The organism is Micromonospora sp. bgisy143 (assembly GCF_057708145.1).
The window spans coordinates 1-57671 of sequence record NZ_JBYIRN010000023.1 but is presented as its reverse complement, the minus strand read 5'-3'; the positions used below and the strand labels follow the sequence as shown (position 1 = coordinate 57671).

Here is a 57671-nt window from a genome sequence, read left to right as displayed (position 1 = left end):
TGCCCGCCGCCGAGGCCGCGCCCATGGTCGCCCAGCTCGCCGCGCGGACGCCGGTGTCGGGGCGGGCGAGCACAGCCTGACCGACCGCCAACGCCGCCTCGCACCGGCCGTCGTAGAACAGCACCCACGAGCGGGTGGCCTCGGTCAGGTCGTGGCCGGGCGAGCCCGCGGGCACCATCCGCAGTGTCTCGTGCGCCTCGTCGATCCGGTCCAGACCCCAGTACAGCAGCCCGGCCCGGGTGATCGCCCAGATGGCGAGCCGCTTGCTGCCCGGTGGCGGGGCCGGCGGGAGCATGTCGAACGCCTCCTGGCTGCGCGCCTGGTACTGCAGAACCCGGGCCAGCAGCCACTGCGCCTCCCACCCCGGGTCGGCGTCGTACGCCGTGCGGGCCAACCGCTCGGCCAGGTCGATGTCGAACCGGTCGATCGCCTGCCGCGCGGCGGCCAGCGCGATGCCCGGGTGCCGAACGCTGCCGGAGCGCAGTTGCCACACGCCGGCCACCAGCGCGTCGTCGCGGCGGCGCAGCGGCATGCTCGCCAACACGTCGGTGAGCTGCCCGAACACCGTCCGGGAGCGGCTGGCGGGCATGCTGGCGCGCAGCGCCTCGCCGTAGAGCGGATGGGCCATCCGCAGGGCCGTACGGGCGCCGGAGCGCTCCGCGACCACCATGCCGCTGCGTTCGGCGGCCTCGATGGCGGCGGGGTCGACGAAGCGTTCCAGCAGGGCCAGGGAGAGGGGTTCGCCGCAGGCGACCACCTCCAGCACCTGCCGGGCGGCCGGTTCGAGGGCGCGCAACCGGGCGCTGACCAGCTCGGCCAGCCGGGGACTGCCGGACGCGGTGCCGCGCCAACGCCAGACGCCCCGCACCTCGTGCAGGCCGCCGGTCTCCATCGCGTCGGCGAGCAGTTCCCGCAGCAGCAGCGGGTTGCCGTCGGCGAGCTGCCGCAGCCGACGGCGGCTGAGCGCGTCGAGCGGACCGGGCGCGGCCTCGTCGAGCAGGTGGTCCACGGCGGTGGCCGGCAGGGGACGCACCTCCAGTCGCCGGCCGGAACCGGTCCACAGTGAGGTGAGGGCGTCCGAGAGTGGTTCGCCCGCGCGGACCGTCGCCACCGCCACCGCCAGGCCGTGCACGGCGAGCTGGTGCAGCAGCCCGGCGGACGGCTCGTCGAGCAGGTGTGCGTCGTCGATCCCGATCATGACCGTGCGTCCGGCGCTGCGCCGGGCGAAGTCGCGCTCCACGGTGACGACCAGCCCCATCGGGTCGGCGTGCGGCCGGGTCGGTGCGGGGATGAGGTGCGAGACCGCGCCGAACGGGATCGAGCGGGCCGCGCCGGTCGCCGACACCCAGTGGCACTCCACGCCGTTGTCGCCGGCGCGGGCCAGTGCCTCGCGCAGCAACCGTGTCTTGCCCACCCCGGCCTCGCCCACCAGCACCAGGCCGGGCACCCGCGCCGTCACGACGTCCTCGATGGTCTTCAGCTCGACGTCGCGGCCGACGAGTCTCCATTCCCCACGTCCCGGCATGACGACCCTCACCTCGCCCTCGGGGCAGCCCTGCCGTCCACCCTATGGGCAGTCCCGACACTTCCGCTCGACGGCGGTCGATGCGGTCAGGACGAGGTGGTGAGCAGGTAGTCGTCCGCCTCCGGGCTCCACCGCAGGTCGACCGCGCCGCTGGTGGCGGCGGCCTTGCAGAACTGCAGGAAGCTGCGGTAGCCGAGCTTCTTCTCGCTGAAGTCGGGCCGGACCCGGCGGAGCTGGTTCTTCAGGCCGGAGAGCGCCACCGGGTTGCCGGCGCTGCCCAGGTCACCCACCACACCCCGGAGCAGGCCGAACGCCACCTCCCGGTCGCCGTGCTCGGGCAGGGACACCTCGGGGTCGCCCTTGGCGGGCCCCTCGGCCAGGTCGACCACGTTGTGCTCGGCGAGGTGGCGCAGCAGCTCGCCGAAGGTGCGGAAGCCGTAGTCGGACTCGCTGAAGGTGGGGTCCTTGCGCAGCAGGGTGCGCTTGAGCCGGGAGGCGGTCACCTCGCCGCTCGCGCTGCCCTGCAACCCGGCCACCGTCTGGGCGACCTGCACGGCGAGCGTGTCCACGTCCCGGCCGGGTTCCTCGTCCGCCGGCTGGTCCTCCACCTCCGGCTCGCGCTGCTGCTCCGGCTCGGGCGGCCGCTGGTCGGGGCCGTTCTGCCGGGCCGGGCGGGCATGCCGGGCGCGTACGGGCGGGATGTCCACGCCCTCCAACCGGTCGTAGTACAGGAACTCGTCGCACGCCGGTGGCAGCAGCGCCGACGTGGACCCCTCCACCCCGACGCCGATGACCCGCTTGTTGAGCTCCCGAAGCTTGTGGACGAGCGGGGTGAAGTCGCTGTCGCCGCTACAGATGACGAAGGTGGAGATGTAGTCGCGCTCGAACGCCAACTCGATCGCGTCGACGGCCATCTTGATGTCGGCGGCGTTCTTCCGGGACGCGCCCATCCGCTGCGGGATCTCGATCAGCTCCACGTGGGACCGGGTGAGCATCCGGCGGTCCTCGTCGAAGTACGACCAGTCGGCGTACGCCCGGCGCACCACCACCCGCCCGCGTTCGGCCAGCGCGTCGGCGATCGGCCGGAAGTCGAAGGCCGCGCCGCCACGGTGGTCGCGGGCCCCCAACGCCAGGTTCTCGTAGTCGAGGAAGAGGGCGATCCGATCTTCGTGCTCCACGCGGCTCACCCTACGCCGCCCGAACGGGGTCCGGAGGCACCCGACGCGCCGCAGCTCAACTCGACGTCCGTCCATTTCTTGCAGCTCAATAGTCGACTCTTTTCATCTTTGGATTGTTGTCTTGCAGTGTGATGTACCGGTGCTGCATCATGGCGGTCAATGTCGGGCGTCCAGGGGAACGCCGGGCGGACCTCCACCACCACCCACCCAGGAGGGTCACCGATGTCTCGCAGCACCCTGCCGACGCGCGGACGCCCGGGCCGCCGCCCGGTCGCCGCCGCCGTCGCGCTCGCGGCCGGCCTCACCGTGCTGGTCGCCGGACCCACCGGGGCCGCCGCCGGCCCGGCCGGGTCACCCGGCACACAACCGGTCGTCACCCGGGCGGCGCTCGATCCGGCGCTCGTCGCCGGACGCGGGGCCGACGTCGACTTCGTCGAACAGGAGGCCGAGAACGCCCGCACCAACGGCGAGATCATCGGCCCGGACCGGTCCGCCTACACCCTGCCCGCCGAGGCGTCCGGCCGTCGAGCCGTCCGGCTCACCCGCGGCGAGTACGTCGAGTTCGTCCTGCCCCGCGCCGCCAACGGGATCACCGTGCGGTACAGCATCCCGGACGCCCCCACCGGCGGCGGGATCACCGCGCCGCTGAAGGTCGCCGTCAACGGCACACACGTCCGCACCATGACGCTGACCTCGCAGTACTCGTGGCTCTACAACCAGTACCCGTTCACCAACGACCCCCAGGCCGACCTGCTGCACCCAGACTGGTGGATCACCGAGTGCCAGTGCGTGCCGTCGGCCACCACGCCGTACCCCAGCATCACCAAGCCGTTCCGGCCCACCCACTTCTACGACGAGCAGCGCCTGCTGCTCGGGCGTACCTACCGGGCCGGCGACAAGGTCCGGCTCACCGCGCCGACCGGCACGGCCGCCGCCTGGACGGTCATCGACCTGCTCGACTCCGAACTGGTCGCGCCGCCGCGGGTACGGCTGCTCGCGGCGAACGTCCTCGCGTTCGGGGCCGACCCCACCGGCCGGCGGGACTCCGCCGACGCGATCGACAAGGCCATCGCCTTCGCCCGGCGCGCACACCTCACGGTCTACATCCCGCCGGGCACCTACCAGGTCAATCGGCACATCATCGTCGACGACGTGACCATCGAGGGCGCCGGCAACTGGTGGACGATCGTCAAGGGGCGCGAGGTCGCCCTGCCGACCCCCGCCCCGGACGGCTCGGTGCACACCGGCGTCGGCTTCTACGGCCGCGACGCCGCCGACGGCGGCAGCCGCAACGTGCACCTGTCCGGCTTCGCCATCGAGGGCGACGTGCGCGAGCGCATCGACAAGGACCAGGTCAACGCCATCGGTGGCGCGATGAGCGACTCCACCATCGACGGACTGCACCTGCGGCACACGAAGGTGGGCCTCTGGTTCGACGGGCCGATGCGCAACGTCCGGGTCACCAACACCATCGTCGTCGACCAGATCGCCGACGCGCTCAACTTCCACACCGGCGTGACCGACTCTCTCGTCGCACACACCTTCGTCCGCAACACCGGCGACGACGGGCTGGCGATGTGGTCGGAGAAGACCGCGAACGCGCGCAACACGTTCGACCACAACACCGTGCAGTCGCCGACGCTCGCCAACGGCATCGCCATCTACGGCGGCACCGACACGACCGTCTCGCACAACCTGGTCGCCGACCCGGTCCGCGAGGGCAGCGGGCTGCACGCCGGCGCCCGCTTCGGCGCGGAGCCGTTCGCCGGGTACCTGCGGTTCACCGGCAACACCACGGCCCGCGCCGGCACGTACGACCTGAACTGGAACATCGGACTCGGCGCGATCTGGATGTTCGCGCTGGACCGCAGCATCGACGCGGCCGTCGAGGTGACCGGCGACGCGTACCTGGACAGCACCTACAACGCGATCATGCTGGTCAGCGACTGGCCGGTGAAGGACCTCTACTCGATCACCAACGTACGCTTCCGCGACGTCCGGGTCGACGGCACCGGCACCTCGGTGGTCAGCGCCCGTACGGCCGGGTCGGCCTCGTTCGCCAACGTGGACGCCCGCAACGTGGGCGCGGTCGGCGTCAACAACTGCGGGTCGTTCCACTTCACCCCGGCCGGCTCGGAGTTCACCCTGACCGACCTGGGTGGCAACGACGGTGGCTGGCTCGCGCCGTGGCTCCTGCCCAACACCATCACCTGCGACGACCGGCCGCCGGTATCGCCACCGCCGTCAACGCACCCGGACGTACGCCAGCGGCACGCTCGTCGGCTGGCCGTCCCAGGCGCCGCGCAGGGTGGCACCCCGCGTACCACTCGCCCCGGCGACCGGCCGGCGGACGACGACCAGCTCCACCGTGTCGGTGACGATCAGCGTGTCGTCCTCGTCGACGACCCGCTGGACCGCGCCGACCTCCGGCACCGGCCCGCTGCCGCCGTCGACGTCGATCGTCACCGCCGGCGGTCGCACCTCGCGCCGGCCGTCGACCTCGAAGTACTGCTCGGCCTGGCCGGCGCCACTCAGGACGGCGTGGGTCAGCGCCGCCGCGTACACCGGGTCGGCGCAGGCTTCGTACACCCAGCGGCGGCCGAGCACCGAATGCTCGAGCGTACCGACCAGCCACTCGTCGGCGTCGTCCAGCGGCGCGGCGCGGTAGGTCAGCGGGACCTGGTGGACCGGCCCGTCGGCGGCGGTGACCAGGATCGTCTCGATGCCGACCTCCCCGGCCGGGTCGTCGAGGCGGTACGCCCCCCGGCTCACCACCTCGACGCCGGTCGGCCCCTCGTACCAGGGGCGGCCGGGCAGCCAGGTCGTCAACAGCTCGAGCTTCGTGGGGCGCAGTGTCGCCCGGTGCAGGAGTGCCATGCGCAGGGAGCCTAGTCAGAACCCCTCGCACGGGTTGCCGCCCACCGTGCAGCTCTCCGGTTCCCGGGCCTTCGGCCGGCTGTCGCGGACGTCGAAGCGGATCGTCCGCGACCCGCCCGCCGGCACGGCCGCGCCGGTGAAGGTGAGCGCCTGGCCGTCCCGGGACCAGTCCGCCCCGTCGACGTCGTCGACGCTGCTGCCCTCGGCCAGGGTCACCACCACGGTCCACTGCTCGACGGGCGCCGGCCCCGGGTTGTCCACCACCACCTCCCCCGTGTAGCCGAACAGGCGGCTGGAGTCGGTGTCGTAGCGCGCGACCAGTGGGGGCGGGGACGGCGGCCCGTTGGGAGTGGGCGTGACTGACGGCTTCGCCGACGGGGTACGCGTCGGACGGGCGCTGCTCGTCGGTGTGACGCTACGCGACGGGCGCGCGGACTGCGTGGCCTTTGGTTGCGTGGTCGGTGCCGCCGCCACGACGCTCGGCTGCGGTGGCGTCGCTGTCGGCGACGAGGTGGGCGCGGCCACGGGGTGCGACTCGTCCGGCAGCGTCAGCCACGCCACCGCCCCCGCCGCCAGCAGGACCCCGACGAGGCCGACGACGACCGTCCGCCGACGACGCCGGACCGGGCCGGTCGCCGCGATCACCGGCAGTTCGGTGGTCATCCCGGCCTCGCCACGCCGCAGGTCGACCTGCTGGAACGCGAGCCAGTCCAGAATGGCCGGCAGCCGCACGGTCAGCGCCTGGCGCAGTTGCTGTTCGCGGGCGTCGCGCTGCTCGTCCGACCAGCCGCCGTGGGTCGGCACCTCCCGTACGGCCAGCCGACTGCCCTCTTTGGTGGCGGCCAGGGTGCAGGTCAGCTCGGTGAGCCGACCGGCCTCGTCGCAACGCAACGCCAGCAGCTCCGGCACCCGCCGCTCGGTCACCTCGACCTCGACATCGGCGTCGAAGCCGGGCAGGTCGGCCGTGTGCAGCAGCAGCCGGTCCGGTACGCCCTCCACCATGTCCGCCTCGGCGAACCAGCGGCCGAGCAACTCCCGATCCGTCAGTGCGAGCCAGACCCGGTCGGACGGGTGGGACAGGTCGACGTGCGCGCCGATCTCGATCACGGCGAGACTCTAACGGGTGGCCGGGAGCCCACCGGCCCGGAGGCCGGCTCAGCCCCAGCGCGCCGCCCGCTCGGCGGCCGTCGCCAGCGCCCGCCGGGCGGCGGCGCTCAGCTCGGCGACCAGTTCCGCCGCCGGCACCTCCCGGGCGAGCGGATGCGCCTGGCCGGCCCACAGGCTCGGCACCGAGGCGTCGCCGGCAGCCCGGGCGGCGGCGAGCAGGGGACGGGTCAGGTGCAGCACCTGCGGATAGCCGGCCGGCGCCTGCGCGTCGTGCGTCCGCAGGAAGTCGTTGACCACGCCACGAGCCCGCTTGCCGGTGTACGCCCTGGTCAGCGCGGTCGGCGCGACGCCGGCCACCGCCGCGCGGTGCACCGGCGAGGTGCCCGCCTCCGGGCAGCGCAGGAACGCCGTACCGACCTGCGCCGCGACCGCCCCGGCGGTCAGCACCGCCGCCAGGGCGGGACCGTCGGCGATCCCGCCGGCCGCCACCAGCGGCCGGTCACATCCCGTGGCGGCCAGCCGGAGCAGCGGCAGCAGCGCGTAGTCGTCGTCGTCCGGCATGCCGCCGCGGTGCCCGCCGGCCTCGGTGCCCTGCACGACCACCGCGTCGACACCCAGGTCGACGGCGGCGGTGGCGGCGTCCGGCCGGGTGACCGTGGCCCACACCTCGGTGCCCCGCTCCCGCAACGCCGTCACCGCGGCGCGGTCGGGCAGTCCGAACGCGAAGGACACCACCGGCACCGGGTCCGCGAGCAGGGCGGCCAGCTTTTCCGGGTACGCGTCGTCGCCGCCCACCGGATCGCCGAGCGCCACCCCGAACGCCTCGGCCTGCGGGGCGAGCCGTCGCCCGTACGCCAAGACGGCGGCCTCGTCGACCGGGCCGTCACCGGGTAGGAAGACGTTGACCCCGAACGGCCGGTCGGTGCGGGCGCGCACCGCGGCGATGTCGGCGACCAGCCGGCCGGTGTCGATCATGCCGGCGGCCAGGACACCGAGTCCGCCCGCGGCGGAGACGGCCGACACGAGATCCGGCGTGGACGGGCCGCCGGCCATCGGGGCGGCGACGATCGGGTGGCGAAGCGCGGACAGCACGGACATCCACCCATCCTCCCGCACCACGCCGGTCCCCCGGCGTCGTCGTCGCTCAGCGTCGGTCGGTGTGCCGCCGCCACAGCAGTCCGGCCACGGCGAGCAGCGCCAGCAGCGTCCCGGCGCCCGCCGCCAGCGACCACACCTGTCCGGCGCCGATGCCGGCCGCCTGCGCCGCCGGGCTGGCCGCGGCGGCCGACGGCGGAGCCGCCGTGGTGGACTCCGCAGGATGATCGGCGGGGGCCGCCGTCGCGGGATACCGCAGGATCGTCGGACGACTGCCGGCCGGCTGGTCGGCGGACTCGGAGACGGTGAGAAGCGAGCGACCGTCCGGGCTGTAGGTGATCGACTCGCCCTGCGGCTCGTCGGGCAACGGGGTGATCCGCGGGGTGCCCGCGGTGAGCGCGGCGACCAGGTCGCCGCCGGACACGTCGTACTCGAACGCGTCGGCGTAGCTGCGCAGCACCACCCGGCGGCCGTCCGGTGCGCTCGCCGCGCCGGTCACGACGCTTCGGCCGAGGAACGAGAACGGATTGCTGGTCGTGGTGGACGGCAGGACCACCTTGCCCACCGAGGCCAACGGCGTGGTGGCGCCCGGCTTCAGCGCGGTGCTCGGGGCGTACAGGACGACAGTGCCGCTGCCACCCTTGGTGATGACCAGCGGCCGGCCGGACGCGTCGATCAGCAGCGCCTCCGCGTCGTGCGCATTGTCCGGGTACCGCATCCGGTACAGCACCGGCCGGTCCGCGTCCGGCGCGAGCCGCCACACCGCGATCGTCTCGCGGTCACGGTCGTTGTCACCGATGTCGGCCACCCAGACGACGCCGTCCCGGCCGACCGCCAGGTCCTCGGTGTCCCGGGGTCGGGTGGGGTAGCTGACCGTCCGCGCCACCGCGCAGCGCTTGTCGAGGAAGAAGATCCGTCGGCGGGCCTCGTCGTCGGCGCCGTCGTTGACCACGACGTACCCGTCCTCGGTGGCGACCATCCCGGAGATCTCGTTGAGCCGCTCGTCGCGGATCTCGCACACCGGGTCGCCCGCCCGCGCGGCCGCCGCCGGGGCCGCCGGTACGACCACGGCCAGCGACGCCGCGCCCGCGAGCAGGGCCACCAGCCGCGCCGCCGCGCGGACGTGCCGCCCCGGGGCAACCCACCCGCGTACCCGCATCGTCCGCCTCCTCGTCGCGGCCGGTGGCCCGGCCGTCCCGCCCATCCTGGCCGATCCGGGCCACCCGCGGCGACCAACCGCGCGGACCCGACGACATCCGCGCTCCGGGCCTCGACCGGACGCGTCGCCGTGCCCGCACCGCGGCCGGCACTGTCGTACCCGTGGTCCATGATCGTGTCGTCGCAGCGCCGCCGACCCCGGCTCGCGCGCGCACCACCCTGGATTCTTCTCATGTGGGAGGCCGTGACGTGACGAACGCCGACGAAGCCGACTGGCGGCGGCGCAGCGTGGTGGCCGTGCTGCCGCCCGCCCGCCCCCGGAAGCTGGCGAAGGTGCCCTTCGTCGAACTGGCCGACGGACGTCTGCAGGGCGTGGTCTCCAGCGGGTCGGACGTCGAACGGGTCTACGTCTCGTCGGTCGCGGCCGGCACCCACGCCTACCAGTGCAGCACCAACAACAACCGGCCGTGCGGTGGCTTGCGCGCCACCGCGTGCAAGCACCTGCACGCGCTGGCGGACGAGGCCCTTCTCCAGTACGGCGTCGACCGCGTCGCCCGCTACCTGCGGGTCGACGTCGGCGACGGGGTGGCCAGCGGCGCGGAGCTGCTGGCCCGGCTGGACGGTCAGCCCGAGCCGGCGTCGGCGGCGGTGGTGTTCAACCGCTTCCTGCGCCACCTCGCCTACCTGGAGGTGCCCGCCAGCACGACCCCGCTGCCCGAGCTGCACTGGTTCCCGGCCACCTCGGCAGGCCGCTGATGCGTGGCGCCCAGGTCGCGCCGCTGCGCACCACCCCGGCCGGGTTGACCGACGCGCTCGACGTGGTCGGCGGCTTCGACGACGCCCTCGTCGACGGCTTCGGCCGGGTCGGCGAGCGGGGTGCCGCCGCGCTGGCCGCGTTCGCCGCGGCGTTCGCCGGCACGCCGCTGGGTGGCCCGGTGACCGACGCGGTCGACGCGGTCATCGCCGGATCGGTCGCCCCGCAGCACATCGCCGCGCTCGCCGGCGCGCGCTCGGCGCTGCTCGGCGCGGCACACGACGCGCTCCTCGGGCAGCTCGACGAGACGCTCGGCCGCACCCGGTCGCCGTGGACGACCCCGACCGGCGCGCCTGCCGGGACGCCGCCCGCGCTCGCCTCGGCACGGGCGTGGTGGCACGAGGTGGCGGTCGCCGGCTGGCGGGGCGTCGACCACGAGCTGCTCTCCGTCGCCGCCGGGGTGGTCGAGACCAGCCTCCTCGTGCCGGAGCTACGACGGACCGCGGTGCTGCTCGACGGGCTCGCCGCCGAGCTGCGGGCGTGCGTGCCGGTCGCCACCATGACACAGGTGCCGGCACGCCGGTGGGCCGATCTCTGGGCCCGCGGTGTTCTGCTCACCGAGGGCGCGCCACCGCCCGACGAGCCGCCCCCGGTCTCCGGGCGGCTGCTGCCGCTCGGCGTGGACGTGCACAGTCACGACACGGCGGTGCAGGTCCAACTGCACGCCATCCTGGAACCGGCGGACGGCGGGCCGGTACGGCTGGTCCGCACGGCGGTGACCGCGGCGAAGGTCGACACCATCGTCGGCCCGGCGATCTGGCGGCTGCTGTCGCACCACCCGGCGCTGCTCGGCGCGCTGGCCGACAAGCGGGCGTTGACCGTGACCGACCTGCCACTGCGCGGCGGCGACCTGTGCTGGGTCGACGACCGGGTCCGGCTCGACGAGCCCGCGGACCCGTTCACCACCGCCCAGGTCCTGCTGCCCGCCGCGACCACGGCCGCGACCGACCCCCTGGACCGACACCCGGCGGGTATCGCCGAGCCCGTGCTCGTGGAGGGCACCGCGATCCGGGACGACGCCGGCTCGCTCGCCGTCGAGGTGGACGGCGAACGGATACCGGTGGCCGTCGACAGGTTGCCGGCCACCGGCCCGTTGACCGCCGACCTGGTCGCCACCGCGTCCACCTGGCTCGGCCTGCTGCGCTGGGACGACGGCCGGTGGCAGCTCCAACCGCTGGCGGTACGGGCCACGGTGAAACGGCGGACGGTGCAGGCGCACAACGGCGACTGGGCGTGCGGCGTCACCGATCCGAAGGTCGCCAAGGAGGAGGCGCGGGCGGGGGACGCCATCGCCGTGCTGCGCGAGCGCGCGGGACGGTTGCTGCGCCGATGACCGCGCCGATTCCCACCGGCGGATTCGCCGACGCCAACCGCCGTCAGGTCCTGTACTGGCGGCTGTTGTCCCGCCTCTTCGACCGCGACGAGCAGCCCGGCCTGGAGTCCGCGAGCGTCGCCGTGGTCGACGACCTCGGGCTGCCCGCCGCACTGCTGGACCCGGCGGTCTCGGTGGACACCATCGTGCAGCGTTTCCCGACTCTCGCGGCCGAGCTGCGCGGCCTGCTCACCCCCACCGAAGCCGAGCCGGACGCCGCAGGGCCGGACGCCGTAGGACCGGACACCATCGGACCGGACGCCGCCGCTGGACCTCGGACGGATGGGTCGGACGGCGGGCGGGACGACGCTGGGCCGCACGACGCTGGACCGCATGAAGGCGGGCGGGACGACGCTGCGCCGCCCGACGCCGGGCCGCACGAAGGCGACCCGTCGGGCGCGGATTCGGCCTATCGGCCCGGCGCCGCCGAGGTGCGCCGCGCCGCGCTGGTGTCGAAGGTGCTGCTGAACGTGTTCGCCACCGGTTCCGGCCCGGTCAGCGCCAACCAGCTCGCCCGCTGGCAGTCCGACGCCGGCTGGTTCGAGCAGGCTCTCGGCTGCGAACCAGGTGAGCTGCGCCGCCAGCCGGGCGGGCTGGGCGGCACCCTGGCCGGGTTGGAGGGCGACCTCGTCCGGCGGATGCACCTGCGAGAGGTACTGGCCGACCCTGCGCTGGCCAGCCAGCTCACCCCGAGCATGTCGCTGATCGAGCAGCTGCTGCGCGACAAGGCCAACCTGTCCGGCGTGGCGCTGGCAAATGCCAAGGCGTTGATCCGGCGTTTCGTCGACGAGGTCGCCGAGGTGCTCCGGACGCAGGTGCGACAGACCAGCGTCGGCGCGCTCGACCGGTCGGTGCCGCCCAAGCGGGTGTTCCGCAACCTCGATCTCGATCGGACCATCTGGCAGAACCTGACCAACTGGAGCCCGGAGGACGAGCGTCTCTACGTCGACCGGCTCTACTACCGGCACACCGCGCGACGCACCACGCCGTCCCGGCTCATCGTCGTGGTCGACCAGTCCGGCTCGATGGTGGACGCGATGGTCAACTGCACGATCCTCGCCTCGATCTTCGCGGGTCTGCCGAAGGTGGACGTGCACCTGATCGCCTACGACACCCGGGCTCTGGACCTCACCCCGTGGGTGCACGACCCGTTCGAGGTGTTGCTGCGTACCCAGCTGGGTGGCGGCACCGACGGCACGGCGGCGCTGGCGCTGGCCCGCCCGAAGGTCGCCGAGCCGAAGAACACCGTGCTGGTGTGGATCTCCGACTTCTACGAGGTCAACCACCAGGCGGTCTTCGACGGGCTGCAGGCCGCGCACCGCTCCGGCGTGAAGGTCATCCCGGTCGGCTCGGTCAGCAGCTCCGGCCAGCAGAGCGTCAACCCCTGGTTCCGGCAACGCCTGAAGGACCAGGGCACCCCCGTCATCTCCGGCCACATCCGCAAGCTCGTCGTCGAGCTGAAGAACTTCCTCACCTAGGAGAGCAATCCCTCATGTCCGAGATGTTGCGCGCCCCCGCCGAGGTCACGTACGCCGACGAGCTGGATTTCCTCGAGTCGGTCGACACCGGCCCGAAACCGTTCTCGTGGCGGCTGAGCCCGCGCATGGTCCGGCTGTTCATCCTCGGGTCGGAGCGGGCCGACGGCCTGTCCCGGGAGATCCCGCAGAAGTGGTTCGGCGACCGCAGTTTCGTCGAACGCGCCATCGTCACCCTCGCCTCGGACCGTGGTCTGCTGCTGATCGGTGACCCGGGCACCGGCAAGAGCTGGCTGGCCGAGCTGCTGGCCGCGGCCATCTGCCGCAACTCGACCCTGGTCGTGCAGGGCACCGCCGGCACGACCGAGGACCACATCAAGTACTCGTGGAACGTGTCCATGGTGATCGCGAAGGGCCAGTCCCGGGAGTCGATGATCCCCTCGCCGATCATGACGGCGATGGAGCGTGGCGTGGTGGGTCGCTTCGAGGAGCTGACCCGCTCCACCAGCGACGTGCAGGACGCGCTGATCTCGATCCTGTCCGAGAAGTACGTCGCCATCCCCGAGCTGGATGAGGACAACATCGTGTTCGCCCAACCCGGCTTCTCGATCATCGCGACCGCGAACAGCCGCGACCGGGGCGTCAACGACCTCTCCTCGGCGCTCAAGCGGCGGTTCAACTTCGTCCGGATTCCGGTGGTGACCAACAAGCGCAGCGAGGCGGAGATCGTCCGGTTCCGCACCGAGGAGCTGCTGCGCCGGCACCGCATCGAGCTGGACGTGCCACCCACCCTGCTGGACATCCTGTTGCAGAGCTTCGCCGACCTGCGCGCCGGTGCCGCGGCGGCGACCAGCGACGAGGAGAAGCTCGAGTCGGCGCTGTCGACCGCCGAGCAGATCGGCGTGCTGGAGGACGCGATCCTGCACAGCCAGTTCTTCGGCGACCGGACGCTGCGCGCGGCGACGCTCGCCGGATCACTGGTCGGGTCGTTGGCCCGTCGCAGCCCCGAGGACCTGGCGATCCTCAACAAGTATCTGCACGGCGTGGTGGAACCCCGGGCCCGCAAGGACGACGACGGCTGGGCGGGCTTCCTGGACGGCGGTCGTCAGGCGATCGCGTCCCTGTCGTGACGGCATCGACTGTCGCCGGCACGTTCGGCGCGCTCCGCGAGCAACTCACCGATGCGGCGACCGCGTTCGCGGGCTCCCCCGACGCGCTCGGCGCGATCCTCGCCGGCATGGTCGACGACGTCGACCGGGCGCTCGGCGAGCGGTTGGAGATCTTCCCGGTCTGCCACCACTCGCCGGCCTCCGCGCTGGCCATGGTGCGCCGACTACGCGCCAAGCAACCCCGGGTGATCTACCTGGAGCTGTGCGAGGATCTTCAGCCGCTGCTCGCGGAGCTGCACAACTGTCGCCTGCCGGTGGCCGTGCAGGCGTTCGCCTCGGAGCTGTCCGGCTTTCCCGCCGACTGGGGACCGCTCAGCGTCGTCGCACCGATCACCGAGGCGTCGGCGGAGTACCAGGCCATCGCGTACGCGCTGGAGACCCCCGGCGTGGAGCTGGTGTTGGTGGACCGCTCCACCGACCACGTCTTCCAGTGGTCACCACGGGAGCAGCCGGGCGCCGCGAGCAGCGCGAACGGGCCGACCGCCCCCGGTACGGATTCCGGACTGCACGGTGACGCCGTCGGGGTGGAGATCGGCGACCTGCGGCCCCGGTTCGCGGAGTTGGAGGCGTACCTGCTGCACCACGGCAAGGTGCGGCACTGGTCGGAGTGGTGGGACCAGTACGTGGAACGCCCGCTGGCCGACGCCGACCACGACACCTACCGGCAGGTGATGGTGTTGATCGGCAGCCTGTTCCGGCGGCTGCGTCCGGCCGGCGCGGACCGGCTCGACCGCGACGAGGACCGCGAGCGGTACATGTGGACGCGGATGCGTCAGCACCTGGCCGTCTCCGGCGTCGACCCGGCGGACTGTCTCTACGTGTGCGGCGCGTTCCACGCCGCCAGTCGCGTCGAACAGTTCGGCCTGGGCTCGACCGCCGACGACTTCGAGATCACCCCGCGCACCGACACCCGCTGGCGGTACGGCCTGATCCCGTCCAGCCACTCGGCGATCGAGGCGCAGTTCGGCCTGGCCCCCGGCTCGGTGTCGATCGCGGCGGCCACCTGGACGAAGGAGGTGCGCCGCCACGGGCTGTCCCCGTACCGGCTGGACGGCCACGCGGCCGTCCAGCGGCGACGCGGCCGGGCCACGACGGCCTCCTCCCCCGACGCGCCGGTCGGTGACCGGCTCACCGGCTTCCTCGCGGCGCCGCCGCACCTGGACGGCCTGGACGAGGCGGAGCTGCGCGGCTGGTGCGTCGACATCGTGCGGTTGGCCCGCCGCAACGGATACCTGGCCAGCACCGCCGACGCGATCGCCGTCTTCGAGACCTCGGTCCTGCTGGCCGGCCTGCGTAACCGGGCCCGACCCACCCCGTACGACTTCGCCGACGCCGCGGTCACCTGCATCGAGAAGGACGTGGTGCCCGGCCGGCGCGACGTACGGCGGCTCTGCGAGATCCTGCTCGGCGGCGACCGGATCGGTCAGGTCGGCTACGACGCCCTGCCTCCGCTGGCCCGCGACGTGCTCGACCGGCTCGAGCCGCTCGGCCTGGCCCTGGAGAAGCGGACCGTCCAGCGGGCGCTGCTGGACCTGAGCGCCGAGCCGGCGCTGGCCCGCTGCTCGGACCTGCTGTGGATCCTGCGGCACCTGCTGCCGCCGGCCGCGGTCCGGCCCATCATGGGTGAGCGCCGGCTCGGCCACCGCTCGGTCCAGGAGAGCTGGGACCTGGCGCTCGGTCGCCACCAGCGGTCGCTGATCGAGCTGGGCTACGAGGGCGTCACCGTCGAGCAGGTCCTGGAGCAACGACTGCGCCGGGCGGTACGCGGCCCCGACGCCACCGCCGCCGGTGCCCTCGCCGCCGTCGAGGACGCGATCCGGTTGCTCGACAGTCCGCGCCTGGTCGACGAGTTGGGGGCGCGGGCGGTGGAGCTGCTCGCCGCCGCGCGCACCGTCGACGACGCCCCCGACGTGCTGCGTCGCATCCGGCGGTTGCTGGCGCACCACCGGGCCACCGCGCCGACCCTGCCGGCCTGGTGCGAGGCGTTCGTGACGACCGGGTACGCGCACTACTGCACCCTGCTGCCGACCGCCATCGCCAGCGACGAGACCGACGTACGGCAGGTCGGCGCGATGCTCGGCTTCCTGTTCTCGATGGAGGGTCTGGCGCTGTCGCTGGGCTGCGACCGCTCGCAGCTGGAGCTGGCCGTGGCACAGTCGCACCCGACCGCGCCGGCGAAGGTCGCCCTGCTCTGGGCCGGCCGACACCAACTCGGCCTGCTGTCGACGGCCGAGCTGCGGGCCCGGTGCGCCGAGCTGCTGGCCAACCCGTTGGTGGTGCCGGCCTTCCCGCAGTACCTGGCCGGTTTCGTGCACGCGCTGGAACCGGTGCCCGGGCTCGCGCCGTTCGTCGTCGAGACGATGTCCACGGCCTTCGCGCAGCTGCCCGACCCCGTGCTGCTGCCCTGGCTGCCGACCCTGATCACGACCCTGCGGGACCAGGGCCCGGAGCTGGTCCCGCTCCTGATCCGCGAGGCTGGGCGCACGTTCCCGGAGACGCTGCCGGAGCTGGATGCCTGGGTCCCGCCGTGGGTCGCATCCCCGCCGCTCGCTCGGGTGGCCGACCAGCGCGCCGCCACCGCGCCACAAGGGCACGTCAACGTCCTCCTCCGTACGCATCCGGAGGCGGTCGACGCGATCTCCGGTCTGCTCGGGTACGACGGCGGATGGCTGCCCGGCGACGACGCTCCCGCCGACCCGAGCGGGGTGGCTGCCCTGCTGGCGAGGCATCCCGACACGGTCGATGCCGTCGCCGCACGGCTGACACGCCAGGCGTGAGGACGACAGCGGCGGGTAGGCAGCGGCCCGGCGTCATGTCGACATCCGCCGGGCAGGAGGCTTCGATGAGCACGTACCGGGACGAAGAGGGCGGTGGGTTCCCTCTTCCGGAGGCGGACGCCGCCGAGCAGCGGCAGGACGCGTTCGACGTGGGACCGCCGGACCGGGTCTCCGGTGACGTGGACCCGGAGGCGTCCGAGGCCGACCTGGCCGAGCAGGGCGCCCTGCCGGCGGGCGTCCTGGAGGAGGCGACGTCCCTTCCGGCCGACGCCGACCCGGCGGACGCCCTGGAGCAACGGCAGGAGATCCCGGCCCGCGACGAGGGCCGCCGCACCTGAGCGCGCCGGTCGCGCCCGCAAGGCGGGGGCGCGACCGGCGGGCAGGATCGGTCCCGTCGGCTGAGCCGGTGGGACCGGCCAGGCCGGCTCAGCCGGCGACGACCTGCCACAGCAGGAAGACGTTGAGCGCGACGACCAGGGCGGCGACTCCGGACGCGGCGGCCGTGGTCAGCGGGTGGTTGACGAGGTTGCCCATGAGGTCCCGCCGACGGGTGAAGGCGACCACCGGGATCAGCGCGAACGGGATGCCGAAGCTGAGGATGACCTGCGACAGCACCAGGGCACGGGTGGGGTCGAGGCCGATGGCGAGCACGGCCACGGCGGGCACCAGGGTGACCAGCCGGCGCAGCAGCAGCGGAATCCGGCGGCGCAGGAAGCCCTGCATGATCACCTCGCCGGCGTAGGTGCCGACGCTCGTGGAGGCGAGCCCGGAGACCAACAACGCGACGGCGAACCCGAAGGCGGCGGCCGTGCCGATGCTCTCGCCCAGGCCGGCGTGCACCCCCTCCAGGCTGTCGGCGCCCACCGGGCCGCCGCCACGGAAGCTGGCCGCCGCGATCAACAGCATGGCGAGGTTGACCACGCCGGCCGCCGTCAGGGCGAGCAGCACGTCGGTACGCTGGCCCCGGAACAGGGTACGGCGTTCGGCGTCGTCGGCCGCCGGGATGCGGTCGCGGGTCAGCGCGGAGTGCACGTAGATGACGTGCGGCATGACCGTCGCCCCGAGGATGCCGGCGGCCAGCAGGACACTGTCAGTGCACTGGAGTCGGGGCACCAGACCGGCCATGGCCGAGCCCGGGTCGGAGCCGGCGGCGAGCAGGTTGGCCGCGAAGGCCAGGACGATGACGCCGAGCAGCACGGCGATGGCGATCTCGAAGGCGCGGAACCCGCGCGAGCGCAGGGCCAGCACGACGAACGCGGCAGCGCCGATGATCAGCCCGCCGGGCAGCAGCGGTATGCCGAAGAGCAGGTAGAGCGCGACCGCTCCCCCGATCACCTCGGCCAGGTCGGTGGCCATCGCGACCAGCTCGGCCTGCACCCACATCATCCGGTTGAGTGGGCGGGGCAGCCGCTCGCGGCACAGCTCGGGCAGGCTGCGGCCGGTGGCCAGGCCCAGCTTGGCGGTGAGTGTCTGCACCAGCATGGCCATCAGGTTGGCCACCACCACGACCCAGACCAGCAGGTACCCGTAACGGGCGCCGGCCGCCGAGTTGGTGGCGAAGTTGCCCGGGTCGACGTACGCCACGGCGGCGACGAACGCCGGACCGAGCAGGATCAGCCGCCCGCGTACCCGGCCCCGGGCGCGGGCGATCTGCAGCGGCGTCGCCGTCGTCGCCCGGATGTCGTTGGTGACCATCGAGCACCTCCTCCTCGATTGAGTACGGATCGCGTGCCTGTTCCCTTCCCTGGCGGCTGACCCGTCGGTGCCAGTCGGTGGCCCAGGGGTGCCAGGAACCGGTGGCGCTTGACAGAGGCCGCCCGTCCGACCAAGCTGTCTCATAGTCCTACTGTCGTAGGACAACAGGAAGGATCATCACGAGTGATCGAGTTCGTGCTCGACAGCCGGTCGAAGGTGAACACCTACATGCAGCTCGTGCAGCAGGTGAAGCAGGCGCTGCGGGTCGGTCTGCTCGCACCCGGCGATCAGCTGCCGAAGGTCCGGGACGTCGCCCAGTCGCTGGCGATCAACCCGAACACGGTGCTGAAGGCGTACCGGGAGTTGGAGATCGAGGGTCTGGTCGGCGGCCGACCCGGGGTGGGCACGTTCGTCCAGCGCACCCTGGCCGGCGCGTCCCTGCCCAACCAGGCCGAACTCCGTGACGACCTGGTGGCGTGGCTGCGCCGGGCGCAGGCCGCCGGCCTGACGGCCGAGGACGTCGTCGCCCTGGTGGAGACCACGCTGCGCGCCACCCTCACCGACGACACCCCACAGAAGGAACCCGCGCGAGCGGTACGAGAGGACTGAGGATGGAGATGGTCTTGGAGGCCGACCGGCTGGGCAAGCGGTACGGCAGCACCTGGGCGCTGCGGGACTGCTCGCTGCGCCTACCGGCCGGGCGGATCGCGGCGCTGGTCGGGCCCAACGGCGCGGGCAAGAGCACCCTGCTGCACCTCGCGGTCGGTCTGCACAAGCCGGACGCGGGCACGGTACGGGTGTTCGGCAGGACGCCGTACGGCGACACGGAGGGCCTGGCCGACATCGGGTTCGTCGCCCAGGACACCCCGCTGTACCGGGACTTCACCGCCGCCGAACTGGTCACCGCGGGCGGCAAGCTGAACCGCCGCTGGGACGCCGCGCTGGCCCGTACCCGGTTGGCGCAGCTCGGCATCCCACCGGATCGCCCGGTCGGCAAGCTCTCCGGCGGGCAACGCGCCCAGGTGGCGCTCGCCCTCGCGCTGGCCAAGCAGCCCCGGCTGCTGCTGCTCGACGAACCGGTCGCCAGCCTCGACCCGCTCGCCCGCCGGGAGTTCCTCCAGTCGTTGATGGGCAGCGTCGCGGACTCGGGCACCACCGTCCTGCTCTCGTCGCACCTGCTGGCCGACCTGGAACGGGTCTGCGACTACCTGATCGTGCTCAACGCCGCCCAGGTGCAGCTCAGCGGCACGGTCGACGACCTGGTCGCCGCGCACCGACAGCTCGTCGGGCCGCGCCACGACGGCACCGCGATCGGCGGCGTCGCGCACGTGGTCCGGGCCAGCCACACGGACCGGCAGTCCACGTTGCTCGTCCGCACCGACGGCCCGATCACCGATCCGTCGTGGACGATCCGCGACGTCAGCCTGGAGGACGTCGTCCTGGCCTACCTGGCCGAGGGCACCGCCCGGACCAGTCACAGCGAGTGGGGAGTTGCGGCATGATCTGGCTGACCTGGCGGCAACACCGCAAGCAGGCGTTCTACACCCTGCTGGGGATGGCGGTGCTGGCCGCGGTGCTGGTGCCGATCGGCGTCGCGATGCGGAACACCTTCGCCGACCTCGACCTGGCCACCTGTGTGCGTCAGCTCAACGACGCGACCGTGTCGCCGGAGACCCGGAACGGCTGCGACGCGAGTTTCCACCGGTTCAGCAACCAGTACGGCAGCTTGAACCTGCTGGCCGTCCTGCTGATCACACTGCCGGTGCTGGTCGGCCTGTTCTGGGGTGCACCGCTGGTCGCCCGCGAGGTGGAGCAGGGCACCCACCGGTTCGTCTGGACCCAGGGCGTCGGCCGGGCCCGCTGGGCGCTGGTGAAGTTCGGGCTGGTGGGCGTGGGAGTCGTGCTCGTCGCGGCGCTCTACGGGTTGGGCATCTCGTGGTGGGTCGAGCCGCTGACCAGCGCCGCCCGGGAAGGGCGGCTCGGCCTGATCGTCTTCGACCTGCAGGGCATCGTCCCGATCGGCTACACCCTGTTCGCCGTGGCGCTGGGCATCTTCGCCGGCACCGTGTGGAAGCGGATGCTGCCCGCCATGGGCATCACCCTGGCCGGGTTCATCGGCGTACGGGCGGCGGTGGAGATCCTGGCCCGGCCGCACTACCAGCCGGCACGTACCCAGACTTTCCCGATCGAGGGAGACGGGCCGGCGGACATCGGCCGGGGCGACTGGATCCTCACCCAGGGCGTCCGAAACCCGGACGGGACGATGATCGCGGAGGACACCCGGATCCAGTGTCCGTCCGGCATGAAGGGGCCGGACGGCCGGGTCTGCGGGGCCGAGCTGGGCGTCGAGCCGGGCGCGTACAACTGGCAGCTCTACCAGCCGGCGGACCGGTTCTGGCTGTTCCAGAGCATCGAGACGGGCATCTTCGTCGCCCTCGCCGCGCTCCTGCTCTATCTCGCGGTGCGCCGGGTCCGCCGGATCGCTTAGGGACCTGGGTGATCGCCGGAGCCACGGGGGCCCCGGCGATCACCCGTCAGCGCGGGCTCAGCGGCCCAGCCGCCGGTACCGGGCGACCGAGAGCGGCAGGAACACGGCCACCAGCGCGATCGGCCAAGCCACGGCCAGCCAGAGGTGATGCTGCGCAGCCCACGAGTCGCCACCCCACCCCGGGTTGCCGAACAGCTCCCGGGTGGCACCGACGGTCGCCGACAACGGGTTCCACGCGGCCACCGCGCCGAGCCAGGACGGCATGGTGGACGGGGCGACGAACGCGTTGGAGAGGAAGCCGAGCGGGAATTCCAGGGTTTGCACGGCGACGACTGCCGTCTGACCACGGGTGACCAGGCCCAGGTAGATGCCGACCCAGACCAGGGCGAACCGCAACAGCAGTATCAGTCCGACCGCGCCCAGCGCGGTGCCGGCTCCACCGTGTGCCCGCCACCCGACCGCGAGACCCGTGACCAGCAACGTTGCGAGGGTGACCAGCGCGAACAGCAGGTCGGTCACGGCTCGGGCAACGAGCGGAGCGAATGGCGCGACCGGCATCGACCGGAGCCGGTCGGTCACCCCACGTTCCAGGTCGTCGGCGATGGCGATCGTGGTGAGGCTGATGCCGAACACCATGGTCATCACGAACATGCCGGGCATCAGGAACTCCCGGTAGCTGCCCCCGTCGGGGACCTGCATCGCCCCGCCGAACAGGTAGGCGAAGATCAGCACGATCAGGATGTTGAAGCCGAGTGAGGCGACCAGAGGCCCGGGATCACGTCGCCACCGGGCCAGGCCGCGCCAGACGAGGGTGGCGCTGTCGGTCAGGGTGCCAGGTCGGGCGGGCGTCAGGTCCACCGCCGTGGGCGTGGCCATGGTGCTCACGCGGCCACCTCCGCGTCCACCCGGTGGCCGGTGACGTGCAGGAAGACGTCGTCGAGGGTGGGTCGACGCAGGGCGATGTCGGCCACCGTGACCTGCGCGGCGTCGAGTGCCCGCAGCACCTCGACGAGCGCGCCGCGGCGGTGCCCGACGCCGACGCTGACCGCGCGCCGGTCCTCGTCGACCGTCGGTTCGCCGTCGACCACCCGACGTAGCTCCGCGACGGCGACGGGGAGATCGGCGGACGCGCCGACGACCACGTCGATCCGGTCGCCGCCGAGCCGTGCCTTCAGCTCGTCCGGGGTGCCCTCGGCGATCACCCGCCCGGCCTCGACCACCGAGATCCGGTCGGCGAGCTGGTCGGCCTCGTCCAGGTGCTGCGTGGTGAGCAGGACGGTGGTGCCCGCGCGGACCAACTCGCGGATCGACTCCCACACCTCGGTGCGGCCGCGCGGGTCCAGCCCCGTGGTGGGTTCGTCCAGGAACAGCACGGCGGGGGCCAGGACCATCCCGGCCGCCAGGTCCAACCGGCGACGCATACCCCCGGAGTACGCGCTGACCGGACGCTCGCCGACGTCGGCCAGGCCGAACCGTTCCAGCAACTCGACCGCGCGCTGCCCGGCCCGCCGGCGGCCCAGGTGGCACAGCAGGCCGAAGAGGATCAGGTTCTGTCGGGCGCTGAGCGCCTCGTCCAGGGCGGGGTGCTGCCCCACCAGGCCGATCCGGTAGCGCACCTGATCGGGGTGGCGGACCACGTCGAACCCGGCGACCTCGGCGCGACCTCCGTCCGGTCGCAGCAGGGTGGACAGGATCCGCACCGACGTGGTCTTGCCGGCCCCGTTCGGGCCGAGCAGGCCGCACACCGTTCCGCTGTGCACCGTCAGATCGAAGCCGTCAAGTGCGAACCGGTCCCGATAGCGCTTGCGCAGTCCTTCGGCGACTATCGCCGCACCGCTCGTCGTCATGTCGATCCCCTTCCCGTGGTCGTATGTCGCGCCCACCGTACACGGTACGGTAGGTCATACGACAAAGGTTGATCGACTAGCATCGGTGGCATGACGATCTCGTTGGACGGCCGGCGGTTCGCCGCCGTGGCGGATGTGGTGCCCGGCGAGATCGGCACCGAGACGGTCTTCAGCTACCACGAGCAGGCGGGCGAGGTGTGGGCCGAGTACAGCGGCGGGTCCATCCGACGCGGCTGCCTCGTCGGCACCCGCGACGGCGATCGGTTGGACTTCCGCTACGTCCAGCTCAACGCGGAGGGCCAGACGTCCTCCGGGCACTGTGTCACCGAGGTGCGTGTGCTGGCCGACCAGCGCCTGGAGCTGCACGAGTCCTGGGCCTGGGAGTCCCGGCCGGGCAACGGCACCAGCGTGGTGCGGGAGATCCCCTAGACCGGGTCGGCGGACCCGGCCGGGCCGGCGACGCCGACGTTGAGCGGGTCTGCCAGCAGCTTGTCGAAGGCCAGCTCGGCGGCCCCGATCAGGACGGCGTCCCTGCCGAGAGCCGCAGCCCGCAACCGCAGATGCTCACGGCTGCCCGGTAGCGGCATGGCGTCCAGTCGCCGCCGCACCGTGTCCGCCCCGGCGATGAAGATGTCCCGCAGCGCGCCACCGAACACCACGGCGTCGGGGTTGACCACGTTGACCAGGTTCGCGACACCGAACCCGAGCCAGTCGGCGACCTGCTCGACGGCAGCGCGGGCGGTCGCGTCGCCGTCCGCCGCCGCGCGCAGCACGTCGGCCACGGCGGCGCGGTCGTCGGGGTCGCGGCCGGCGTGTCGCAGCAGCGCGGCCTCGGAGATCTCGGTCTCCCAGCAACCACGGGAGCCGCAGCCGCACGGCAGGCCGTTCGGGTTGACCACCATGTGGCCGACCTTGCCGCTGTGGCCGCGGTGGCCGATCATCAGTCGGCCGCCGACCACGATGCCGGCGCTGATGCCCAGATCGCCGTGCAGGTAGATGAGGTCGTCGATGCCGGGGGCCACACCCCGGATGTGCTCGGCCAGGCCCGCGATGTCGGCCAGGTCTCCGGCCACGAACCCGGGGCAGGCGGTCAGCTCGGCTTCGAGGGCGGCGCTCAGGCCCTCCTCCACTCCGACGATCCGCAGGCCGCCGTCGGCGTCACGGGTGGTGTCGGTGACGGCGACCGCGCCGCCGACCAGCAGCGCGTCCGGAGCGACGCCGCGTTCCATCCCGCGGACCAGGTCAGCAAGAGGGCGGACGGCGTCGACGGCCGACATGCCACCGGGACGGGGTGCCTCCCGCAGGTCGAGGATGCGACCGCCGAGGCCAATCCGCGCGGCCCGCAGCCGGTCCGCGTCGATGCTGAGCGCGTGCGCGTAGACCCGGTCGGAGCGGGGGCTGACCACGAGTGAGGGCCGGCCGGCGCGGCGGGTCGTGGCGGGCGCCTCCTCGGTGACCAGACCGCTCGCGGTCAGGTCGGCGGCGAGGGCGCCGATGGTGCTGCGGTTCAGGCCGAGACGGCTGGTCAGCTCGGCCCGCGACGTCGGCCCGTGCAGGTGCACGTAGCGCAGCACGGCGCCGAGGTTCTGCCGTCGGATCTCCTCCTGGCTCGCGCCGGGGACCGGCGGCAGTGGGGTGTCGAGGGTACGGCCGGCGCCGGCGGGCCTGGACCGTACGGGTGTCGCCACGGTCAGACCTCCTTCACGGATCGGTGCCGGGTGGACGATGGGGCACTGACGACGATGGGTCCCGGAAGAGGAGATCCGGGACCCATCGGCGGTGCTGCTTACCGTGCGGTGATTACTTGGTGAGCGGCGCGAGCTTCGGGTCGTTGGCGTACGCCTCGACCACGTTCGCCTTGGTGACGGCGACCGGCGGGAGCAGGAACGTGTCGACGACCTTGCTGCCGTTGTTGTACGACTTGGTGTCGTTCACCTGCGGGGCGTTACCGGCCTGGAGAGCCTTGACCATGTTGATGGTCTCCTTCACCAGGTTGCGGGTGTCCTTGTTGATCGTCATGTACTGCTCGCCCTTGACGATCGACTTGACCGACTCGACCTCGGAGTCCTGACCGGTGACCACCGGGATCGGCTTGCCGGCGCCCTTGACCGAGGTCAGGATCGCGCGGGCCAGGGTGTCGTTCGGGGAGAGGACGCCGTCCAGCTCCTTGTTGCCGTAGGTCGAGGTCAGCAGCTGGTCCATGCGGGCCTGCGCACCCTCGGCCTTCCAGCCCTGGATGGCGGTCTGCTTGACGTCCTTCTGACCCGAGGCGACAACGACGTTGCCCTTGTCGATCTCCGGCTTGAGCACGTCCATCGCGCCGTTGAAGAAGACACCGGCGTTGTTGTCGTCCGGCGAGCCGGAGAACAGCTCGATGTTGTACGGGCCGTTCGGCTTCTTGGCCTTCATGCCGTCCAGCAGGGCCTGACCCTGGAGCTGGCCGACCTTGAAGTTGTCGAACGCGACGTAGTAGTCGAGGTCCGGCGTGTTGGTGATGAGCCGGTCGTACGCGATGACCTTGGCACCGGCGGCGTGCGCGGCGGCGACCTGGGTCGACAGCTGCGCGGCGTCGGTCGCGCCGATGACGATGACCTTGGCGCCCTTGGTGGTCATGGCGGTGATCTGGGCCTGCTGGTCGGCGACCGTGGTCGACGCGCCGGCGTACTGCACGTCAGCCTGGAAACCGGCCTCCTTGAGACCGTTGGTGAACAGGTCACCGGCGAGAACCCAGTTCTCCGAGGTCTTGGCCGGCAGGGCGACACCGATCAGGGAGTTCGCCGCGAAGCCCTTGGCGTCGCCGCCCTTGGAGCCCGCGTCGTCGCCGTCGCGGCCGGAGCCGCAGCCGGCCAGGGCCAGCATGGCGGCGGCGCTGATGGCCACCACCGACGAGCCGAAGATTTTACGCATGGTGAGGACTTGCCTTTCTGGATGTGAGACGGGTGGAGAGGTCGGTGGCCGTCAGCCGGACACCGCTGCCTTGGCGGGCTCGCGCTCCGCGTCCGGCGGTGAGGCGGGTGGGGCGGAGTCGTCGCGGCGGAACGGCCGCATCAGGCTCCCGATGATGGAGAAGCGCCCCTGGCTCTTGTTGTAGACGTCGATCGCGACGGCCAGCAGCAGGACCAGGCCCTTGATGATCTGGACCCGGTCGGTGCCGACACCCATCAGCTGCAGACCGTTGTTGAGCACGGCCATGACGAGACCACCGACGATCGAACCGCTGATGGTGCCGATACCGCCGGAGACGGCCGCGCCACCGATGAAGACCGCGGCGATGGCGTCCAGCTCCCAGCCGTTGCCGTCCTGCGGGCCGGAGGCCGCCGAGCGGGCCACGAAGATCATGCCGGCCAGCGCGGCCAGGACGGACATGTTCATCATGACGAGGAAGTTGACCCGCTTGAGCTTCACGCCGGACAGCTCGGCCGCCCGGGAGTTGCCGCCCACCGCGTAGATGTGCCGGCCACCTGCCGTGTTGCGGGTGTAGAAGGAGTACGCGATGACCAGCGCCACCAGGATGATGCCCGAGATCGGGAAGCTGGTGCCGACGCGACCGCTGGCGAAGCGCAGCGCGGCGAAGGCGATCACGCCGACCATGACGGCCATCCGCAGGATCGAGATCCACACCGGGGCCGGATCGGCGTCCATGGCCTTGCGGGTCTTGCGGGCCTGGAGCTCCCGCCACACCACGGCCACCGCGGCGGCCAGACCGAGCAGCAGCGTCGCGTTGTTGTAGCCGGTGTTCGGCCCGAACTCGGGCAGGAAGCCGGAACCGATCTCCCGGAAGCCCTCCGGCACCGGGATGGTGTTGGCGTTACCGATGAACTGGTTGCCACCGCGGAACAGCAGCATGCCGGCAAGCGTGACGATGAACGCCGGCACACCGATGTACGCCACCCAGAAGCCCTGCCAGGCGCCGATGATCGCGCCGATCGCCAGACCGAACAGGATGGCGAGCGGCCAGGGCAGGTCCCACTCGGTCATCGACTTGGCGACCAGGATGCCGGCGAAAGCGGCGACCGAGCCGACCGAGAGGTCGATGTGCCCGGCGACGATCACCATGAGCATGCCGATGGCCAGGATCAGGATGTACGAGTTCTGCTGGAACAGCGCGATCAGGTTGTCCGACCGCAGGGTGAGCCCGTCGGTCAGGATCTGGAACAGGACGACGATCGCCACCAGGGTGAAGATCATCCCGAACTGGCGGGCGTTGGAGGTCGTACCTCCAAACAGGTTCTTCTGAAGGTCCTTGATACGACTCATCGGGTGGCCAACTTCTTCGTCGAGGTCATCTGCTTCATGAGGGTCTCCGGGTCCGCGTCCGCCCGAGCGATCTCGCCCGTGATGGCGCCTTCGAACACGGTGTAGATGCGGTCGCAGAGCCCGATCAGCTCAGGCAGCTCCGAGGAGATGACGATGACGCCCTTCCCCTGGTCGGCGAGCCGCTGGATGATGCCGTAGATCTCGTACTTCGCGCCCACGTCGATACCGCGGGTCGGCTCGTCGAGGATCAGCAGGTCCGGGTCGGTGAACATCCACTTGGCCAGCACGACCTTCTGCTGGTTGCCACCGGAGAGCTTGGCGACGCCCTCGTCCACCGTCGGGGCCTTGGTCCGCAACTCCTTGCGGTACGCCTCGGCCGCCTGGTACTCCTCGACCTCGTCGAGCACACCGTGGTGCGTGATCTTGGACAGCTTGGCGGCCACCGTCGACGTCTTGATGTCGTCGAGCAGGTTGAGGCCGATCGCCTTGCGGTCCTCGCTGACGTACGCGAGCCCGTGGTCGATCGCGTCCGCCACCGACTTCAGGACGATCTCCTTGCCGTCCTTGATGATCGTGCCCGACTCGTACACCCCGTAGGAGCGGCCGAAGACGCTCATCGCGAGTTCGGTGCGGCCCGCGCCCATGAGGCCGGCGAAGCCGACGATCTCGCCGCGGCGCACCACGAAGCTCTCGTTCTTGCAGACCTGCCGCTCGGCGGAGATCGGGTGCCGGACGTTCCAGTTGCGCACCTCGAAGAAGACGTCACCGATCTTCGGGGTGTGGTCCGGGAAGCGGCTGCTCAGCTCGCGACCGACCATGCCCCGCACGATCCGGTCCTCGTCGACCCCGTCGGCCTTGACGTCCAGGGTCTCCACGGTCCGGCCGTCGCGCAGGATGGTGATCTGGTCCGCGATCGCCTCAATCTCGTTCAGCTTGTGCGAGATCATGATCGAGGTGATGCCGCGCGAGCGGAAGCCACGCAGCAGGTCCAGCAGGTGCCGGGAGTCCGCCTCGTTCAGGGCGGCCGTCGGCTCGTCCAGGATGAGCAGCTTCACGTCCTTGGCGAACGCCTTGGCGATCTCCACGAGCTGCTGCTTTCCGACGCCGATGTCCTTGACCAGGGTGTCCGGGTCTTCCTCCAGACCGACCCGGGCCATCAGGTCGAGCGCCATCCGGTTCGCGGCCTTCCAGTCGATCGCGCCCCGCTTGCGCGGTTCGTTACCGAGGAAGATGTTCTCGGTGATCGACATCCCGGGGATGAGCGCCAACTCCTGGTGGATGATCACGATCCCGGCGCCCTCGCTCGCCCGGATGTCGGAGAACTTGCTCTCCGACCCCTGGTAGACGATCTGGCCGTCATAGCTGCCGTACGGGTAGACCCCGCTGAGCACCTTCATCAGCGTGGACTTGCCCGCACCGTTCTCGCCGCAGATGGCATGGATCTCGCCGGCGCGAACCACCAGGTTGACGTCGGAGAGGGCCTTGACTCCGGGGAACTCCTTGGTGATGGAGCGCATCTCAAGGAGGATCGGCACGTCGCTCATCGCTCGTACCACCTCGCCAACGTCATCGGTTGCCTCCGGAAGGTTGAACCTTCACTTGGTTTTGTTGTTGACGGCAACGTATTGCGGTGAGCAGGCCATCCGCAAGGCGAGGGGCTGTTGAAAATGTAACAATCCGGCAATATAGACGAAGCAGAGTATTCGCCCGTCACGCTCGCCCCAACAGTCGCTGGTGGCACCATGGCCTGCCCTTGGCAACGTTGTCAAATGGAAGATGGGCCCACGATCGGCTCCGGTCACCGTCGGAAGGTCCCCCACCAGGCACGATCCGCCGCGAGGCGGGGTCGGCGGGCTGGTAGGCGCGCTCAGCACCATCGAGTGATCTTGATCCAACCGCAACGCCGGCACCCCACCCACGACCACACCGCGAACCCCGATCAGCGGTGTGACCCACGCCTCCACCCGCAGGCAAGATCGACGCTGATCGTCCAACAAGCCCCCCGCACCAGCAGACGAACATAAGACTGAACGTCCCTTAAGAGCGAGATCAGCCCCTTCGCGCCCCGCCCCGCCCGGCCCCTACCCCGCCGTCCCTTCCCGTCCCGCCCCCGCCCCGTCGCGCCCCGCCCCGCCCCGTCGCCCCGCCCCGCCCCGCCACGCCACGTCGATCATGGAGTTGCGGTGGGCGACAAAGCGCCCGCGAGACGACAAGACAGGCACCACAACTCCATGATCGTCGAGCCTCACGGCCAGGACCGCGCCGATCTTGCAGTTTCGGTTGTCGACATGTGGCGCTACAGCACTTATGTCGCCACAGAAAGTGCAAGATCGGCGCGGTCCTCCGGGACGGCGGGGCGGGGCGGGGTCTTGGCTTACTCGGGTATCTGCTGTTGGCGGAACTGGTCGACGGGGAGGCCTCCTCGACCCCAGTTCTCAGTCTCGACCTCGTCGATCACGACGAAGGTCGACGTCAACGGCTTGTTCAGGACGTCGCGCAGCAACTCGCTCACCCCCTTGATGAGGGCGGCCTTCTCCTCGGCGGTCGCCGCGGAGGCGCCCGCGGTGCTGCCCTCTCGGGTGATCTGGATGGTCACGATCGGCATCGTCCGCTCCTCTCGGGTGTCGGGTGGAGTCAGTGACCGGCGTTCTGCCCACCGTCGACGTGCAGGATCTCGCCGGTGACGAACGGGGCGGACTCGAGGTAGAGGACGGCGTCGACCACGTCGCTGGTCTCGCCCATCCGACCCACCGGGTGGAGGCCCGCGAGCGTCTCGTGCGTCTCGACCGGGTGCATCGGGGTCTTGATGACGCCGGGCGCGACGGCGTTGACCCGTACGCCGCGACTCGCGTACTCGATGGCCAGCGACTTGGTCGCCGAGCTGAGACCGCCCTTGGTCAGTGACGCGAGCACCGACGGGACGTTCGAGTTGGGCTGGTCGACGAAGCTCGTCGTGATGCTGACGATGTGACCGGCGCCGCTGGCCAGCAGGTGCGGCAGCGCGCGCTGGGTGAGGTGGAAGAACCCGGCGAGGTTGATCCCGGTGACCTGGGCGAAGTCCTCGGCGGTGTAGTCGGTGAACGGCTTGGCGACGAAGACGCCGGCGTTGTTCACCAGGGTGTCGATCCGGCCGAACCGGTCCAGAGCGGCACGAACCACCCGCTCTGCGGTGTCGGCCTCGGCGATGTCGCCCCGGACCGTGACGATCTCCGGGTCGGTGGACGCGTCGATCGAGCGCGAGGTCGCCACGACTCCGTACCCGAGCTTGCGGTAGGCGTCCACGAGGCCGGCCCCGATGCCCTGGGAGGCGCCGGTGATGACAACGACCTTCTGACCCTGGCTGCTGTTCATGAGAAGACCACTTTCACTAGACGACTGGTCTACTAAAAGCTAGCCGACCGGTCGTGTATCGTCGAGGCATGGGGCGAACCAGTGACGCGAAGAACAAGATCCTCGACGCGGCCGCCGCGCTGATCGAGCAGCGCGGGTACACGGCGCTGGGCGTGGCCGAGATCTGCGCGGTGGCCGGCGTGCCGAAGGGCAGCTTCTACTACTTCTTCGAGTCCAAGCAGGCGCTCGCCCGCACCGTCATCGACGAACACTGGGCCACCCAGCGCCGCCAGTGGGAGCAGTTGCTCGGCAGCGAGCGCGACCCGCTACAGCGGCTCCGGGACCTGTTCGAGGCCACCGAGGAGGTCCAGCGCGCCGGCCAGCAGAAGGCCGGCGTGGTCGCCGGCTGCCTGTTCGGCAACCTCGCCCTCGAACTCAGCAACCAGGCCGAGGAGATCCGCGCTCGGCTCCAGGAGATCTTCGAGGAGCAGATCAGCCTCATCGAGCAGGTCGTCGCCGAGGCGAAGGAGCGCGGCCTGGCGGGCTCGTCGGTCGACAGCCGGGAGGCCGCCCGGTCCATCGTCGCCCAGATCGAGGGGCGGGTCCTGCTCGCGAAGTTGCTCAACGATCCGACCCAGCTGGAGACGCTGTGGCGCAACTGCCTGGACCTCCTCCAGGTGCCGGCGCAGGAGCGGACCAGCACCGGCTGAACGGACGGCTGTCGCTGACCGTCCACTCCGGGCGCGCTGCGCGGCCGCTCAGTAACATCGGCGGGGCACGATGTTCAGACGGCCACTCCCCCACCGGATCGAGCATTCGACATGACGACCGAGCGGACCACCTCTCCCCCACGCGCCAGTGTCGGCATCGCCGCCCACGGGCTGGGCCAGAGCGTCCGGGGCGGTCGGCAGATTCTGTCCGACATCTCGCTGAGCATCATGCCTGGCGAGCTGGTCGCGATCATCGGCGCCAGCGGCGCCGGTAAGACCACCCTGCTGGAGATCCTCGCCGGGACACAGCGACCGACGGCGGGCACCGTGACGTACGCCGGCACCGCCGCGGCAGGCGCCGTCGGCGTCGTACCGCAGGACGACATCATCCACCGCGAACTCCCCCTCGCTCACACCCTGCGGTACGCCGCCCGGCTACGCCTGCCCGCCACCACCGGGCCGGCCGAGATCGGTGACCGGGTCGCGGAGGTGCTCGCCGAGCTACGACTCACCGACCGGGCCGCCACGCCGGTGGGCCTGCTCAGTGGTGGCGAACGCAAGCGCGCCAGCATCGCCGTCGAGTTGCTCACCCGGCCCGGCGTCTTCTTCCTCGACGAACCCACCTCCGGGTTGGACCCGACGACCGCCGTGGAACTGCTCCGGGTGCTCCGCGGCCTCGCCGACACGGGAGCCACAGTCGTGCTGACCACCCACCAGGTCACCGACGTGGACCATTGCGACCGGGTCGTCGTGCTGACCGGTCAGGGCCGTCTGGCGTTCACCGGCACCCCGGCCGCCGCCCGGGAGTTCTTCGGCCTGCGGTCCCTCGTCGAGGTGCACCTCCGGCTCGACGAGGCGACGCACGCCGACGAGTGGCCCGATCGCTTCGCCGAGCAACGCGGGGCCGAGCTGCCGCCCCGTACCTCCGACGACGGCGACATCGCCGCACCCCCGCCCCGACGCGTCGGCCGGCTGCGCCAGTGGTGGGTCCTCACCGCGCGCAACGCGGAGATCGTCGCCCGCAACCGGCTGACGCTGGCGATCCTGCTCGGCTCACCGCTGATGGTGCTGGGGATGTTCGCGCTGCTGTTCCGCCCCGGCGCGTTCGACCCGGCGAGCCCGAGCCCGACCGTCACCGTGATGATCCTGTTCTGGATCGCCTTCGGCGGCTTCTTCTTCGGTCTGACCTACGGGCTGCTCCAGATCTGCACGGAGCTGCCGATCCTGCGCCGGGAACGCCTGGCGGGTCTGCGGCTGCTGCCGTACCTGCTGGCGAAGGTCGCGGTGCTGCTGCCGCTGCTCGCCCTGGTGGACCTGGCCCTGCTCGGGGTGCTGCGCGGCATGGACCGGCTGCCGCCGGTCGGCGGCAGCGACTTCGCGGCCCTGTACACGACCCTGCTGCTCTCCTCGGCCGCCGCGCTGGCGCTCGGCCTGCTCTGCTCCGCGGCCGTCTCGGACGCGGCTCAGGCGACCCTCATGCTGCCGATGCTGTGCTTCCCGCAGGTGCTGTTCGTCGGCGCGATCCTGCCCGTGCCGGCGATGGCGGACGGCGGCCGGTGGCTCAGCTACGCGATGTCGAACCGGTGGGCGTTCGAGGGGTTGGGGCACAGCGCCGGGGTGGAACGGCTGTGGCGAAACGGCGGCTCACCACTCGGCCCGCCGCTGTTGCAGACGTACGGCGACAGCTTCTCCCGGCCGGTCTGGATCGACTGGCTGGTGCTCGGCGGGTTCGTGCTGCTCGCCCTCGCCGCGACCTGGGCGGTGCTGGCACGGCGGGAGGCCCGCCGTGCGTCCTGAGCAGGGCGCTCCCCCGTCGCCGACCAATCTGCCCGGGTACGCCGACACCGCCCGGATCGACGAGTTGCGGGCCACCGAGTACCCGCACCTCGACCGGGACGGCCACGTCTACCTCGACTACGCCGGCGCCGGGGTGACCGCCCGCGCCCAGGTGCGGGCGCACCACGACCGGCTGCTCGCGGGCCCGTACGGCAACCCGCACTCGGAGAGCCCCACCAGCGCGGCGGCCGGCTCGCTGGTGGAGTCGGCCCGCCGGGCGGTGCTCGACTTCTTCCACGCCGACCCGGCCGAGTACGCCGTGGTCTTCACCCCCAACGCCAGCGGCGCCTGTCGGCTGGTCGGCGAGGCGTATCCCTTCGGCCCGGCCGCGCCCTTCGCGCTGACCTGGGACAACCACAACTCGGTGAACGGCATCCGCGAGTACGCCCGGGCGGCTGACGCGCCGGTGCGGTACGTACCGCTGAGTGGCCCGGAGTTGCGGGTCGCCGAAGCCGACCTGGTCTCGGTGCTCGACGCCGGCAGCGAGGGTCGGACCGGTCGAGGGCTGTTCGCGTACCCGGCGCAGAGCAACTTCTCCGGCGTGCACCATCCCCTCGAGTGGATCGAGCTGGCCCACCGGTACGGCTACGACGTGCTGCTGGACGCCGCCGCGTTCGCCGCCACGAACCGGTTGGACCTGCGCGCCGTCCGACCCGACTTCGTCTGTCTGAGCTGGTACAAGCTCTTCGGCTACCCGACCGGCGTCGGCGCTCTGCTGGCGCGTCGGGACGCGCTGGCCCGGCTGCGCCGTCCGTGGTTCGCCGGGGGCACCATCCGCGCGGTCAGCGTGCAGGGTGACTGGCACCGCTCGATGGACGACGAGTCGGCCTTCGAGGACGGCACGCTCAACTTCCTGAGCATCCCGGACGTGGAGTTCGGGCTGCGGTGGCTCGACTCGATCGGTGTGGACCTGGTGCACACCCGGGTCGGCCTGCTCACCGCGTGGTTGCTGGACCGCCTGACCGCGCTGCGGCACCGCACCGGCCAACCGCTGGTACGGGTGTACGGGCCGGCCACGGGCGCGGGCCGGGGCGGGACCGTGACGTTCAACGTGCTGCGCCCGGACGGCGCGCCGGTCGACGAGCGGCTCGTCGCCCGGCAGGCCGCCACGGCCGGCTTCTCGCTGCGTACCGGGTGCTTCTGCAATCCGGGTGCCGGCGAGGGCGCGTTCGGGATCACCCGGCAGACGCTGCGGCGAGGTCTGCTCGACCGGATCGGCACGATCGACGAGTACCTCGATGCGCTGGCGCTGCCGACCGGCGGCGCGGTCCGGGTGTCGTTCGGGCTGGCCTCCACGGCCGCCGACGCGGAACGCTTCGTCGCCTTCGTGGAGTCGTCCTACCTGGACCGGGACGGCGACCCCGGACCGCCGCTGCCGCCCCGGCTACGGTGCTGAGAGGGGCCCTAGCTGACCGGGGTCACCGAGGCCGGGCGGTGCTTGATCTCCTCCATGAACCCGAAGCGGGCGGTCAGCTCGGCGAGCGTGGTCCCTTCCCGCCAGGCCGCGGCCACCTGGCCGACCTGGAGCAGGTCCATGCAGTCGCCGCGCGCCAGCACCTCGCCCGCGGACCGGACGTCGATCATGAAGTATCGGGCCTGCGAGCCCAGCCCGACGCAGACCACGCCCTGCTCGGAGTGCAGCTCGGCGCAGGTGAACCGGGCGCGCCCCTGCTCGGGCGCGGTCACCCGGCCGATGTCGAGCCGGTGGCGGGCCGCGGTCTCGATGAGCGCGGGGGCCAGGCCACCCCGCTCGACCAGGTCCGGGTAGAGGCGCACACCCAGCGCCATCGACGCGTCGCTCATGACTGACTCCCACTTCCTTGTGACAGAGACCAGCAGCACGCAGGTTACGGGGAGGTTTCCTGCGGACCTCGTCATCCTGTCCCGGGTGGACGCTCCACGGCAATAGGAAGTGTCGATTCGACCGCTGTCGAGGGGTGCGATCGGGCGGTAACGGACCGTCGCGGCATTGGAAACACTCTTGACAGAAAGGGCATCATATCGACATGCTTCGCTTGGAGAGCGCTCTCAGCGCTTCTCCGCCGCGCCGCCTCCGACGCGCCACCTCCATTACCCACCTCGCCGAGGAGCCTCCCGTGTTCACAGCCCGCGCCACCTCCCGCAGCCGCCCCCTCCTCCTCGCGGCGGTCGCCCTCGTCACCACCCTCGCCTCCCTCACCCTCCCGGGTCAGTCCGACCGCGCCGAGGCCGCCATCGGGCCGATCACCTGGCAGGACGAGTTCAACGCCCCGGCCGGCACGCCCGTCGACGCGAACAAGTGGCGCTTCGACATCGGCGGTGGCGGCTGGGGCAACAACGAACGGCAGTACTACACCAACAGCACCAGCAACGCCGTCCACGACGGCCAGGGCAACCTCGTCATCACGGCCCGCCGGGAGAACCCCGCCAACTACCAGTGCCACTACGGCCGCTGCGAGTACACCTCCGCCCGGCTGCTGACGGCGGCGACCTTCACCCAGACGTACGGTCGCTTCGAGGCCCGCATCAAGATCCCACGCGGCCAGGGCATCTGGCCGGCGTTCTGGATGCTCGGCACCGGCGGGGGGTGGCCCGACGCCGGCGAGATCGACGTCATGGAGAACATCGGCCGCGAGCCCAACACCGTCTACGGCACCGTCCACGGCCCCGGCTACTCCGGCAGTGGCGGCATCACCGGCAGCCGCACGATCGGCGGTCCGCTCGCCGACGGCTTCCACGACTACCGGGTGGACTGGGAGCCGGGCGCGATCACGTGGTACCTGGACGGGGTGCAGTACCACCGGGTCGACCCGGCCCGCCTCGGCGGCAACCGGTGGGTGTTCGACCACCCGTTCTTCATGATCCTCAACGTGGCGGTCGGCGGGAACTGGCCCGGCTACCCGGACGGCTCCACGCAGTTCCCGCAGCAGATGCTCGTCGACTACGTGCGCGTGTCGAGCTACACCTCCGACGGCGGCAACCCGCCGTCGGGCACCACGCGGCTCCGGGGAGCGCAGAGCGGGCGCTGCATCGACATCCCGAGCGCCAACCCCGTCGAGGGCGCCAAGCTGCAGATCTGGGACTGCAACACGACCGCGGCGCAGGCGTGGACCTTCGCCTCCGACGGAACCGTACGGGCCATGGGCAAGTGCATGGACCCGGCCTGGGCCGGCACCGCCAACGGCACCGAGGTCAACCTGGTCAGCTGCAACGGTAATCCGGCCCAGCGCTTCACGCTCAACGGCGCGGGCGACCTGGTCAACCTCAGCGCCAACAAGTGCGTCGACGTACGGGAGGCCAACCCCAACAACGGTGGCAAGCTGCACCTGTGGGACTGCCTCGGCGCGTCCAACCAGAAGTGGTCCCGCTTCTGACGGGACCGGCACGAGCGAACGGGCCGTCCGAGCGCCGCCTCGGGCGGCCCGTTCGTGTGCACGGCAGTGCCCCGACCCCGATTCGGTCGGGCGGCCGCGCCGCGACCGCTATGTTCGGTTTAGTCCGGATATAGCCGTCACTGGAGTGAGCCCATGTCGCACCACCTCGACACCCCCCTCGCCGCCCAGGGAGGTCAGCTCTACATCGACGACCTCTACGTCTTCGACGGCGACGGCACGACGGTGTTCGTCATGGATGTCAACAGCTCGGTGACCAGGGCCGACATCAAGCGTGGCTTCCACGCCGAGGCCCGCTACGAGTTCAAGGTTCACTTCAACGGGGCGGACGCCGAGGAGCTGACCTACCGGTTCGCGTTCGGCGAGCCGGACGGCAACGCCACGCAGACCTTCCAACTGTACGAACTCACCGGCGCCGACGCCCGCGACGACGCCGCCATGGGCACCCCCATCGCCGACGGCAGGACCGGCCAGATCACGACCGGGCAGCGGGTCCGGGTCTGGGCGGGCCGGATCACCGACCCGTTCTACATCGACCTCGACGAACTCGCCACCATCAACGGCGCCGTCAAGAACGGCGCGAAGGTGGACCGTTCGGTCTGGCGGGCCGACCAGGCCAAGAACAGCTTCGCCGGCACCACCGTCGAGTCGATCGTCCTGGAGGTCTCCCACGACGAGCCGCTGCTGCGTCCCGGCACCGAGATCGGCGTCTGGTGCCGGACGCTGCTCGCCACCGACGCGGGCGGGTGGCGGCAGATCAACCGCGCCGGCCACCCCATGATGTGGCCCGTGTTCTGGCCCCACGACACCGACTTCTCGGACCCGGCGAATTTCCGGCACCCACGCCAGGACCTCCCCGAGGACGGGGAGGAGATCGCCAAGGCGGTCGCCGGGGTCGTCGCGGCGAACGGCACCGCGCCGGACCCGCAGGCGTACGGCTGGAGCGTCGCCCGGGCGCTCTACCCCGACGTGCTGCCGTACACGGTGGGCACGGCCGCGAACTACGGCTTCGCGGTCCGCAACGGCCGCACCATGGCCGACAACGCGCCCGAGGTGATGTTCTCCCTGATCCTCAACACGGGGACCACGTCGGGCCTCACCCCCGACGTCACGAAGGCGGCCCGCGCCGACACCTTCCCGTACGTGGTACCGGCCTGACCGAACGTCGGCCCGATCGGACCCCAGCCGGGTGACAAGGTCGCGCTTTGACCGTTTTATGTAGTTTTGCGAAGTTACCCTCTGACTCGCACCCGTTGGGCGATTCAGATAGGAGACTTGATGCGCAGGAAGCTTCTCGCGGGCGTGGCCGGCATCGCCGCCACCCTCGCTCTCGCGGGACCGGCCGCCGCCGACACGACAGGCGACACCATCGTGACCCTCACCGTCGACGCCGCCGGTGGTCTCTCGATCACGGTGCCGGCGACGGCGAACATCGGACACGGCGTGGAGGGTTCGACAGTCACCGGCCAACTCGGTCCGGTGACCGTGCTGGACCAGCGCGGCTCGCTCACCCCCAACTGGACCGCCACCGTCATCTCCACCGACTTCACCACCGGTGGTGGCACCTCGGGGGAGACCATCCCGAACATCAACGTCCTGTACTGGTCCGGTCCCGCCACGGCGACCGCCGGTGGCGGCACCTTCACGCCGGGACAGCCGACCGCGGCCCAGCAGGTGATCATCAACGTTCCACGGACGGCGATGAGCCACACCGGCGGAACGGGCAACAACTTCGCCACCTGGAACCCGACGCTGGTGGTGAACATCCCGGTCGGCACCGTCCAGGGTGTCTACACGGGGACGGTGACACATTCGGTGTTCTGAGCCGCTCGGCCGGCTGGCGCTGCTGGCCTCCGTCGCCCTCGTGGCGCTCGGGGTCTCCGCGGCGCCAGCCGTCGCCGTGCGGGAGCAGCGACAGGATCCCGCCGACGACGCCGCGATCAGCATCCGCATGCTGGACATCCCGGCGAGTCGGGTGCAGGACCCCCGTGCTCAGGTCTACATCGTGGACCACCTGAATCCGGGCACGACGATCCACCGCCGGGTCGAGGTGCAGAACACCTCGGGCGAGACACAGAAGATCGACTTCTATTCCGGGGCAGCCTCGGTGGAGAACAACGCCTTCGCCGTGCCCGAGGGACGTACGGGCAACGAACTCAGCGGGTGGATCCGGCTGAAGACCGCCACGCTGGAACTGGACCCGGGCGAGCGCCGGCCGGTCGAGGTCGAGATCGCCGTCCCGAGGAAGGCGTCCAAGGGCGAGCGGTACGCCGCGATCTGGGCACAGGTCACCAGCTCGAAGGAACGCACCGGCAACGTCACCCAGATCCACCGGGTGGGCATCCGGGTCTACCTCGACGTCGGGCCGGGCGGTGAGCCCCCGACCGACTTCCGCATCGACGGGCTGGCCGCGGAGCCGGGAACCGGCGAGTTTCCGGTGGTGACCGCCACGATAACCAACACCGGTCAGCGTGCCCTGGACATGACCGGCACCCTGTCGCTGCACAAGGCGGCCGTGCAGGCCGGCCCGTTCAAGGTGACGAACGGCGTGACGATCCTGCCCGGCCAGAGCGGCCAGGTCCGCGTCGAGGTCGACCAGTCCCTGCCCGCGGGCACCTGGGAGGTGCGCGCCAAATTCGCCAGCGGCACCGTCGAGCGCACCGCGACCGGCACGATCGTCCTGCCCGTCACCGCACCGATGGCGGTCACGCCGACCACCGGGCCGAACTGGCTGGTCTACGCGGTCGGCGGGCTGGCCGCGCTGGTCCTGGTGATCCTCGGTGGCTGGTACGTCGTCCGCCGACAGCGGACCCGGCTGGCCTGACGGCCGACAGGCGAGACGCCCGGTCGTTCCCAGGGGGAACGGCCGGGCGAGGTCGTTCCGGCGTAGCCGTCAGACCAGCCACCGGCCGGCACGCATCAGATCACGACCGGCGATCTCGTTCTCCTCCCGCCACGCCTGGATCCGGCGCGGTGTCACCCGGAGGTACGCGTAGCGGGTCTGGCCGACCCGCGCGTCCCAGAACTTCGCGGCGAACGCGTCCGCCAGATCGACGGGCACGGTCTCGCGTGAGAACGTCTCCACGGTCCCCTCGATGATGACCACGTCGCGCGTCTGACCGAGGGCCATGCGCACCCGCCTCGAGGTACGCAGGTTGCGGGCGGTCGGAGTCGTCTCGGCGGTGGCCAGGGTGAGCGCCGCACCATCCCAGAGAAAGGAAAGCGGTACCAGGTGGGCGTTGCCCTCCCGGTCCGCCGAGGCGACCCACGCATCCAGGTCGTGGTCGAGCCGGGCCAACGTGTCCTGCTTGCGTCGCGTCGGACTGCGCTGTGGTTCGGGCTGCACGTCTGCACCACCCTGCCTGTGGCCGTGACGGCGCGACCATCGCGCCCCGGGCAGTCTCGCTGTTGAAGCCCGCTTCACCGCAAGAGCCCGCCAGATCGCCGATGACCCGGCGGCAGTGCCGCGTCCCGCCTCCGGTAGGGAGCGAGGACTCAGGTGAGCGTGATGCCTCTGAGTCATCAAGATGACTCAACGGCATCACGCTCACCGGGGGAAGGCACGCCGCCGCGAACAGAGACGGGTGGCGGGGGATATTCGCCTCCGCCAGCAGTTGGGCGGGAACGAGGCGTACCAGCCGGGCCGCCGGCGGAGCCGCGGTGAGCCCGCCGATCAGGCGAGGCACCGCGATCCCCGCCGCGCTAGATGACCGAGTGCGTCACGACCGCCACGTAGTCGCCGACCACCAGCCCGTTCGGAAGCCGCACCACGAGCGTCGGGTTCCAGGTGGCGGAGTTCGCGCCGCCGGTCTGGCCGGACCAGCCGGCGGCCGTACGTGGCGTGTCCAGCACGGCGCCGGGCTGCGGGAGGAACGTCCCGTCACCGGTGGTGGCGAGGGACGCCCCCGAGGCGTACGTGATGTTGCTGTTCGGAATGGTCTCGCCCGGCGTGCCGGAACCGGTGGTGAAGTTCGTCGTCGAGACGACGCTGACCCACCGTCCGGAGAAGGGACCGCGATCGTCGGTCACGGTCACCGGGCCGAGTTGGCCGGACACGCCGGTGGCGGCCGAGGTGACGGTGCCGAGTGAGGAGATCGTCGGGACGCTGATGGAGAGACCGCCGAGCGGGCTGATGACCAGTTGAACGCCCCGCGTGTCGGACTGGTCGAACGAGTCGGTCACCCGGACGGTGAACGGGAACGTCCCGGACGCCGTCGGTGTGCCGGCGAGCAGGCCGGTGACCGGGTCGAGGCTCAGGCCGGGGGGCAGGGTTCCCGAGCTGACCGACCAGACGAAGGGGCTGGTGCCGCCGGCCACCGTGAGCTGGTACTGGTACTCGACATACGCCTTGCCCGGCGGCGGGGGCGCGAAGGTCAGGGTCGGCGGCGGGTTGACCGTCACCGCCGTGGAGGGGGCCGACTGGGGGCCGGTGCCGGCCGCGTTGATCGCGGCCACCCGGAAGGTGTAGGTGGCGCCGCCGGTCAGCCCGGTGACGACCTGGGTCGTGGCGGTCCCGCTGAAGGTCTGGGGCGTCTGCGCCACGCCGTTGAGGTAGGGCGTCACCGTGTAACCGGTGATCGGCGAACTGCCGTTGGCCGGGGTCGTCCAGCTCAGCCTGGCGGCGGTGGTCCCCGCGCTGACCGAGGTGATCGTCGGAGCGCCGGGCAGGGTGTACGGCACCACCGCCGCCGAGGCGGGGCTGGCCGCGCCGGTGCCGAACGCGTTCACCGCCGCCACCCGGAACGCGTACGACGAGCCGGCGGTGAGTCCGGTGAGGGTGCGGGTGGTGGTGGAGGCGTCGAACGTGAGCGTGGGTTGGGTGACGCCGTCCCGGATGGGCGTGACCAGGTAGCTGGTGATCGGACTGCCGTTGCTCGCCGGCGCGGTCCAGCTCACGGTGGCGCTGGTGACGCCCGCGACGGCGGTGGGAGCGGTCGGCGTACCCGGGGTGGACGCGTAGGTGTAGCTCGCCGACCCCGCCGAACCTCGGGTGACCACGGTGACGGTGACCGCCGCCGAGCTGGACCGGGCGGGCATCGAGGAGATGGCGAGGGTGCCGTTGGGGTTCACGGTGAAGCAGCCGGCCGCCGGACCGGAGGCGCAGGGCAGCAGTACCGCCGACGTGCCGGCCTGCTGTTCGGCGGCCGTACCGATGGTGATGGCGGTGGCGCCGGTGAGGTTGCTGCCGCCGACGGTGACCGCGCCGCCGCCGGAGATCGAGCCCTGGGCCGGGGTCACGGTGACGCTGCTGGGTGCGCTCGCCGGTGCCACCGGTGTGGTGGAGGTGGACAGGCCGGGGTTGGCGTCGATCGACGACGAGGTCGCCACGGTCGCGGTCTGGATCAGCGCGGGTGTCACGCCGCTGCCGGTGACGGTGGCGACGACCGTGATCGGTGGCAGCGAGCTGCCCCCGGCGAACGGGCCGTTGCTGTTGGTACAGGTGATGGTCTGGCCGGATGGAGCGCCGCAGGCCCAACCGGTGCCGAACGCGCCGCGTGGCGTGACACCGGCGGGGACGGTCTGGGTGACCGAGATCGGCGCTGTCTCGGCGGTCCCGGCATCCACCCCCGCGGTGATGGAGTAGGTGACCGGGTCGCCGAGCTGCGGGGAGGCGCCGACCGAGCTGGTCTGCGACACGTTCAGGTCCGGCACCTGGTTGAAGGTCACCGCCCGGGCCTCGTCGACCTCGTGGAAGTCGGTGACCGAGCCGGTCGAGCCGACCCAGCCGAAGGCGAGTTGCCGGGGGTAGCCGTTGGCGTTGAGCCAGGTCGGCGACGGGTACAGGCTCGGCGACACGACCGGGAGCGCGCCCTCCAGGGTCCGCGCGGACCCGCCGACCGGGGTGAACCGGACCCGGTACTGGCCGGCGGGAGCGGTGATCCCGGTGTCGGTGGTGTACGGCGAGCCGGTGGTGTTGATGACGACCTCGACCGGCACCACGGACGCGGCGCGGGTGCTGGCCCGCAACGCCAGTGCGGGCGCCGAGGTGCTGCCGGCGGTGCTGTTGATCGCGCAGTAGCCGACGCCGTTGCGGCCGGGACCACGGATCACGACCTGGCCCGGCACCCGCCCTCCCGTGGTCGAGATGTACGGCGGGTTGGTGCAGCCGGTGCCCTGGTAGGTGCTGCTGCTGAAGTTGCCGAAGACGTCCAGCCCGATGCCCAGGTAGCCGTTGGACAGACCGGCCGACACGCCGTTGAAGGCCGCGGAGTAGCCCAGCGAGCCGCCGGACTGGCCGAGGGTCGCCGGGGAACGCGGGTTGGCGGGGTCGGCGGCGGCCAGCGCGAAGGCGAGGCCGTCCGCGCCCGGGTTGGAGCCGCCGTACTGGTAGGTGTTGAACGTGAGGTGCAGGCCCTGCGAGGTGGGCACGCTCACCGCGCCGAACACACCACCCTGCCGGTTGACGGTGGCGGGGGTGAGGCGCAGCTTGCCCGCGCCCTGCGGGTCGGTGGAGGTGGCGCAGCTCAGCAGTGGGCCGGTGGTGGAGTTGCCGGCCGCGCTCAGGCACGCGGCGTTGGTGGCGAGGGCGCCGGGCACGGCGGGCACGGCCACCGCACCGATGCCGTTCGCGGTGTTGTTGTGGAACGGCTGGTCGAACAGGACGGACCCGACCGCGAACGCCGGTAGCGGTGTGAGCGTCACGGTGGCCGCGATGACGGCGGCCACGAGGGCCACGGTGCTTCCCGGTCGACGCCGCCCCCGAAACGCCATGTTCACTCCCAGCCGTCACTGCAGTCCCGAAACGGACTATATCCCCCAAACTCCCCCAACATCCGAGTACGAGAAAGCCGACGGCGTCCACACGAAAGCGGACGGATCCCCTCGGTCACACCGAGGGGATCCGTCCGCAGGCAGCGGGGCGGTCAGCCAGCGATGTCGCGCGGGTCGCGGCTGCGCGGGTACGTGTTCTTCTCGCCGATCGTGCCGTCCTGCTTCTTGATCACGTGCTCGACGCCCCGGTCGGCCGCCATCTCGCGGCCCTGCGCCTGCGCGTCGGCCTTGGTGTCGTGCGTGCTGCTGGCCCGGTCGTTGCCCTCCGGGCGGTTCTTCCACTGCCCGTTCTCCTGGTAGGTGTCGACATCGCCCTTGGTCATCGCGAGCTCCTCCCCTGCGTCTGCGCGGTCACCCTCTTCAGTGCCCCGTGCAGGGACGGGCAAACCGCCGTCCTCAGGAGACGGTCGGACAGTTGTTGCTCACCCGGCGGAGAATCTGCTCGCGTTCGTCGGTCGTGATGCCTGACGGCGTGCCGTCGAAGTGGGTCTCCACCTTGTCCCACCCTCGCCGCTGTTCGTAGTGCAGGTGCGGCGCGCCCGAGTTGCCGGTGCTGCCGAGCCGACCGATCTGCTCACCCTGGGCGACCTTCTGACCGACCGTGACCAGCGGCGGTTCGAGCAGGTGCAGGTACTGGGTCTCCCACTTGCCGCCGTGGTCGATCTTCACCCAGTAGCCACCGCCGCGTCCGCGCGGACCCTCCGGGTTTTCCGGGGTACGCCCACCCAGCGACCCGTTGATGCCGGCCACCGTGACCGTGCCGGCGAAGGAGGCGAGGACGGGACGCCCCCACGCCTCGCCCTCGATGGGGAAGAAGTCGACGTCGTAGTCGTCGTGGCCGGGATAGGTGCTCAGTTGCCAGGTCTCCCCGCAGGTGACGGGCATCTGGAAGAGCGGGCGTGGACCCGCCGGTCGCAGCATCGGCACGACGACCACGGCGACGCCGATGACGACCGCCGCCGCGACGAGCGCGAGCAGGACGACGAGGAGTCGCCGACGGGGGCGGCGATGGGTGCGGGCTCTGGTGGGGCGGCCGGTCGTCACCGGTCCGAGCATGGCAGACGTCGGCAATCCCCACCACTTTTGCGTTGCAGTTGCATCGTAAAGGCGCTACGGTCGACGCGATGCACTCGTATTGCAACTGGGGGTCGACGTGTACGTGCTCGCGTTGTCCGAGGTGACCGCCGACATGGTCGACCTGGTCGGCGGGAAGGCGGCCGGGCTGGGCGCGCTGATCTGGCAGGGCGAACGCGTCCCCGAGGGGTTCTGTGTCACCACCGAGGCCCACCGGAGCGGCGTCGTGCCCGAGGTGGAGATCATCGCGGCGTACCAGCGGCTCGGGGCCGGGCCGGTGGCGGTCCGCTCCAGCGCCACCGCCGAGGACCTGCCGGACGCCAGCTTCGCCGGGCAGCAGGACACCGTCCTGGGCGTCACCGGCACGGCCGAGCTGATCGCCGCCGTCGAGAAGTGCTGGGACTCGCTGCACAGCGACCGCGCGACCGTCTACCGCGACGCCCACGGCATCGACCAGCACGAGGTGGCGATGGGCGTCGTCGTGCAACGCATGGTCACGCCCACGGCGGCCGGGGTGCTCTGCACCGCCAACCCGCTGACCGGCCGCCGCGACGAGATGGTCGTCGACGCCGCACCGGGACTCGGCACCGCCGTCGTGGACGGCGCGAGCGCCGTGGACCACTACGTCCTCGACGGCGTGGCGCGCGACCAGACCGGATGCCTGACGTCCGCGCACCTGGATCTCCTGCGGGCCGCCGGCGAACGGCTGGCCGGGCACTTCGGCCGCCCGCAGGACGTCGAGTGGGCGATCGACGCGGACGACGTGCTGTGGTTGCTGCAGTCGCGCCCGATCACCAGTCTGTTCCCCCTGCCGCCGACCACCGGCAAACCCCTCCCCCGCGTCTTCGTGGAGTTCGGGCACGTCCAGGGCATGCTGCGACCGGTCACTCCGATGGGCATGGCGACCCTGCGGGCGCAGATCACCGCGATGCTCGCGGCGCTCGGCGTCCGGGTGGAGATCGTCGACATCGGTGGCCGCCTCTACGGCGACCTGACCGACCTGGCCCGGAGCAGGTCAGCGCGGCGACGACTGATCAAGCTCATGGCCGTCGACTTCGGCCCTCGGGCACAGGCGGTCATGCAGCACGTCCTGGCCGACCCACGGTTCGCCCCGACCGGCGCCGGACGCGGCGCGGCACGGCAGGCGGCGTCCCTGCGCACCGCCGGCCGGGCGGTGGTGGGCATCGTGCGGGCCCTGGCCCGCCCGGACGCGGCACGCATCCGGATGTTCGAGGCGATCGAGCAGCTCCGCGCCCGTTCGGTGGCCCCCGACGACCTGCGGACCGCCGCCGAGCGGCTGCGCCACGTCGAGGCGCGCGGCGAGACCGACCACAGCGACGCCATCATGTGGCCGATCGTCGCCGGCATGCTCGCCGCCGCGCTGCCGGCCGCGCTGCTCAAGGGCGTCGCCGGCCCGGACGAGATGCACGCCGTGCTCGGCGGGATGCCACACAACGTCACCATCGAGATGGACCTGGCGCTGTGGCGGCTCGCCCAGGGCGTCGGTGCGCACCGGCAACTGCTGCTCGACACCCCACCGGACGAGCTGGCCAGCCGCCACCTGCGGGGCGAACTGCCCGACATCGGTATGGCCGGCTTCCTCGACGCGTACGGCCACCGGGGTGTGGCCGAGGTCGACCTCGGGATGCCGCGCTGGGCCGAGGACCCCACACCGGTCTTCGCCGCGCTCGCCAACTACCTCCGGGTCACCGACCCCGAGCAGGGCCCCGACCAGCGCTTCCGCCGTGCCGCCGCGGCGGCGGAGACGGCGTTGCGGGAGCTCATCGCGCGGGCCCGCCGACGGCGGCCGGTACGCGCGATGATCGCCGGGTTCCTGCTGGGCCGCGCCCGTTCGTTGGCCGGCCTGCGTGAGGCCGGCAAGTTCGCCGGGCTGTACCCGCTGCGGGAGACCCGTCGACAGTTGCTGCTGATCGGCGCCGAGCTGACCGACGCCGGACTGCTGGACCAGCACGACGACATCATGTTCCTGACCCTCGACGAGGTGCGGGTCGCCGTACACCAGGGTGTCGACCAGCGCGAGCTGGTCGCGACCCGGCGGGCCGTGTACCGCCGCGAGCTGCGTCGCCGGTCGGTGCCGGTGGCGCTGCTGTCCGACGGCACCGACGTGGAGACCGTCCTGCCCCGGACGCCCGGCGGCGACGGGACCCTCGCCGGCGTGGGGGCGTCCGCAGGCCGGGTCACCGGCCCGGCCCGGGTCGTGCACGACCCGGCCACCGCGCACGTCGAGCCCGGCGACGTCCTGGTCGCCGCGACCACGGACCCCGGCTGGACCCCACTGTTCCTCACCGCCGCCGCCCTGGTCACCGAGACCGGCGCGATCATGGCGCACGGCCCCACGGTGGCGCGGGAGTACGGCATTCCGGCCGTCATCTGCGTGCCGGACGCCACCCGCACGATCACCACGGGCCAGCTCGTCACCGTCGACGGTGGCGCGGGCGTCGTGACCGTCCACTGACCACCGCCCCTATCCGAGGACGAGGACGATGACCGAGACGAGAACGCCGACCAGGGCGACCGTGGGACCGCTGCTGCGCCGGGCGGCCGTGAGCGAGGCCGCGATGTGGCGCAGCCTCTACCGGTGGGCGCGTCGCCGTCCCCTGCCGCTCGGGCCGGGCGACGAACCGTTCGGCTACCTCGGCGTGGTCAAGCCGATCCTCGGGATCTTCATTGCCCTGTCGGCCGTCGAGATCCCGATCTTCGATCTGATCGTCACCAACGTGGTTCCCTGGCGACCGGCCCGCTGGATCGTGCTCGGCCTCGGCATCTGGGGCCTGCTCTGGATGGTCGGCCTCTGGGCGAGCATGACCATCCACCCGCACGTCGTCGCCGACACCGGGCTGCGGGTACGTAACAGCTCCGGCATCGACATCTGGATCCCGTGGGCGGACGTCGCCGCGCTGCGCAAGCGCCACCGTTCCCTACCGTCGAGCAGGACCGTGCAGGTCGAGCCGGAGGGTGACCGCCAGGTCCTGCACATCTCGGTCGGCAGCCAGACGAGCGTGGACGTCGTGCTGCGTCGGCCGACGACCTTCGACCTGCCCCGGGGCCGGTCCGGGCCGATGGACGAGCTGCGACTGTACGCCGACGACCCCGACGGTCTGCTGCGCAGCGCCCGGGGCACGCCCGCGACGGCGGCTCCCGGCCACCCACTGTGAAACGATCGAAGCCATGCCCAAGAAGGTCGATCACCAGCAGCGACGCACCCTCATCGCGGACGCGTTGATGCGGGTCGCCGCGGACCAGGGCCTGGAAGCCGTCAGCCTCCGCCACGTCGCCACCGAGGCGGGCGTGTCCGCCGGGATGGTCCAGCACTACTTCCGGACCAAGGACGAGATGATGGCGTTCGCGTTGAGCGTGGTCCGCGAACGCAGCCAGATCCGGGTCACCGAGGCGGTGGCGCGACTCGGCGAGACCCCCTCCCCCCGGCTGCTGCTGCGTACGATGATCGCCGCGCTCCTGCCGCTCGACGCGCACACCCGCGACGACGGTCGGGTGGCGCTCGCGTTCCTCGCCTACACGGCGGTACGCCCGACGGCCGCGACCGGCCTGCGCGAGGGCACCGCGCAGCTCACCGCGTTCGTCACCAGCGTCCTGCCGGCCGGCCGTGGCGACGCCGACGCGCGGGCTCTGCTGGCGCTGATGGAGGGGTTGGGCGTCCACCTGCTCGGTGGGCAGTACACCGCCGAACAGGCCCTCGCCGCCCTGGACGCCCACCTCGACCTGCTCTTCGGCTGAGCCGGCACGACGAACGGGCCGCGACTCGGAGGTCGAGTCACGGCCCGTTCGTCGCCGATCCGCTCAGCCCATCCGGGCGGCGGCGCGCGCCTTGCGTTGGCGCAGTTCCTCGGCGGTCATCAGCCAGGTGGAGTTCGTCGCCCCGAGCCCGAGGAGCACCTGGTCGAAACCGTTGCCGTCGTTGTCGTCGGTGTAACAGAGGCTCACCTCGCCCCACGGCGACGCGGCGACGGCCAGGTGTTCCTGCCGACCCGTCGTGGTCTGGCTCAGCGCCTGCGCCGCCAGCCGGCCCGTGGTGCTGCCGTCCGGGTTGAGGCCGCGCGCCCAGACGTCCGGGTTGGCGCCGGACACCGACCAGCCCACCACGACGTTGTCCTCGTCGTCGATGCCGACTCCGGGGGCGACGGCCCCGGTACCGGTGGACACCTGCACCTCGTCGTGGCGGGCGGTGCCGGTCGCGGTGAACGAGCGGGCCCAGACGCCCTTGGTGCCGGTGTGGTCCGACTCCCAGCCGACGGCGAAGTCACCGGAGTAGGTCGCCGCGACCGACGCCCGCCGCTGCTGGCCGCCGCTCTGCGCGTTGGCCGTACGCCGGGACAGCACCACCGCGCCGTTCGACCGGGCCAGCCGGGTCAGCCCGATGTTGTACGAGCCGTTCGCGTCGGCGTCCTCGTCCCACACCACCAGCGCCTCGCCGGAGGCGGACACCGCCACGTCGGGGCGGTGGTGCGAGCCGGTCGTCTGCGAGGCTGTCACCTCGTACCCCTTGGTGGTGGGCGCGGTGAAGCCGGCGGCCTTCACGGTGGCCGGCGCGGTCCCCTGCACGTCCTCCCAGACGACGGTGAAGCCGACGGCGGCGCTGGTGGGCGCGCCGTCCGGGTCGACGCCCACCTTCGGCCAGATCTGCTGGCCGGCGTCGCTGGCGTTGGCCTGCCCGGAGCCGAGGATCGCGCCGGCCGGGGAGATCACCCGGTACTGGATGTTGTAGACGCCGTTGCCGTCGCCGTCGGCGGCCCAGACCACCACGGCGTTGCCCCGGTCGTCGAGCCCCACGTCGGGACTGATGTGCCGCCAGGCGGCCCCGCTGGTGCCGCCGCCGGAGAGCTTCAGCTCGTAGCCGGGCGTGCCGTCGCGGAACAGGCGTACGTAGATCTCGCTGTGGGTGTCGTCCTCCGGGGCGGTGCTGTCCCGGTCGTCCTCCCAGGCCACCGCGACCTGACCGGCGCGGTTCATGGCGATGGCGGGCAGGTCCTGGTCGCCGGTGGCCACGCTGTTGGCGGTGGTCCAGGTGACCGCGTCGGCGGTCATGGCCGTCGGAGCGGGCGCCGGCGCGGTCGGCGCCAGCAGGGACACGGCGAGCAGAGTCGTGAGTGCGGTCATCGTGTGCTCCTTCTACCCGGCCTGCAGGCCGGGCTGGCCGTCGAGGATGACGAACGAGCGCACCGTCGACGCCGCCGCGCCGTGCTCGGTCACCGTGTTCACCGCGCGGAAGTCCGCGCGGACCTGGCTGCGGCTGATCGTGGTACGGACGTAGCCGCGCCGGTCGGAGTAGAACTTGAGGTGCGGGTTGGTGGCCGCGTTCGGGATGGTCGTGCTGCCGGTGCCGTTGCCCGTCGAGGTGATCGAGGTGCAGACCAGCTCCGTGCCGATGGTGGCCGACGACGGGTTGGCGTAGTCGGCCTTCAGCTCGTTGGCCCACGACTTGTGCACGTCCCCGGTGAGGACGAGCGGGTTGCGCACACCGCGCTGCTGCCAGCCGGTCTGGATGCGGCTGCGGGATGCCCGGTAGCCGTCCCAGGCGTCCATGTTCGCCGCCCCGCTCGCCTCGAACTGGCGGGCGAAGAAGACCTGCTGGCCGAGGATGTCCCAGGTGCCGTAGTGCTGGGCCAGTCCGTCGAGCAGCCACGCCTCCTGGGTCGCGCCGGTCAGGGACCGGGAGGCCAGGTCGGCGTCCGCGCAGACCTTCCAGCCGTCGCCGCACGCCTGGTCGTCGCGGAACTGCCGGGTGTCGAGCATGTGGAAGGTGGCGAGCTGACCCCACCGAACCCGGCGGTAGAGCGGGATGCTGTTCCCGCTCGGCGCGGAGGCGGGGCGCAACGGCATGTTCTCGTAGTAGGCACGGTAGGCGGCGGTACGCCGGGCGGTCCACTGGGCGGCGGTCAGCGTGGGGCTGCTGTCGGCGCGAACCATGTTCGCGTAGTTGTTCTCCACCTCGTGGTCGTCCGGCACCACCAGCCAGGGCGCCGCCGCGTGCGCCGCCTGCAGGTCCGGGTCGGACTTGTAGAGGGCGTACCGGCGGCGGTAGTCGGCCAGCGACACGATCTCCGCGCCCACGTGCTGGCGTACCGCCGAGGTGTTGACGCCACCCTCGTAGATGTAGTCGCCCAGGTGCAGGATCAGCCCCGGGTTCTCCTCGGCCATCCGCCGGTACGCCGTGTAGTAGCCGGCCTCGTAGTGGGCGCAGGAGGCGAACGCCATCACCAGGTCGCGGCCGAACGTGCCGGGGGCCGGCGCGGTCCGCGTGCGCCCCACCGGGGAGATCTGCCCCTGGGCCCGGAAACGGTAGTAGTAGTCGGAGTCGGCGGCCAGACCCCCCGCGACGACGTGCACCGAGTGGGCGTCGGCGTACCGGGCGACCACCGAGCCGGAGGCGACCAACGACGAGAAGCGGTCGGTCGTGGACACCTGCCACTCGACCGTCACGTCGGCGTCGGCCATGCCGCCCTGCCCGTCGGCGTTGAGCGGTGAGGGTGCCAGCCGGGTCCACAGGACCACGCTGTCGGGTGCCGGATCACCCGACGCCACACCGAGTTTGAAGGCGTACGGCACCGCGGCGCGGGCACTCTGCCAGGGGGTTGCCGCGGCGCCGGCGGCGGCGAGTCCACCGAGGACGAAAATGCGACGACTCAGGCTTTTCATGGTCCATACCTTCGAGGCCGTCGATGAACGGCGAAGGCTGCGGCGCGGAAGCCGACATGACGGGACGTTGACCGCGGCAAGGCCGTCAGGTGTCGCGCCCGACGGCCGCGTCGTCAGGTCAGCGGCGACGGCGACTCGGCGCCGGGGATCAGCAGTTTCGGCGTACCGGAGCCGTCGGCGGGAACGCCGAAGACGTCCGGCCGGCCGTCACTCTGGCGCAGCGTGTAGGCCAGCGTCGCGTCGTCGAGCCAGGCCGCCTGGTCGTCCACGCTGGCGGTCTCGGCGGTCGCGGTGATCCGCCCCGAGGCCAGGTCGAGGACCGACAGCCGCCAGCCCTTCGTCGGGTCGGCGTCGATGGCCTGTTTGAACGCGATCCGGGTGCCGTCGGGTGACAGCGACGGGCACTCGACGTTCTCCCGCTGCGTCTCGACGGTCCGGGCGGCCACGTCGCCGCGTACCAGGTAGCGCTTCCCGCCGGTCGACATCGTCGCGTAGAACCGGTTGTCGTCGGCGGTGAAGGTGACGCCCCAGTAGTTGACGTCCGGGTTGCGGTAGGCGCGGCCGTCCCGGGTGACGGCGAACCCCTCCAGCGACGGGACGGTGGCCCCGGTGACGGTGTCGAGGATGCCGGTGCGGGTGGAGAAGCCGCTCGCCGTGTAGGAGTCGCCGCCGACGAACGTCGTCCAGGAGACCATCCGGCCCGACGCCGAGACCCGGGCCCGGTTGGGCAGGCCCGGCACGCTCAGCGTCCGCTTCTGGCGCAGCGCCGCGTCGAGCACCACCACCTGGTACGACCACGCGGTCGCAGGCTTCAGGCAGACGCCGGTGCCGGCCGCCGCGTACACCCGCAAGCACTCCAGACCCGAGACGGTACGCGGCCCGGCGGGGTCGGCGGTGGCGACGCTGGAGACGTACCGGTCGGTGATGGCCAGCAGGCGCGGGCCCGGCGTCAGGGTGACCGCCTGGTCCCCGGCGGCGGCGGGCGGTGGCGGGGTCCGGAGCGGCTCGGCGGCGATGGCCGCGTAGCCCACGGCCCCGCCGGCCAGCAGCACCGCCGAGGCGGCCAGCACACCGAGCTTGGCCCGGGTCGACATGACGGTCACGGGGACACCCTCCGGGGGAACAGACGGGACGGGGAAGCCAGCAGGAGCACGGTGACGACCAGGACACCGGCGACGGCCACGGCCGCCGCCCGGACCGCCGTCTGCGGCCCCCAGGCCTGCCAGGCGAGACCGAACAGGACCGAGGAGACGAGGTACGCGAGCGCCTGCCCGGTCTGCACCAGCGCGATCCCGGTGGTCCGCAGCCGGGGTGGCAGCACCGGCCCGGCGAGGGCGATGAGCACGCCGTCGGTGGCCGCGTAGAACGCACCGTAGAGCGCCAGCGTCAACGCGAGCGCCGGCCAGCCGTGCAGCGGTCCGGACAGCAGCAGGTAGGTCGCGCCGAGGGCGAGGTAGCCGCCCACCACCACCGGCAGCCGCCCGATCCGGTCGGCGAGCACACCGAGCGGGGCGGCGAGCAGCAGGTACGCGAGGCTGGTGCCCACCGCCAGCAGCGGGAACCACCGCAGACCCAGATCCTCGCGGCGTTGCAGTACCAGGTAGACGAAGCCGTCGCCGATGGTGGCCAGGCCGAGCATCGTGGCGGCCAGCAGCAGCCGACGGGCCGGTCGGCTGCGCAGCAGGCCCCACGCCTCGCCGACGGAGACCCGGGACTCGTCCGGCGCGCCACTCGGGCGCTCCCGGACGAACAGCACGAGTACGACGACCGCCAGAGCGGCGACGCAGAAGCTCGTGACGAACACCGCGTCGTACGACTGCCCGACGGCCAGCAGGACGGCGAACGCGGCCAGCGGCCCGAGGAACGCGCCGACGCTGTCCATGGCCCGGTGCACCCCGAACGCCCGACCCAGTGCCTCGGGCGGCGTGGAGAGCGTGATCAGCGCGTCCCGGGGCGCGCTGCGGACGCCCTTGCCGAGCCGGTCGACGGCGATGACGGCGCCGATGGCGGGGACCGACCGGCCGGCGAGCAACAGGCCGAGCTTGGCCACCGCGGAGAGCGTGTAGCCGACGCCGGCGATGAGTTTGCGCCGCCGGAACCGGTCGGCGACGAAGCCGCCGACGACCCGCAGCAGCGCGGTCGCGCCGGTGTGGACCCCGTCGAGCACACCGAAGGCCACCGGGCTGAGTTGCAGGCCCAGCACCAGGTAGAGCGGCAGGACGGCGGCCACCATCTCGGCCGAGACGTCCGTGATCAGGCTGACCGCGCCGAGCGCGACCACGTTGCCGCTGACCAGGGCGAGCCGGCGTCGCGGCCCGGGTGGGTCGGTGACCGGGCGGGAGACGGTCGACAGGTACACGCGCATCTCCTGGACATCGGTGGGCGACGGTCAGCCATCGTGACGACCCGGCCCGACGGACCACAAGAGAGTGCGGGCAGCGGGCGGACGTGCGGTGGGTGAACATCACACAAACATCGAGATGTTTCGCTGTTTGAGCGTACTGTTCACCTGGCTGCAGCACGTCGGTTCATCGAGCTTCCTACGGTCCTTGCGCTCTGCACCCGTAACGAAGGGGTCCTGGATGGACATTCGAATCGCCCGCCCACCGGTGACGGTCGGGACGGTGGCGGTGCTCGTCGCCGCCACCGCCGCCGTCGTCCTGACCGGCTCGGGCACGGCCTCCGCGGCGAGCGTGACGTTCACGCCGGTCGCCGACACCTACGTCCAGAACGACACGGCATCCACCAACTACGGCACCTCCACGCAGATCGTGGTCGACAACTCGCCCACCCGGCGGATGTTCCTGCGCTTCACGGTGAGCGGCGTCAGCGGCACGGTGACCAGCGCCAAGCTGCGGTTGCGCACGATCAGCGGCAACAGCGGCAGCGACGCCGGGGGCACGTTCCGGAGGATGTCCAGCACCACCTGGTCGGAGACCGGCACCACCTGGAACAACCAGCCGGCTCTCGACGGGGCCACGCTGGGGACGCTCGGCGCGGTCGCCGGCAACACCTGGTACGAGATCGACGTGACCTCCGCGGTCACCGGCAACGGCACGTACAGCTTCGGCGCCACCTCGACCAGCGGCGACGGCGCCTACTACGACACCCGCGAGAGCGGAGCCGACGCCCCGCAACTGGTCGTCACGACCGGGACCACGACGCCGCCCTCCGGCGACCCGGTCCTCGTCGGCGCCGGCGACATCGCCACCTCCGGCTCCGGCGACACGGCCACCGCCGCGCTGCTCGACGGCATCTCCGGCACCGTCTTCACCACCGGCGACAACGTCTACGACAGCGGCACCGCGGCGCAGTTCGCCAGCTACTACGAGCCCACCTGGGGCCGGCACAAGAGCCGTACCCGCCCGTCGCCGGGCAACCACGACTACAACACGTCGGGCGCCACCGGCTACTACAACTACTTCGGTACGAACGCCGGCCCGAGCGGCCGGGGCTACTACTCCTACGACCTCGGCAACTGGCACGTCGTGTCGCTGAACTCGAACATCAGCATGTCGGCCGGCTCCGCCCAGGAGCAGTGGCTGCGCGCCGACCTGGCGGCCAGCACCAAGCCGTGCACGATCGCGTATTGGCACCACCCGCTGTTCACGTCCAGCTCCGACCACGCGCCGTCCACCTCGACGCGCCCGCTGTACCAGGCGCTCTACGACTACAACGCCGACGTCGTGGTGTGGGGCCACAACCACGTGTACGAGCGGTTCGGCCCGATGAACCCGTCCGGCAGCTACGACGCCGGCCGGGGACTGCGTAGCTTCGTCGCCGGCATGGGCGGCGCGGACCACTACGGCTTCGGCACCGTCCAGCCCAACAGCGAGGCGCGCAACAGCTCCGCGTGGGGGGTCCTGAAGTTCACCCTGCACTCCGGCAGCTACGACTGGCAGTTCGTGCCGGTCGCCGGCCAGACCTACGCCGACAGCGGCACCGGCGCCTGCCACTGACGGACGGGATCCCGCTGCGCCGTTCGCGGCGCGGCGGGATCGTCGTTCCCGCCGCGCTCGCCCCAGCCTGCGACGCCCGCCCGGGCGCGCGGCGGGTGTCGATGACCTGCGCGGCTCCTGTCGAGCTGCCCCAGATGTGGGGCACAGCACCTGCTTCGGCGGTTGGGCCCTGGTAGCGAGATCACGCTCGGGCAGGCGCGCGGCCCATATCTGGGGCAGCTCGACAGCGTCGCGTCACAACAGGTAGGCCGAGCCTGGAACAGACGTGTGCCCCTGCCCGTTGATCGGGCAGGGGCACACGTGGGTGCCGTCAGGGGGTCAGCGGGTGCCGGCCGCCCGGCGCTTGTTGTAGACGTCGAACGCGACGGCGACGAGCAGGACGAGCCCCTTCACCACCGACTGCGTCGACTGGTCGACGCCCATCAGCTGCATACCGTTGCTCATCACCGCCATGATCAGACCACCGACCATCGCGCCGACCACGGTGCCCACACCGCCGGTGACCGCCGCGCCACCGATGAAGGCCGCCGCGATCGCGTCCAGCTCGAACATGTTGCCGGCCGCGGGCTGCGCGCCGTTGGACCGCGACGAGTAGATGACGCCGGCCACGGCCGCGAGGAAGCCCATGTTGACGAACATCCAGAAGTTGACGGTGCGCACCTTCACACCCGACAACGCCGCCGCCGAGAGGTTGCCGCCGATCGCGTACACCTGACGGCCGAAGACCGTCCGCCGGGTGAGCAGGCCGTAGACCAGCACCAGCACCGCCAGGATGATCAGCACGATCGGCAGGCCCCGGGCGTGCGCCAGCTGCCAGGCGAAGTACATGATGACCGCGCCCACCAGGACGACCCGGGCCACGAACAGCGGGAACGACTCGACCGGCTGCTGGTAGCGGATCCGCGCCAGGCGGGTGCGGAAACCGCTCACCGCGTACCCGGCCACGGCGATGGCCCCGATCAGCAGCGTGAAGGCGTCGAAGCCCTGACCACCGAGCAGGCCGTTGAGGAAGCCGGCCGCAACCTTCTGGTACTCGCCCGGGAACGGCGACAGCGAGATGTTGTCGAGCACCCGCAGGGTGAGACCCCGGAACAGCAGCATGCCGGCCAGGGTCACGATGAACGCCGGGATGCCGGCGTACGCCACCCAGAAGCCGTGCCACGCGCCGACCGCGATGCCGACGGCCAGCGCCGCGAGGACGCCCAGCCACCACGGGTGCCCCTGCTGGATCACCAGCACGGCGGACACCGCGCCGGTCAGCGCGACCACCGACCCCACCGACAGGTCGATGTGCCCACCGATGATCAGGATGACCATGCCGATCGCGAGGACCAGGATGTACGAGTACTGCAGGACGATGTTGGTGATGTTGCCGGGGCTCAGCGACACCCCGTCGGTCAGGACCGCGAAGAGCGCCACGATGACGACCAGGGCGACGTAGATGCCGCTCTGCCGGAGGTTGTTCAGCACCAGGGCCCGCAGGTCGCTCGTCCCCGTGTGCAGAGCAGCGGCCGGCGCGGGATCCGACGGTGTCGGGCGCTCCGTCGAAGGGGTTTTGATGCTGGTCATCCGACGAGCTCCTTGTCCTTTGTCATCAGCTCCATGAGGCTCTCCTGGGTCGCCTCGCCCACCGGCTTCTCACCGGTGATCCGGCCCGCGGCGAGGGTGTAGATGCGGTCACACATCCCGAGCAGCTCCGGCAGCTCGGAGGAGATGACGATCACCGCCTTGCCGGCCGCCACCAGCCGGTTGATGATCGTGTAGATCTCGAACTTGGCGCCGACGTCGATACCGCGCGTCGGCTCGTCGAGGATCAGCACGTCCGGGTCGGTGAAGAGCCACTTCGACAGCACGACCTTCTGCTGGTTGCCGCCGGAGAGCTTGCCGACCACGGCCATCACGCTCGTGGTCTTGATGTTCATGTCCCGCCGACTCGTCTCGGCGACCTTGATCTCCTCGTTGCCGTTCACCCAGCCGTACCGGGCCAGCCGGTCCAGGGCGGCGGCAGAGACGTTGCGCCGGACGTCGTCGATGAGATTGAGGCCGTACCGCTTGCGGTCCTCGGTGACGTACGCGATGCCGTTGTCGATGGCCTCCGCGACGGTACGGGCGGTGACCTCCCGGCCGTGCATGAAGAGCTTGCCCTTGATGTCGCGGCCGTAGGAGCGGCCGAAGACACTCATCGCCAACTCGGTCCGGCCGGCGCCCATCAGCCCTGCGATGCCGACCACCTCACCGGCGCGCACCGACAGGTTGACGTCCTCGACGACCATCCGCTCCTGGGTCGGGTGCCGCACCGACCAGTCCTCGATCCGCAGCACCTCCTCGCCGGGGGACGATTCGCGGTCGGGGTAGAAGCTCTCGATGTCGCGGCCGACCATGCCCCGGATGATGCGCTGCTGGCTGACGTCGTCGGCGCGCATGTCCAGGGTCTCCACCGTGCGACCGTCCCGGATGACGGTGGTCGAGTCGGCGATCGCGGTGATCTCGTTGAGCTTGTGCGAGATCATGATGCAGGTGATGCCCTGCTCCTTGAGCTGCCGGAGCAGGCCGAGCAGGTGCGCCGAGTCGACGTCGTTGAGGGCGGCCGTCGGCTCGTCCAGGATGAGCAGGCGCACCTTCTTGGACAGCGCCTTGGCGATCTCCACGAGTTGCTGCTTGCCCACACCGAGCTGGATGACCGGGGTCACCGGGTTCTCGTGCAGCCCCACGGACGCCAGCAGCTCCGCCGCCTCCGCGTTGGCCTTGTTCCAGTCGATCAGGCCGGTACGGCCCCGCCGCTCGTTGCCCAGGAAGAGGTTCTCGGCGATCGACAGGTAGGGCACCAGGGCGAGTTCCTGGTGGATGATGACGATGCCATTGGCCTCGCTGTCCCGGATGCCCCGGAACTGCATCGGCTTGCCGTCGAAGAGGATCTCGCCGTCGTACGAGCCGCTCGGGTGGACGCCGGAGAGCACCTTCATCAGGGTGGACTTGCCGGCGCCGTTCTCGCCGCAGATGGCGTGGATCTCTCCCCGGCGTACCGCGAGGTTGACGTCCTCCAGCGCGGTCACTCCGGGGAAGGTCTTCGTGATACGACGCATCTCGAGGATGGTGTCGTCCATGGTCACT

46 protein-coding genes and 3 pseudogenes (1 of these 49 running past the window's edge) are annotated in these 57671 nt (G+C 71.6%); 23 read left to right on the top strand and 26 right to left on the bottom strand.

Annotated features, from left to right (window positions below; all coding sequences use genetic code 11):
* A protein-coding gene (locus AC3EN4_RS23875) for a LuxR C-terminal-related transcriptional regulator (protein WP_435207920.1) crosses the window boundary here: on the bottom strand, positions 1 to 1525 show its 5' portion. It extends 1142 nt beyond the left edge of the window; the window shows 1525 of its 2667 coding nt (coding positions 1–1525); its start codon is at positions 1523 to 1525; its stop codon lies off the left edge, out of view.
* A gap of 86 nt (positions 1526 to 1611) precedes the next feature.
* Entirely contained in the window at positions 1612 to 2703 is a 1092-nt protein-coding gene (locus tag AC3EN4_RS23870) for an NYN domain-containing protein (RefSeq protein ID WP_435207918.1), read from the bottom strand.
* A gap of 222 nt (positions 2704 to 2925) precedes the next feature.
* Here AC3EN4_RS23870 and AC3EN4_RS23865 point away from each other — a divergent pair.
* A pseudogene (locus AC3EN4_RS23865) lies at positions 2926 to 4947 on the top strand (glycosyl hydrolase family 28-related protein); the annotation flags it as partial.
* Here the strand turns inward: AC3EN4_RS23865 and AC3EN4_RS23860 are convergent.
* Genes AC3EN4_RS23860 through AC3EN4_RS23845 form a run of 4 tightly spaced genes read right to left on the bottom strand, consistent with a single transcriptional unit; the run spans position 4948 to position 8941 of the window.
* Positions 4948 to 5580 (bottom strand): CG0192-related protein, encoded by a 633-nt coding sequence (locus tag AC3EN4_RS23860; RefSeq protein ID WP_435207988.1) that lies wholly within the window; start codon positions 5578 to 5580, stop codon positions 4948 to 4950.
* Positions 5581 to 5595: 15 nt separating this feature from the next.
* Positions 5596 to 6687, bottom strand: a complete 1092-nt coding sequence (locus tag AC3EN4_RS23855; protein WP_435207917.1) for a cellulose binding domain-containing protein — start codon at positions 6685 to 6687, stop codon at positions 5596 to 5598.
* 48 nt (positions 6688 to 6735) lie between these two features.
* Positions 6736 to 7785 carry an NAD(P)H-dependent flavin oxidoreductase gene (locus tag AC3EN4_RS23850; protein ID WP_435207916.1) on the bottom strand — a complete coding sequence of 350 codons (1050 nt, stop codon included), beginning with the start codon at positions 7783 to 7785 and terminating at the stop codon, positions 6736 to 6738.
* A gap of 46 nt (positions 7786 to 7831) precedes the next feature.
* Positions 7832 to 8941 carry a hypothetical protein gene (locus tag AC3EN4_RS23845; protein WP_435207914.1) on the bottom strand — a complete coding sequence of 370 codons (1110 nt, stop codon included), beginning with the start codon at positions 8939 to 8941 and terminating at the stop codon, positions 7832 to 7834.
* Between the two features lie 287 nt (positions 8942 to 9228).
* On the opposite strand from AC3EN4_RS23845, the gene AC3EN4_RS23840 reads away from it, so the two are divergent.
* The 7 genes and pseudogenes from AC3EN4_RS23840 to AC3EN4_RS23810 all read left to right on the top strand — a co-directional run bounded on the left by AC3EN4_RS23840 (position 9229) and on the right by AC3EN4_RS23810 (position 16885).
* On the top strand, positions 9229 to 9696 hold the full coding sequence (locus tag AC3EN4_RS23840; protein ID WP_435207986.1) for a hypothetical protein: 468 nt from the start codon (positions 9229 to 9231) through the stop codon (positions 9694 to 9696).
* Positions 9696 to 11087, top strand: a complete 1392-nt coding sequence (locus AC3EN4_RS23835) for a hypothetical protein (protein ID WP_435207912.1) — start codon at positions 9696 to 9698, stop codon at positions 11085 to 11087. Before AC3EN4_RS23840 ends, AC3EN4_RS23835 begins: the two co-directional genes overlap by 1 nt.
* Positions 11084 to 11344 (top strand): annotated as a pseudogene (locus tag AC3EN4_RS23830) (VWA containing CoxE family protein); the annotation flags it as partial. The gene AC3EN4_RS23835 and the pseudogene AC3EN4_RS23830, both read left to right, overlap by 4 nt.
* A 198-nt stretch (positions 11345 to 11542) precedes the next feature.
* Positions 11543 to 12604: pseudogene (locus AC3EN4_RS23825) on the top strand (VWA domain-containing protein); the annotation flags it as partial.
* A gap of 14 nt (positions 12605 to 12618) precedes the next feature.
* Positions 12619 to 13731 (top strand): ATP-binding protein, encoded by a 1113-nt coding sequence (locus AC3EN4_RS23820; RefSeq protein WP_422739287.1) that lies wholly within the window; start codon positions 12619 to 12621, stop codon positions 13729 to 13731.
* The gene (locus AC3EN4_RS23815) at positions 13728 to 16547 is read left to right on the top strand and encodes a DUF5682 family protein (RefSeq protein WP_435207910.1); all 2820 of its coding nucleotides are present in this window, start codon (positions 13728 to 13730) and stop codon (positions 16545 to 16547) included. The genes AC3EN4_RS23820 and AC3EN4_RS23815 overlap by 4 nt, the downstream gene beginning before the upstream one ends.
* Before the next feature lie 65 nt (positions 16548 to 16612).
* Positions 16613 to 16885, top strand: a complete 273-nt coding sequence (locus AC3EN4_RS23810) for a hypothetical protein (protein ID WP_435207908.1) — start codon at positions 16613 to 16615, stop codon at positions 16883 to 16885.
* Positions 16886 to 16973: 88 nt separating this feature from the next.
* On the opposite strand, the gene AC3EN4_RS23805 is transcribed toward AC3EN4_RS23810, so the two are convergent.
* Positions 16974 to 18242 carry an Nramp family divalent metal transporter gene (locus tag AC3EN4_RS23805; protein WP_435207906.1) on the bottom strand — a complete coding sequence of 423 codons (1269 nt, stop codon included), beginning with the start codon at positions 18240 to 18242 and terminating at the stop codon, positions 16974 to 16976.
* Between the two features lie 183 nt (positions 18243 to 18425).
* Here AC3EN4_RS23805 and AC3EN4_RS23800 point away from each other — a divergent pair, with 183 nt between their 5' ends.
* From AC3EN4_RS23800 to AC3EN4_RS23790, 3 genes are read left to right on the top strand one after another with little or no spacing between them, the layout of a single operon-like run.
* Positions 18426 to 18851 (top strand): GntR family transcriptional regulator, encoded by a 426-nt coding sequence (locus AC3EN4_RS23800; protein ID WP_435207905.1) that lies wholly within the window; start codon positions 18426 to 18428, stop codon positions 18849 to 18851.
* Between the two features lie 2 nt (positions 18852 to 18853).
* Positions 18854 to 19744 carry an ABC transporter ATP-binding protein gene (locus tag AC3EN4_RS23795; protein WP_422739280.1) on the top strand — a complete coding sequence of 297 codons (891 nt, stop codon included), beginning with the start codon at positions 18854 to 18856 and terminating at the stop codon, positions 19742 to 19744.
* A complete protein-coding gene (locus tag AC3EN4_RS23790; protein ID WP_435207904.1) occupies positions 19741 to 20730 on the top strand; it encodes a transporter in 990 nt (329 codons plus the stop codon). Before AC3EN4_RS23795 ends, AC3EN4_RS23790 begins: the two co-directional genes overlap by 4 nt.
* Positions 20731 to 20787: 57 nt before the next feature.
* Here the strand turns inward: AC3EN4_RS23790 and AC3EN4_RS23785 are convergent, their stop codons facing one another.
* Both AC3EN4_RS23785 and AC3EN4_RS23780 read right to left on the bottom strand, forming a co-directional pair.
* On the bottom strand, positions 20788 to 21606 hold the full coding sequence (locus AC3EN4_RS23785) for an ABC transporter permease (protein ID WP_435207984.1): 819 nt from the start codon (positions 21604 to 21606) through the stop codon (positions 20788 to 20790).
* Positions 21607 to 21611: 5 nt separating this feature from the next.
* Positions 21612 to 22577: an ATP-binding cassette domain-containing protein gene (locus AC3EN4_RS23780; RefSeq protein WP_435207902.1), complete on the bottom strand. Its 966-nt coding sequence runs from the start codon at positions 22575 to 22577 to the stop codon at positions 21612 to 21614.
* 90 nt (positions 22578 to 22667) lie between these two features.
* Between AC3EN4_RS23780 and AC3EN4_RS23775 the strand changes: the two genes are divergently transcribed.
* Positions 22668 to 23006 (top strand): avidin-fold protein, encoded by a 339-nt coding sequence (locus AC3EN4_RS23775; RefSeq protein ID WP_435207900.1) that lies wholly within the window; start codon positions 22668 to 22670, stop codon positions 23004 to 23006.
* Here the strand turns inward: AC3EN4_RS23775 and AC3EN4_RS23770 are convergent.
* The 6 genes from AC3EN4_RS23770 to AC3EN4_RS23745 form a co-directional block, all read right to left on the bottom strand.
* A complete protein-coding gene (locus AC3EN4_RS23770; protein ID WP_435207898.1) occupies positions 23003 to 24265 on the bottom strand; it encodes an ROK family transcriptional regulator in 1263 nt (420 codons plus the stop codon). The two genes, AC3EN4_RS23775 and AC3EN4_RS23770, sit on opposite strands and share 4 nt — an antisense overlap.
* A gap of 112 nt (positions 24266 to 24377) precedes the next feature.
* Positions 24378 to 25484, bottom strand: coding sequence for a substrate-binding domain-containing protein (locus AC3EN4_RS23765; protein WP_421475528.1), 1107 nt, complete (start codon positions 25482 to 25484; stop codon positions 24378 to 24380).
* Positions 25485 to 25535: 51 nt separating this feature from the next.
* On the bottom strand, positions 25536 to 26834 hold the full coding sequence (gene mmsB / locus AC3EN4_RS23760) for a multiple monosaccharide ABC transporter permease (RefSeq protein ID WP_435207897.1): 1299 nt from the start codon (positions 26832 to 26834) through the stop codon (positions 25536 to 25538).
* The gene (mmsA, locus tag AC3EN4_RS23755; RefSeq protein ID WP_435207895.1) at positions 26831 to 28378 is read right to left on the bottom strand and encodes a multiple monosaccharide ABC transporter ATP-binding protein; all 1548 of its coding nucleotides are present in this window, start codon (positions 28376 to 28378) and stop codon (positions 26831 to 26833) included. Before mmsA (AC3EN4_RS23755) ends, mmsB (AC3EN4_RS23760) begins: the two co-directional genes overlap by 4 nt.
* A gap of 830 nt (positions 28379 to 29208) precedes the next feature.
* On the bottom strand, positions 29209 to 29439 hold the full coding sequence (locus tag AC3EN4_RS23750; RefSeq protein WP_435207893.1) for a tautomerase family protein: 231 nt from the start codon (positions 29437 to 29439) through the stop codon (positions 29209 to 29211).
* Between the two features lie 29 nt (positions 29440 to 29468).
* The gene (locus AC3EN4_RS23745; RefSeq protein WP_422739273.1) at positions 29469 to 30185 is read right to left on the bottom strand and encodes an SDR family NAD(P)-dependent oxidoreductase; all 717 of its coding nucleotides are present in this window, start codon (positions 30183 to 30185) and stop codon (positions 29469 to 29471) included.
* 68 nt (positions 30186 to 30253) lie between these two features.
* On the opposite strand from AC3EN4_RS23745, the gene AC3EN4_RS23740 reads away from it, so the two are divergent.
* The 3 genes from AC3EN4_RS23740 (at position 30254) to AC3EN4_RS23730 (ending at position 34106) form a co-directional block, all read left to right on the top strand.
* Positions 30254 to 30874: a TetR family transcriptional regulator C-terminal domain-containing protein gene (locus AC3EN4_RS23740; protein WP_435207890.1), complete on the top strand. Its 621-nt coding sequence runs from the start codon at positions 30254 to 30256 to the stop codon at positions 30872 to 30874.
* A gap of 111 nt (positions 30875 to 30985) precedes the next feature.
* Positions 30986 to 32671, top strand: coding sequence for an ATP-binding cassette domain-containing protein (locus AC3EN4_RS23735; protein WP_435207889.1), 1686 nt, complete (start codon positions 30986 to 30988; stop codon positions 32669 to 32671).
* Complete coding sequence (locus AC3EN4_RS23730; RefSeq protein WP_435207888.1) at positions 32661 to 34106, top strand: aminotransferase class V-fold PLP-dependent enzyme; 1446 nt, start codon at positions 32661 to 32663, stop codon at positions 34104 to 34106. Before AC3EN4_RS23735 ends, AC3EN4_RS23730 begins: the two co-directional genes overlap by 11 nt.
* Positions 34107 to 34114: 8 nt before the next feature.
* Here the strand turns inward: AC3EN4_RS23730 and AC3EN4_RS23725 are convergent, their stop codons facing one another.
* A complete protein-coding gene (locus AC3EN4_RS23725; RefSeq protein WP_435207887.1) occupies positions 34115 to 34513 on the bottom strand; it encodes a hypothetical protein in 399 nt (132 codons plus the stop codon).
* 293 nt (positions 34514 to 34806) lie between these two features.
* Here AC3EN4_RS23725 and AC3EN4_RS23720 point away from each other — a divergent pair, with 293 nt between their 5' ends.
* The 4 genes from AC3EN4_RS23720 (at position 34807) to AC3EN4_RS23705 (ending at position 38905) form a co-directional block, all read left to right on the top strand.
* Positions 34807 to 36063, top strand: a complete 1257-nt coding sequence (locus AC3EN4_RS23720; RefSeq protein WP_435207886.1) for a family 16 glycosylhydrolase — start codon at positions 34807 to 34809, stop codon at positions 36061 to 36063.
* A gap of 153 nt (positions 36064 to 36216) precedes the next feature.
* The gene (locus tag AC3EN4_RS23715; protein ID WP_435207885.1) at positions 36217 to 37239 is read left to right on the top strand and encodes a DUF4331 family protein; all 1023 of its coding nucleotides are present in this window, start codon (positions 36217 to 36219) and stop codon (positions 37237 to 37239) included.
* Between the two features lie 120 nt (positions 37240 to 37359).
* The gene (locus AC3EN4_RS23710; protein WP_435207884.1) at positions 37360 to 37905 is read left to right on the top strand and encodes a hypothetical protein; all 546 of its coding nucleotides are present in this window, start codon (positions 37360 to 37362) and stop codon (positions 37903 to 37905) included.
* Between the two features lie 40 nt (positions 37906 to 37945).
* Positions 37946 to 38905 carry a COG1361 family protein gene (locus AC3EN4_RS23705; RefSeq protein WP_435207883.1) on the top strand — a complete coding sequence of 320 codons (960 nt, stop codon included), beginning with the start codon at positions 37946 to 37948 and terminating at the stop codon, positions 38903 to 38905.
* 69 nt (positions 38906 to 38974) lie between these two features.
* Here the strand turns inward: AC3EN4_RS23705 and AC3EN4_RS23700 are convergent, their stop codons facing one another.
* From AC3EN4_RS23700 to AC3EN4_RS23685, 4 genes are all read right to left on the bottom strand, one after another.
* On the bottom strand, positions 38975 to 39427 hold the full coding sequence (locus tag AC3EN4_RS23700; RefSeq protein ID WP_435207882.1) for a pyridoxamine 5'-phosphate oxidase family protein: 453 nt from the start codon (positions 39425 to 39427) through the stop codon (positions 38975 to 38977).
* A gap of 356 nt (positions 39428 to 39783) precedes the next feature.
* Positions 39784 to 42747 (bottom strand): fibronectin type III domain-containing protein, encoded by a 2964-nt coding sequence (locus AC3EN4_RS23695; protein ID WP_435207881.1) that lies wholly within the window; start codon positions 42745 to 42747, stop codon positions 39784 to 39786.
* A 197-nt stretch (positions 42748 to 42944) separates the two neighbouring features.
* Positions 42945 to 43175: a DUF2188 domain-containing protein gene (locus AC3EN4_RS23690; protein ID WP_421475515.1), complete on the bottom strand. Its 231-nt coding sequence runs from the start codon at positions 43173 to 43175 to the stop codon at positions 42945 to 42947.
* Positions 43176 to 43248: 73 nt separating this feature from the next.
* The gene (locus AC3EN4_RS23685; protein ID WP_435207880.1) at positions 43249 to 43908 is read right to left on the bottom strand and encodes a M23 family metallopeptidase; all 660 of its coding nucleotides are present in this window, start codon (positions 43906 to 43908) and stop codon (positions 43249 to 43251) included.
* Positions 43909 to 43987: 79 nt separating this feature from the next.
* Between AC3EN4_RS23685 and AC3EN4_RS23680 the strand changes: the two genes are divergently transcribed.
* The 3 genes from AC3EN4_RS23680 to AC3EN4_RS23670 are packed head-to-tail and all read left to right on the top strand — an operon-like array spanning position 43988 to position 47682.
* Positions 43988 to 46402, top strand: a complete 2415-nt coding sequence (locus AC3EN4_RS23680; RefSeq protein WP_435207879.1) for a PEP/pyruvate-binding domain-containing protein — start codon at positions 43988 to 43990, stop codon at positions 46400 to 46402.
* A gap of 28 nt (positions 46403 to 46430) precedes the next feature.
* Positions 46431 to 47102, top strand: a complete 672-nt coding sequence (locus tag AC3EN4_RS23675) for a PH domain-containing protein (protein WP_435207878.1) — start codon at positions 46431 to 46433, stop codon at positions 47100 to 47102.
* Between the two features lie 13 nt (positions 47103 to 47115).
* The gene (locus AC3EN4_RS23670; protein ID WP_435207877.1) at positions 47116 to 47682 is read left to right on the top strand and encodes a TetR/AcrR family transcriptional regulator; all 567 of its coding nucleotides are present in this window, start codon (positions 47116 to 47118) and stop codon (positions 47680 to 47682) included.
* 63 nt (positions 47683 to 47745) lie between these two features.
* On the opposite strand, the gene AC3EN4_RS23665 is transcribed toward AC3EN4_RS23670, so the two are convergent.
* From AC3EN4_RS23665 to AC3EN4_RS23650, 4 genes are all read right to left on the bottom strand, one after another.
* A complete protein-coding gene (locus tag AC3EN4_RS23665) occupies positions 47746 to 49062 on the bottom strand; it encodes a hypothetical protein (protein ID WP_435207876.1) in 1317 nt (438 codons plus the stop codon).
* Positions 49063 to 49074: 12 nt separating this feature from the next.
* Entirely contained in the window at positions 49075 to 50601 is a 1527-nt protein-coding gene (locus AC3EN4_RS23660) for an alkaline phosphatase D family protein (protein WP_435207875.1), read from the bottom strand.
* 113 nt (positions 50602 to 50714) lie between these two features.
* Positions 50715 to 51695 carry a TolB family protein gene (locus tag AC3EN4_RS23655; protein ID WP_435207982.1) on the bottom strand — a complete coding sequence of 327 codons (981 nt, stop codon included), beginning with the start codon at positions 51693 to 51695 and terminating at the stop codon, positions 50715 to 50717.
* Between the two features lie 5 nt (positions 51696 to 51700).
* Positions 51701 to 52960 (bottom strand): MFS transporter, encoded by a 1260-nt coding sequence (locus tag AC3EN4_RS23650; RefSeq protein ID WP_435207874.1) that lies wholly within the window; start codon positions 52958 to 52960, stop codon positions 51701 to 51703.
* 223 nt (positions 52961 to 53183) lie between these two features.
* Here AC3EN4_RS23650 and AC3EN4_RS23645 point away from each other — a divergent pair, with 223 nt between their 5' ends.
* Positions 53184 to 54560, top strand: a complete 1377-nt coding sequence (locus tag AC3EN4_RS23645; RefSeq protein WP_435207873.1) for a CBM96 family carbohydrate-binding protein — start codon at positions 53184 to 53186, stop codon at positions 54558 to 54560.
* 318 nt (positions 54561 to 54878) lie between these two features.
* On the opposite strand, the gene mmsB (AC3EN4_RS23640) is transcribed toward AC3EN4_RS23645, so the two are convergent.
* Together mmsB (AC3EN4_RS23640) and mmsA (AC3EN4_RS23635) are read right to left on the bottom strand one after the other, a co-directional pair.
* A complete protein-coding gene (gene mmsB / locus AC3EN4_RS23640; RefSeq protein ID WP_422739255.1) occupies positions 54879 to 56129 on the bottom strand; it encodes a multiple monosaccharide ABC transporter permease in 1251 nt (416 codons plus the stop codon).
* Complete coding sequence (mmsA, locus tag AC3EN4_RS23635; protein ID WP_435207981.1) at positions 56126 to 57664, bottom strand: multiple monosaccharide ABC transporter ATP-binding protein; 1539 nt, start codon at positions 57662 to 57664, stop codon at positions 56126 to 56128. Before mmsA (AC3EN4_RS23635) ends, mmsB (AC3EN4_RS23640) begins: the two co-directional genes overlap by 4 nt.
* Positions 57665 to 57671 lie beyond the last annotated feature (7 nt).

Coding starts and splice junctions, on each gene's coding strand:
- AC3EN4_RS23860 (WP_435207988.1), bottom strand. CDS start 5,580: ATGGCACTCCTGCACCGGGCGACACTGCGCCCCACGAAGCTCGAGCTG.
- AC3EN4_RS23850 (WP_435207916.1), bottom strand. CDS start 7,785: ATGTCCGTGCTGTCCGCGCTTCGCCACCCGATCGTCGCCGCCCCGATG.
- AC3EN4_RS23845 (WP_435207914.1), bottom strand. CDS start 8,941: ATGCGGGTACGCGGGTGGGTTGCCCCGGGGCGGCACGTCCGCGCGGCG.
- AC3EN4_RS23835 (WP_435207912.1), top strand. CDS start 9,696: ATGCGTGGCGCCCAGGTCGCGCCGCTGCGCACCACCCCGGCCGGGTTG.
- AC3EN4_RS23820 (WP_422739287.1), top strand. CDS start 12,619: ATGTCCGAGATGTTGCGCGCCCCCGCCGAGGTCACGTACGCCGACGAG.
- AC3EN4_RS23810 (WP_435207908.1), top strand. CDS start 16,613: ATGAGCACGTACCGGGACGAAGAGGGCGGTGGGTTCCCTCTTCCGGAG.
- AC3EN4_RS23805 (WP_435207906.1), bottom strand. CDS start 18,242: ATGGTCACCAACGACATCCGGGCGACGACGGCGACGCCGCTGCAGATC.
- AC3EN4_RS23795 (WP_422739280.1), top strand. CDS start 18,854: ATGGAGATGGTCTTGGAGGCCGACCGGCTGGGCAAGCGGTACGGCAGC.
- AC3EN4_RS23790 (WP_435207904.1), top strand. CDS start 19,741: ATGATCTGGCTGACCTGGCGGCAACACCGCAAGCAGGCGTTCTACACC.
- AC3EN4_RS23785 (WP_435207984.1), bottom strand. CDS start 21,606: ATGGCCACGCCCACGGCGGTGGACCTGACGCCCGCCCGACCTGGCACC.
- AC3EN4_RS23780 (WP_435207902.1), bottom strand. CDS start 22,577: ATGACGACGAGCGGTGCGGCGATAGTCGCCGAAGGACTGCGCAAGCGC.
- AC3EN4_RS23775 (WP_435207900.1), top strand. CDS start 22,668: ATGACGATCTCGTTGGACGGCCGGCGGTTCGCCGCCGTGGCGGATGTG.
- AC3EN4_RS23765 (WP_421475528.1), bottom strand. CDS start 25,484: ATGCGTAAAATCTTCGGCTCGTCGGTGGTGGCCATCAGCGCCGCCGCC.
- mmsB (WP_435207897.1), bottom strand. CDS start 26,834: ATGAGTCGTATCAAGGACCTTCAGAAGAACCTGTTTGGAGGTACGACC.
- mmsA (WP_435207895.1), bottom strand. CDS start 28,378: ATGAGCGACGTGCCGATCCTCCTTGAGATGCGCTCCATCACCAAGGAG.
- AC3EN4_RS23750 (WP_435207893.1), bottom strand. CDS start 29,439: ATGCCGATCGTGACCATCCAGATCACCCGAGAGGGCAGCACCGCGGGC.
- AC3EN4_RS23745 (WP_422739273.1), bottom strand. CDS start 30,185: ATGAACAGCAGCCAGGGTCAGAAGGTCGTTGTCATCACCGGCGCCTCC.
- AC3EN4_RS23740 (WP_435207890.1), top strand. CDS start 30,254: ATGGGGCGAACCAGTGACGCGAAGAACAAGATCCTCGACGCGGCCGCC.
- AC3EN4_RS23735 (WP_435207889.1), top strand. CDS start 30,986: ATGACGACCGAGCGGACCACCTCTCCCCCACGCGCCAGTGTCGGCATC.
- AC3EN4_RS23725 (WP_435207887.1), bottom strand. CDS start 34,513: ATGAGCGACGCGTCGATGGCGCTGGGTGTGCGCCTCTACCCGGACCTG.
- AC3EN4_RS23715 (WP_435207885.1), top strand. CDS start 36,217: ATGTCGCACCACCTCGACACCCCCCTCGCCGCCCAGGGAGGTCAGCTC.
- AC3EN4_RS23710 (WP_435207884.1), top strand. CDS start 37,360: ATGCGCAGGAAGCTTCTCGCGGGCGTGGCCGGCATCGCCGCCACCCTC.
- AC3EN4_RS23690 (WP_421475515.1), bottom strand. CDS start 43,175: ATGACCAAGGGCGATGTCGACACCTACCAGGAGAACGGGCAGTGGAAG.
- AC3EN4_RS23685 (WP_435207880.1), bottom strand. CDS start 43,908: ATGCTCGGACCGGTGACGACCGGCCGCCCCACCAGAGCCCGCACCCAT.
- AC3EN4_RS23675 (WP_435207878.1), top strand. CDS start 46,431: ATGACCGAGACGAGAACGCCGACCAGGGCGACCGTGGGACCGCTGCTG.
- AC3EN4_RS23670 (WP_435207877.1), top strand. CDS start 47,116: ATGCCCAAGAAGGTCGATCACCAGCAGCGACGCACCCTCATCGCGGAC.
- AC3EN4_RS23665 (WP_435207876.1), bottom strand. CDS start 49,062: ATGACCGCACTCACGACTCTGCTCGCCGTGTCCCTGCTGGCGCCGACC.
- AC3EN4_RS23660 (WP_435207875.1), bottom strand. CDS start 50,601: ATGAAAAGCCTGAGTCGTCGCATTTTCGTCCTCGGTGGACTCGCCGCC.
- AC3EN4_RS23655 (WP_435207982.1), bottom strand. CDS start 51,695: ATGTCGACCCGGGCCAAGCTCGGTGTGCTGGCCGCCTCGGCGGTGCTG.
- AC3EN4_RS23645 (WP_435207873.1), top strand. CDS start 53,184: ATGGACATTCGAATCGCCCGCCCACCGGTGACGGTCGGGACGGTGGCG.
- mmsB (WP_422739255.1), bottom strand. CDS start 56,129: ATGACCAGCATCAAAACCCCTTCGACGGAGCGCCCGACACCGTCGGAT.
- mmsA (WP_435207981.1), bottom strand. CDS start 57,664: ATGGACGACACCATCCTCGAGATGCGTCGTATCACGAAGACCTTCCCC.